Annotated in this window: 52 protein-coding genes and 1 other RNA gene (1 of these 53 only partly in view); 40 read left to right on the top strand and 13 right to left on the bottom strand. The window is 59.4% G+C overall.

Going from position 1 to position 57671, the window contains the following annotated elements; translation table 11 throughout:
• The 6 genes from BWR59_RS09330 to hisC form a co-directional block, all read left to right on the top strand.
• Positions 1-40 carry the final stretch of an STAS domain-containing protein gene (locus BWR59_RS09330; protein ID WP_081565358.1) on the top strand. 266 nt of this gene lie to the left of the window's left edge, so the window shows 40 of its 306 coding nt (coding positions 267-306); its start codon lies beyond the left edge, outside the window; the stop codon is at positions 38-40.
• A gap of 114 nt (positions 41-154) precedes the next feature.
• Positions 155-394: a BolA family protein gene (locus BWR59_RS09325; RefSeq protein ID WP_081565357.1), complete on the top strand. Its 240-nt coding sequence runs from the start codon at positions 155-157 to the stop codon at positions 392-394.
• 23 nt (positions 395-417) lie between these two features.
• Entirely contained in the window at positions 418-1683 is a 1266-nt protein-coding gene (gene murA, locus BWR59_RS09320) for a UDP-N-acetylglucosamine 1-carboxyvinyltransferase (protein WP_074753963.1), read from the top strand.
• Between the two features lie 171 nt (positions 1684-1854).
• Entirely contained in the window at positions 1855-2490 is a 636-nt protein-coding gene (hisG, locus tag BWR59_RS09315) for an ATP phosphoribosyltransferase (RefSeq protein ID WP_081565356.1), read from the top strand.
• A gap of 144 nt (positions 2491-2634) precedes the next feature.
• Positions 2635-3963: a histidinol dehydrogenase gene (gene hisD, locus BWR59_RS09310; RefSeq protein ID WP_081565355.1), complete on the top strand. Its 1329-nt coding sequence runs from the start codon at positions 2635-2637 to the stop codon at positions 3961-3963.
• Between the two features lie 2 nt (positions 3964-3965).
• Positions 3966-5018 (top strand): histidinol-phosphate transaminase, encoded by a 1053-nt coding sequence (gene hisC / locus BWR59_RS09305; protein ID WP_081565354.1) that lies wholly within the window; start codon positions 3966-3968, stop codon positions 5016-5018.
• A 157-nt stretch (positions 5019-5175) separates the two neighbouring features.
• Here the strand turns inward: hisC and algW are convergent, their stop codons facing one another.
• Positions 5176-6336 carry a Do family serine endopeptidase AlgW gene (algW, locus tag BWR59_RS09300; protein WP_081565353.1) on the bottom strand — a complete coding sequence of 387 codons (1161 nt, stop codon included), beginning with the start codon at positions 6334-6336 and terminating at the stop codon, positions 5176-5178.
• A 101-nt stretch (positions 6337-6437) separates the two neighbouring features.
• Between algW and BWR59_RS09295 the strand changes: the two genes are divergently transcribed.
• From BWR59_RS09295 to cysN, 3 genes are all read left to right on the top strand, one after another.
• A complete protein-coding gene (locus BWR59_RS09295; protein WP_081565352.1) occupies positions 6438-7196 on the top strand; it encodes a Nif3-like dinuclear metal center hexameric protein in 759 nt (252 codons plus the stop codon).
• Between the two features lie 137 nt (positions 7197-7333).
• On the top strand, positions 7334-8251 hold the full coding sequence (gene cysD, locus BWR59_RS09290; RefSeq protein WP_081565351.1) for a sulfate adenylyltransferase subunit CysD: 918 nt from the start codon (positions 7334-7336) through the stop codon (positions 8249-8251).
• A 15-nt stretch (positions 8252-8266) separates the two neighbouring features.
• Entirely contained in the window at positions 8267-10165 is a 1899-nt protein-coding gene (gene cysN / locus BWR59_RS09285; RefSeq protein WP_081565350.1) for a sulfate adenylyltransferase subunit CysN, read from the top strand.
• Positions 10166-10576: 411 nt separating this feature from the next.
• On the opposite strand, the gene BWR59_RS09275 is transcribed toward cysN, so the two are convergent.
• Positions 10577-11014 (bottom strand): DUF1043 family protein, encoded by a 438-nt coding sequence (locus BWR59_RS09275; RefSeq protein ID WP_081565348.1) that lies wholly within the window; start codon positions 11012-11014, stop codon positions 10577-10579.
• 145 nt (positions 11015-11159) lie between these two features.
• Between BWR59_RS09275 and BWR59_RS09270 the strand changes: the two genes are divergently transcribed.
• The 3 genes from BWR59_RS09270 to zapE all read left to right on the top strand — a co-directional run bounded on the left by BWR59_RS09270 (position 11160) and on the right by zapE (position 14325).
• Positions 11160-11789, top strand: a complete 630-nt coding sequence (locus tag BWR59_RS09270) for an alpha/beta fold hydrolase (RefSeq protein WP_081565347.1) — start codon at positions 11160-11162, stop codon at positions 11787-11789.
• 28 nt (positions 11790-11817) lie between these two features.
• Entirely contained in the window at positions 11818-13164 is a 1347-nt protein-coding gene (locus BWR59_RS09265; protein ID WP_081565346.1) for a tryptophan--tRNA ligase, read from the top strand.
• A gap of 66 nt (positions 13165-13230) precedes the next feature.
• Complete coding sequence (zapE, locus tag BWR59_RS09260; RefSeq protein ID WP_081565345.1) at positions 13231-14325, top strand: cell division protein ZapE; 1095 nt, start codon at positions 13231-13233, stop codon at positions 14323-14325.
• Between the two features lie 94 nt (positions 14326-14419).
• On the opposite strand, the gene BWR59_RS09255 is transcribed toward zapE, so the two are convergent.
• From BWR59_RS09255 to BWR59_RS09235, 5 genes are all read right to left on the bottom strand, one after another.
• Positions 14420-15403 (bottom strand): asparaginase, encoded by a 984-nt coding sequence (locus BWR59_RS09255; protein ID WP_081565344.1) that lies wholly within the window; start codon positions 15401-15403, stop codon positions 14420-14422.
• Positions 15404-15431: 28 nt separating this feature from the next.
• Complete coding sequence (locus BWR59_RS09250; RefSeq protein WP_230981983.1) at positions 15432-16649, bottom strand: hypothetical protein; 1218 nt, start codon at positions 16647-16649, stop codon at positions 15432-15434.
• Between the two features lie 10 nt (positions 16650-16659).
• Positions 16660-17553 (bottom strand): nitrilase family protein, encoded by an 894-nt coding sequence (locus BWR59_RS09245; protein WP_081565343.1) that lies wholly within the window; start codon positions 17551-17553, stop codon positions 16660-16662.
• Positions 17554-17748: 195 nt separating this feature from the next.
• Entirely contained in the window at positions 17749-19692 is a 1944-nt protein-coding gene (locus BWR59_RS09240) for an FAD-dependent oxidoreductase (protein ID WP_081565342.1), read from the bottom strand.
• Between the two features lie 111 nt (positions 19693-19803).
• Positions 19804-20700, bottom strand: coding sequence for a GlxA family transcriptional regulator (locus tag BWR59_RS09235; RefSeq protein WP_178111222.1), 897 nt, complete (start codon positions 20698-20700; stop codon positions 19804-19806).
• 246 nt (positions 20701-20946) lie between these two features.
• Here BWR59_RS09235 and BWR59_RS09230 point away from each other — a divergent pair, with 246 nt between their 5' ends.
• Positions 20947-22083, top strand: a complete 1137-nt coding sequence (locus BWR59_RS09230) for an acyl-CoA dehydrogenase family protein (protein ID WP_081565340.1) — start codon at positions 20947-20949, stop codon at positions 22081-22083.
• Between the two features lie 136 nt (positions 22084-22219).
• On the opposite strand, the gene BWR59_RS09225 is transcribed toward BWR59_RS09230, so the two are convergent.
• Positions 22220-23257: an NADP(H)-dependent aldo-keto reductase gene (locus tag BWR59_RS09225; RefSeq protein WP_081565339.1), complete on the bottom strand. Its 1038-nt coding sequence runs from the start codon at positions 23255-23257 to the stop codon at positions 22220-22222.
• A 240-nt stretch (positions 23258-23497) separates the two neighbouring features.
• Between BWR59_RS09225 and rplM the strand changes: the two genes are divergently transcribed.
• The 7 genes from rplM (at position 23498) to BWR59_RS09190 (ending at position 28462) form a co-directional block, all read left to right on the top strand.
• Positions 23498-23926, top strand: coding sequence for a 50S ribosomal protein L13 (gene rplM / locus BWR59_RS09220; protein WP_019693576.1), 429 nt, complete (start codon positions 23498-23500; stop codon positions 23924-23926).
• 14 nt (positions 23927-23940) lie between these two features.
• The gene (rpsI, locus tag BWR59_RS09215) at positions 23941-24333 is read left to right on the top strand and encodes a 30S ribosomal protein S9 (RefSeq protein ID WP_081565338.1); all 393 of its coding nucleotides are present in this window, start codon (positions 23941-23943) and stop codon (positions 24331-24333) included.
• Positions 24334-24595: 262 nt separating this feature from the next.
• Entirely contained in the window at positions 24596-25189 is a 594-nt protein-coding gene (gene petA / locus BWR59_RS09210; RefSeq protein WP_081565337.1) for a ubiquinol-cytochrome c reductase iron-sulfur subunit, read from the top strand.
• The gene (locus BWR59_RS09205) at positions 25189-26400 is read left to right on the top strand and encodes a cytochrome bc complex cytochrome b subunit (protein ID WP_081565336.1); all 1212 of its coding nucleotides are present in this window, start codon (positions 25189-25191) and stop codon (positions 26398-26400) included. The genes petA and BWR59_RS09205 overlap by 1 nt, the downstream gene beginning before the upstream one ends.
• Positions 26400-27182 (top strand): cytochrome c1, encoded by a 783-nt coding sequence (locus tag BWR59_RS09200; protein ID WP_081565335.1) that lies wholly within the window; start codon positions 26400-26402, stop codon positions 27180-27182. Before BWR59_RS09205 ends, BWR59_RS09200 begins: the two co-directional genes overlap by 1 nt.
• Positions 27183-27411: 229 nt before the next feature.
• On the top strand, positions 27412-28029 hold the full coding sequence (locus tag BWR59_RS09195) for a glutathione S-transferase N-terminal domain-containing protein (protein WP_081565334.1): 618 nt from the start codon (positions 27412-27414) through the stop codon (positions 28027-28029).
• 19 nt (positions 28030-28048) lie between these two features.
• Entirely contained in the window at positions 28049-28462 is a 414-nt protein-coding gene (locus tag BWR59_RS09190; protein WP_081565333.1) for a ClpXP protease specificity-enhancing factor, read from the top strand.
• 143 nt (positions 28463-28605) lie between these two features.
• Here the strand turns inward: BWR59_RS09190 and BWR59_RS09185 are convergent, their stop codons facing one another.
• From BWR59_RS09185 to BWR59_RS09170, 4 genes are all read right to left on the bottom strand, one after another.
• Positions 28606-29184, bottom strand: coding sequence for a BON domain-containing protein (locus BWR59_RS09185; RefSeq protein WP_081565332.1), 579 nt, complete (start codon positions 29182-29184; stop codon positions 28606-28608).
• Positions 29181-29774: a phosphoheptose isomerase gene (locus BWR59_RS09180; protein ID WP_081565331.1), complete on the bottom strand. Its 594-nt coding sequence runs from the start codon at positions 29772-29774 to the stop codon at positions 29181-29183. Before BWR59_RS09180 ends, BWR59_RS09185 begins: the two co-directional genes overlap by 4 nt.
• Before the next feature lie 156 nt (positions 29775-29930).
• On the bottom strand, positions 29931-30305 hold the full coding sequence (locus BWR59_RS09175) for a YraN family protein (protein WP_081565330.1): 375 nt from the start codon (positions 30303-30305) through the stop codon (positions 29931-29933).
• Entirely contained in the window at positions 30302-32116 is a 1815-nt protein-coding gene (locus BWR59_RS09170) for a penicillin-binding protein activator (protein ID WP_081565329.1), read from the bottom strand. The genes BWR59_RS09175 and BWR59_RS09170 overlap by 4 nt, the downstream gene beginning before the upstream one ends.
• A 222-nt stretch (positions 32117-32338) precedes the next feature.
• On the opposite strand from BWR59_RS09170, the gene rsmI reads away from it, so the two are divergent.
• The 18 genes from rsmI to lpxC all read left to right on the top strand — a co-directional run bounded on the left by rsmI (position 32339) and on the right by lpxC (position 51802).
• Positions 32339-33244: a 16S rRNA (cytidine(1402)-2'-O)-methyltransferase gene (gene rsmI, locus BWR59_RS09165; RefSeq protein WP_081565328.1), complete on the top strand. Its 906-nt coding sequence runs from the start codon at positions 32339-32341 to the stop codon at positions 33242-33244.
• 87 nt (positions 33245-33331) lie between these two features.
• Positions 33332-33689: RNase P RNA component class A (rnpB, locus tag BWR59_RS09160), an RNA gene on the top strand.
• Between the two features lie 307 nt (positions 33690-33996).
• A complete protein-coding gene (mraZ, locus tag BWR59_RS09155) occupies positions 33997-34452 on the top strand; it encodes a division/cell wall cluster transcriptional repressor MraZ (protein ID WP_037017349.1) in 456 nt (151 codons plus the stop codon).
• A gap of 2 nt (positions 34453-34454) precedes the next feature.
• Entirely contained in the window at positions 34455-35396 is a 942-nt protein-coding gene (rsmH, locus tag BWR59_RS09150; RefSeq protein WP_143490808.1) for a 16S rRNA (cytosine(1402)-N(4))-methyltransferase RsmH, read from the top strand.
• Positions 35393-35686, top strand: coding sequence for a cell division protein FtsL (ftsL, locus tag BWR59_RS09145; RefSeq protein WP_081565326.1), 294 nt, complete (start codon positions 35393-35395; stop codon positions 35684-35686). Before rsmH ends, ftsL begins: the two co-directional genes overlap by 4 nt.
• Complete coding sequence (locus BWR59_RS09140; RefSeq protein WP_081565325.1) at positions 35683-37431, top strand: penicillin-binding protein 2; 1749 nt, start codon at positions 35683-35685, stop codon at positions 37429-37431. The genes ftsL and BWR59_RS09140 overlap by 4 nt, the downstream gene beginning before the upstream one ends.
• The gene (locus BWR59_RS09135; protein ID WP_081565324.1) at positions 37431-38894 is read left to right on the top strand and encodes a UDP-N-acetylmuramoyl-L-alanyl-D-glutamate--2,6-diaminopimelate ligase; all 1464 of its coding nucleotides are present in this window, start codon (positions 37431-37433) and stop codon (positions 38892-38894) included. Before BWR59_RS09140 ends, BWR59_RS09135 begins: the two co-directional genes overlap by 1 nt.
• Positions 38887-40257, top strand: a complete 1371-nt coding sequence (gene murF / locus BWR59_RS09130; RefSeq protein WP_081565323.1) for a UDP-N-acetylmuramoyl-tripeptide--D-alanyl-D-alanine ligase — start codon at positions 38887-38889, stop codon at positions 40255-40257. Before BWR59_RS09135 ends, murF begins: the two co-directional genes overlap by 8 nt.
• A complete protein-coding gene (mraY, locus tag BWR59_RS09125) occupies positions 40257-41339 on the top strand; it encodes a phospho-N-acetylmuramoyl-pentapeptide-transferase (RefSeq protein ID WP_081565322.1) in 1083 nt (360 codons plus the stop codon). The genes murF and mraY overlap by 1 nt, the downstream gene beginning before the upstream one ends.
• Before the next feature lie 6 nt (positions 41340-41345).
• Positions 41346-42692, top strand: a complete 1347-nt coding sequence (gene murD / locus BWR59_RS09120; protein WP_081565321.1) for a UDP-N-acetylmuramoyl-L-alanine--D-glutamate ligase — start codon at positions 41346-41348, stop codon at positions 42690-42692.
• Positions 42692-43906: a putative lipid II flippase FtsW gene (gene ftsW, locus BWR59_RS09115; protein ID WP_168184473.1), complete on the top strand. Its 1215-nt coding sequence runs from the start codon at positions 42692-42694 to the stop codon at positions 43904-43906. Before murD ends, ftsW begins: the two co-directional genes overlap by 1 nt.
• Positions 43893-44966 (top strand): undecaprenyldiphospho-muramoylpentapeptide beta-N-acetylglucosaminyltransferase, encoded by a 1074-nt coding sequence (gene murG, locus BWR59_RS09110; protein ID WP_081565319.1) that lies wholly within the window; start codon positions 43893-43895, stop codon positions 44964-44966. The genes ftsW and murG overlap by 14 nt, the downstream gene beginning before the upstream one ends.
• A complete protein-coding gene (gene murC, locus BWR59_RS09105) occupies positions 44959-46419 on the top strand; it encodes a UDP-N-acetylmuramate--L-alanine ligase (RefSeq protein ID WP_081565318.1) in 1461 nt (486 codons plus the stop codon). The genes murG and murC overlap by 8 nt, the downstream gene beginning before the upstream one ends.
• On the top strand, positions 46416-47375 hold the full coding sequence (locus BWR59_RS09100) for a D-alanine--D-alanine ligase (protein WP_081565317.1): 960 nt from the start codon (positions 46416-46418) through the stop codon (positions 47373-47375). The genes murC and BWR59_RS09100 overlap by 4 nt, the downstream gene beginning before the upstream one ends.
• Positions 47376-47378: 3 nt before the next feature.
• Positions 47379-48248: a cell division protein FtsQ/DivIB gene (locus tag BWR59_RS09095; protein ID WP_081565316.1), complete on the top strand. Its 870-nt coding sequence runs from the start codon at positions 47379-47381 to the stop codon at positions 48246-48248.
• Positions 48249-48263: 15 nt separating this feature from the next.
• Positions 48264-49523 (top strand): cell division protein FtsA, encoded by a 1260-nt coding sequence (ftsA, locus tag BWR59_RS09090; RefSeq protein WP_081565315.1) that lies wholly within the window; start codon positions 48264-48266, stop codon positions 49521-49523.
• A gap of 61 nt (positions 49524-49584) precedes the next feature.
• Positions 49585-50778, top strand: coding sequence for a cell division protein FtsZ (gene ftsZ, locus BWR59_RS09085; protein WP_081565314.1), 1194 nt, complete (start codon positions 49585-49587; stop codon positions 50776-50778).
• 112 nt (positions 50779-50890) lie between these two features.
• A complete protein-coding gene (gene lpxC, locus BWR59_RS09080) occupies positions 50891-51802 on the top strand; it encodes a UDP-3-O-acyl-N-acetylglucosamine deacetylase (protein WP_081565313.1) in 912 nt (303 codons plus the stop codon).
• Positions 51803-52761: 959 nt separating this feature from the next.
• On the opposite strand, the gene BWR59_RS09070 is transcribed toward lpxC, so the two are convergent.
• Complete coding sequence (locus tag BWR59_RS09070; protein WP_081565311.1) at positions 52762-53226, bottom strand: DciA family protein; 465 nt, start codon at positions 53224-53226, stop codon at positions 52762-52764.
• A gap of 318 nt (positions 53227-53544) precedes the next feature.
• Between BWR59_RS09070 and secA the strand changes: the two genes are divergently transcribed.
• Both secA and argJ read left to right on the top strand, forming a co-directional pair.
• Positions 53545-56295, top strand: a complete 2751-nt coding sequence (secA, locus tag BWR59_RS09065) for a preprotein translocase subunit SecA (protein ID WP_081565310.1) — start codon at positions 53545-53547, stop codon at positions 56293-56295.
• A gap of 136 nt (positions 56296-56431) precedes the next feature.
• On the top strand, positions 56432-57649 hold the full coding sequence (gene argJ, locus BWR59_RS09060) for a bifunctional glutamate N-acetyltransferase/amino-acid acetyltransferase ArgJ (protein ID WP_081565309.1): 1218 nt from the start codon (positions 56432-56434) through the stop codon (positions 57647-57649).
• The last annotated feature ends 22 nt before the right edge of the window (positions 57650-57671 follow it).

Here is a 57671-nt window from a genome sequence, read left to right as displayed (position 1 = left end):
ACAGGTGTCCGGTCTGACCGAACTGTTCGAACAACATTGATTGCCGTTTTCGATCAAGCCCCTCGTCCGGCTCCTACAAAGTAGGGTTCGCAACGAGAGGGCTTTTTTGTATGATGGCCGACCCGCGCGCACAGGGCGCCGATTGAGGTTACGCATGCAGGCCGTAGAAGTTAAAAGCTTCCTTGAAGGTAAGCTGCCAGAAGTCCAGGTCGAAGTTGAAGGCGAAGGCTGCAATTTCCAGCTGAACGTGATCAGCGACGAGCTGGCTACACTAAGTCCGGTCAAGCGCCAGCAGCAGATCTATACGCATTTGAACCCATGGATCGCCGATGGCAGCATCCACGCGGTCACCATGAAATTTTTCAGCCGCGCTGCATGGGCCGAGCGCACCTGAGCCAAATTGGCGTCGAGATTCTAATGGACAAACTGATTATTACTGGCGGCATTCGTCTTGATGGCGAAATCCGCATTTCCGGGGCGAAGAACTCTGCCCTGCCGATTCTCGCAGCCACGTTGCTGGCTGACGGTCCTGTGACTGTCGCCAACCTGCCGCACCTGCACGACATCACCACCATGATCGAACTGTTCGGTCGCATGGGTATCGAGCCGATCATCGACGAGAAACTCAGCGTCGAAATCGATCCTCGCACCATCAAGACCCTGGTCGCGCCGTACGAACTGGTGAAAACCATGCGTGCGTCGATTCTGGTGCTCGGCCCGATGGTCGCTCGTTTCGGTGAGGCCGAAGTCGCACTGCCTGGCGGTTGCGCCATCGGTTCGCGTCCGGTCGACCTGCACATCCGCGGTCTTGAAGCCATGGGTGCGATCATCGACGTCGAAGGCGGCTACATCAAGGCCAAGGCGCCTGAAGGCGGCCTGCGCGGTGCGCACTTCTTCTTCGATACCGTCAGTGTGACCGGTACCGAAAACATCATGATGGCGGCTGCTCTGGCCAACGGTCGTAGCGTGCTGCAAAACGCCGCCCGTGAACCTGAAGTCGTCGATCTGGCGAACTTCCTCAACGCCATGGGCGCGAAGGTTTCCGGTGCTGGCACTGACACCATCACCATCGACGGCGTCAAGCGTCTGGGTTCGGCCACTTATCGTGTAATGCCTGACCGCATCGAGACCGGCACCTATCTGGTTGCCGCTGCTGCTACCGGTGGCCGCGTCAAGGTCAAGGATACCGATCCGACCATTCTGGAAGCTGTTCTCGAGAAACTGCGCGAAGCAGGTGCCGAGATCACCACCGGTGACGACTGGATCGAGCTGAACATGCACGGCAAGCGTCCGAAAGCAGTCAATGTGCGCACCGCGCCGTACCCGGCTTTTCCGACCGACATGCAAGCTCAGTTCATCTCGCTCAACGCCATTGCCGAAGGCACGGGCGCAGTGATCGAAACCATCTTCGAAAACCGCTTCATGCACGTGTATGAAATGCACCGCATGGGCGCGCAGATCCAGGTCGAAGGCAACACCGCCATCGTGACCGGCTGCGCGAAGCTCAAGGGCGCGCCGGTCATGGCGACTGACCTGCGTGCTTCGGCCAGTCTGGTGATCTCGGCACTGATCGCCGAAGGCGATACGCTGATTGACCGCATCTACCACATCGACCGTGGTTACGAGTGCATCGAAGAAAAGCTGCAGATGCTGGGCGCGAAGATCCGTCGCGTTCCGGGCTAGTCGTCTCTGGCGTCCCGCTGTCAGTGCCGGTCCGGCACCGGCCGCGGGATCGCTGGCTGCAGGTAAGACCTTTTGAATCGTTCCACTTTGAGTCCGGCAACATCGACTCAAAGGTTGTCGGGCGCCGATTGCGCCCCGACGCGCGCTTGCTGATAAGGACTGACGTTTCCCATGTTGACCATCGCACTGTCCAAGGGCCGAATCCTTGACGACACCCTGCCGCTTCTCGCAGCTGCGGGCATCGTGCCGACCGAGAATCCGGACAAAAGCCGCAAACTGATCATTCCTACGACCCAGGACGACGTTCGTCTGCTGATCGTACGAGCGACCGATGTGCCGACCTATGTCGAGCATGGCGCCGCGGATCTTGGCGTGGCCGGCAAGGATGTATTGATGGAATACGGCGGCCAGGGCCTTTACGAGCCTCTGGATCTGCAGATCGCCCAGTGCAAGCTGATGACGGCGGGCGCTGTCGGAGCAACTGAACCTAAAGGCCGTCTGCGTGTTGCGACCAAGTTCGTCAACGTTGCCAAACGCTACTACGCCGAACAGGGCCGTCAGGTCGACATCATCAAGCTGTACGGCTCCATGGAGCTCGCGCCGCTGGTGGGTCTGGCGGACAAGATCATCGACGTCGTCGACACCGGCAACACGCTGCGTGCCAACGGCCTCGAGCCTCAGGAACTGATCGCCCACATCAGTTCGCGTCTGGTCGTGAACAAGGCGTCGATGAAGATGCAGCACGCCCGTATCCAGTCGCTGATCGACACGCTTCGTACTGCTGTCGAGTCGCGACACCGCGGTTGACCGTTTCGCGCAACTTTGAACAAAGTCGCGCTCAGCTATCCGCGTCATAGCCAAATTTCTCAGGTGCCTGCGCGGATGGCTTGGTAGCTTAGGCTCCGTGCTTTCCAAGGCATCTGAGAAAACGCCAATCATTGAGGCCACGCTATGACCACGTCAAACTCCATTCGCCGACTCAACGCTGCTGACCCGGATTTCGCCCGACATCTGGCTCATCTGCTGAGCTGGGAAAGTGTGTCAGACGACTCGGTCAATCAGCGGGTGCTGGACATCATCAAGAACGTGCGCGAACGCGGCGATGCTGCGCTGGTGGAATACACCCAGCGTTTCGATGGCCTGGAAGTCGCGTCGATGGCAGAGCTGATCCTGCCCCGTGAACGCCTGGAGTTGGCGCTCACCCGCATCACTCCCGCTCAACGCCAGGCGCTGGAAAAAGCTGCCGACCGCGTCCGCAGCTACCACGAAAGGCAAAAGCAGGATTCCTGGAGCTACACCGAAGCCGACGGTACCGTGCTGGGGCAGAAGGTCACTCCGCTGGACCGCGCTGGTCTTTATGTACCGGGCGGTAAGGCCTCGTACCCATCGTCGGTTCTGATGAACGCGATCCCGGCCAAAGTTGCCGGTGTCGGCGAAGTGGTCATGGTCGTGCCGACACCGCGCGGGGAAATCAACGAACTGGTGCTGGCAGCGGCGTGCATCGCCGGTGTCGACCGAGTGTTCACCATCGGCGGCGCGCAGGCCGTGGCTGCTCTGGCTTATGGTACTGAAAGCGTTCCTCAGGTCGACAAGGTCGTAGGCCCGGGCAACATCTATGTCGCCACTGCCAAGCGTCATGTGTTTGGTCAGGTGGGTATCGACATGATCGCCGGCCCTTCGGAGATCCTCGTGGTTTGCGACGGCCAGACCGATCCGGACTGGATCGCCATGGATCTGTTTTCCCAGGCCGAGCACGACGAAGACGCACAGGCGATCCTGGTAAGCCCGGATGCCGAATTCCTGGACAAGGTTGCGGCGAGCATCGCCAGACTGATGCCGACCATGGAGCGCGCCGAGATCATCAATACCTCGATCAATGGTCGTGGTGCCCTGATCAAGGTCGCCGATATGAACCAAGCCATCGAAGTCGCCAACCGAATTGCTCCTGAGCATCTCGAGTTGTCTGTCGCCGATCCTGAAGCCTGGCTGCCAGAGATTCGCCACGCCGGTGCCATCTTCATGGGCCGTCATACCTCGGAGGCGCTGGGCGATTACTGCGCAGGCCCGAACCACGTGCTCCCGACCTCAGGCACCGCGCGTTTCTCCTCACCGCTGGGCGTCTACGACTTCCAGAAACGCTCTTCGATCATTTTCTGCTCGGAGCAGGGCGCATCTGAACTGGGCAAGACCGCCTCGGTGCTGGCTCGTGGCGAGTCGCTGACTGCCCATGCCCGTAGCGCTGAGTACCGGATCGTCGACAACCTGAAAGAAGGCAAATAAGCATGAGCAAGTTCTGGAGTCCTTTCGTCCGTGACCTCGTGCCTTACGTGCCGGGCGAACAACCGAAGCTGACCAAGCTGGTGAAGCTGAACACCAACGAAAACCCGTACGGCCCGTCGCCTAAAGCCATCGAAGCGATGCGTGCCGAGGTCAATGACAACCTGCGCCTGTATCCCGATCCGAATAGCGACCTGCTCAAGCAGGCGGTTGCGCGCTATTACGGTGTCGAATCGAACCGGGTATTCCTCGGTAACGGCTCCGACGAGGTGCTGGCCCACGCCTACAACGCATTTTTCAAGCACGACAAACCGCTGCTGTTCCCGGACATCAGCTACAGCTTCTATCCGGTCTACTGCGGCCTGTATGGCGTCGAATACGAAGCGGTGCCGCTGGACGCGCAGTTCCAGATTCGGGTCGAGGACTATAACCGTCCGAACGGCGGGATCATCTTCCCGAACCCCAACGCACCGACCGGCTGCCTGATGGCGCTGGACGCGGTGGAGCAGATTCTCAAGGCCAACCCTGATTCGGTGGTGATCGTTGACGAGGCGTATATCGACTTCGGCGGTGAGACGGCGATCGCTCTGGTGGATCGTTATCCGAATCTGCTGGTGACGCAAACCTTGTCCAAGTCACGCTCGCTGGCTGGATTGCGTGTCGGGCTGGCTGTCGGCCATCCGGATCTGATCGAAGCGCTGGAGCGGGTCAAGAACAGCTTCAACTCGTACCCGCTGGACCGCATGGCCATTGTCGGCGCCGCCGCTGCATTCGATGATCGCGAATACTTCGAGAACACCTGCAGTCTGGTCATTGCCAGCCGTGAGAAGCTGGTCGGGCAACTGGAAGGGAAGGGCTTCGACGTGCTGCCGTCAGCGGCGAACTTCATCTTTGCGCGTCATCCAAAACACGACGCTGCCGGTCTGGCTGCCAAAGTGCGCGAGCAAGGTGTGATCGTGCGTCACTTCAAGCAGGAGCGCATCGCGCAATTCTTGCGCATCACCATCGGCACACCTGAGCAGAATCAGGCGCTGGTGGATGCGCTGGGCGAACTATAAGCATCAGTTGCCTGCATAAAAAAACCGCCTGATCCAGGCGGTTTTTTTATGTCATCAAGTGGATGCGCTTCTGTTGCAGACCGGCTTACCGGCGCAGGCGGTGTCAAAAGTGTCACCGCCGGCAAGCCGTGCTGCTACGGGGGACTTACGCCAGATCCTAGTCCTCAGCTGCTGGTGCAGGAGTCTGGGGTGGACGCAGCCCTACTTCCGCCATCAGCTTCAATTCCTTGCCATTGCGCATGACCTGGATCGCGATCTTCTCTGAGGGCTTGGTACGCGCCACCTGATTCATCGATTTGCGTCCGTCACCGGCTGGCTCGCCGTTGATGCTCAGGATCACGTCGCCCAGTTGCAGGCCGGCCTTTTGCGCCGGGCCGTCACGGAAGATCCCCGCGACGACAATGCCAGGGCGATCTTTCAGGCCGAACGATTCTGCGAGTTCCTGAGTCAGCGGCTGAACTTCGATGCCCAACCAGCCACGAATCACCTGGCCGTGCTCGATGATCGACTTCATCACTTCCAGTGCCAGCTTGGTTGGAATCGCGAAGCCGATGCCTTGAGATCCCCCGGATTTGGAAAAGATCGCGGTATTGATCCCCGTCAGGTTGCCGTTGGCATCGACCAGCGCGCCACCGGAGTTGCCGGGGTTGATCGCGGCATCGGTCTGAATGAAATCTTCATAGGTGTTCAGCCCCAGCTGGTTGCGGCCGGTGGCGCTGATGATGCCCATCGTTACGGTCTGGCCCACGCCGAACGGGTTGCCGATGGCCAGAGCAACGTCGCCGATCCGGATGCTGTCGGAGCTGCCGAGGGTAATGGACGGCAGATTCTTGAGGTCGATTTTCAACACTGCGAGGTCGGTTTCCGGATCGCTGCCGATGACCCGAGCCACGGTTTCACGGCCGTCCTTCAGCGCCACGACGATCTGGTCTGCGCCGGAGGTCACGTGGTTGTTGGTCAGCAGATACCCTTCAGGGCTCATGATCACGGCCGAGCCGAGGCTCGACTCCATGCGACGCTGTTTAGGTAGGTTGTCGCCGAAGAAGCGGCGAAATTGTGGGTCTTCGAACAGCGGATGGTTGGGTTTGTTGTTGACCATCTTGGTGGTGTACAGATTGGCCACCGCAGGCGCGGCGCTGCTCACGGCATCCGCGTAGGAGACCGGGCCCTGTTGGATTAAAGCCGTCTGTGGCGCCTGCTGCAGATTGACGTCCTGACTTGGAAGCCCGACCCACTGAGGGTAGCGCTGGATAATCAGTAAAGCGATAAGCACACCAGCGAGCAATGGCCAGCCGAGAAAACGCAGCGCTTTGAACATTGAACAAGGTCCTGAAGGTAAATACGCAGCGTACCTGCGCCATAATGGCGGGCATTATACGAGCACCAACGCGGTCTGAACTGCATATTTAGGAGACTTTTATGGCTGTTTCGCTGAGTACCCTGGTCGAGGAAGCGGACCGCTATCTCGGCAGCGCCCGGGTTCAGGATTATTGCCCCAACGGTCTGCAGGTCGAAGGCCGTCCGCAGGTCACACGAATCGTGTCTGGTGTCACCGCAAGCCAGGCATTGCTGGACGCGGCGGTCGAGGCCAATGCCGACCTGATCCTGGTGCATCACGGTTATTTCTGGAAAGGTGAAAACCCCTGCATCACCGGCATGAAACAGCGTCGCATGAAGACATTGCTCAAGCATGACATCAGCCTGCTGGCCTACCACTTGCCGCTGGATCTGCACCCTGAAGTGGGCAACAACGTGCAACTGGCACGGCAATTGGACATCACCGTCGAAGGGCCACTGGACCCCGAAAACCCGCGCATTATCGGGCTGGTAGGGTCGCTGTCGGAGCCGGTCACGCCTCGTGATTTCGCCCACCGGGTACAGTCGGCGCTGGGCCGCGAGCCTTTGTTGATCGAAGGCGGCGGGATGATTCGTCGGGTGGGTTGGTGCACCGGCGGCGGGCAGGGCTACATCGATCAGGCGATTCTGGCGGGTGTCGATCTGTTCATCAGCGGCGAAGCGTCTGAGCAGACGTTCCACAGCGCCCGAGAAAACGACATCAGCTTCATCGCGGCGGGGCATCACGCGACCGAGCGCTACGGTGTGCAAGCGTTGGGCGACTATCTGGCGAGACGTTTCGCGCTGGAGCACCTGTTCATCGATTGCCCGAACCCGATCTGAGGTCCAAATTCTGAGCTATATCGTTATACCGTTTCGATCTATCTGGGCCACTGAATAGAATCAGGGCTCATGATAAAGTGCCTCGCTCGATAGAGCCCGAAGGCTCTCCATAAAAGTACGTTATCCCGTGAGTAACCATGGTCGACAAACTGACGCATCTGAAACAGCTGGAGGCGGAAAGCATCCACATCATCCGCGAGGTCGCCGCCGAGTTCGATAACCCGGTGATGCTGTACTCCGTCGGTAAAGACTCTGCCGTGATGCTGCATCTGGCACGCAAGGCGTTTTTTCCGGGCAAGCTTCCATTCCCGGTCATGCACGTCGACACCCGCTGGAAATTCCAGGAAATGTATCGTTTCCGCGATCAGATGGTCGAGGATATGGGCCTGGACCTGATCGTGCACGTAAACCCGGATGGCGTCGCGCAGGGCATCAACCCGCTGACCCACGGTAGTGCCAAGCACACCGACATCATGAAAACCGAGGGTTTGAAACAGGCCCTCGACAAACACGGTTTCGACGCCGCCTTCGGTGGCGCGCGCCGCGACGAGGAGAAGTCCCGCGCCAAAGAGCGCGTCTACTCCTTCCGCGACAACAAGCATCGTTGGGACCCGAAAAACCAGCGTCCAGAGCTGTGGAACGTGTACAACGGCAACGTCAACAAAGGCGAGTCGATCCGCGTATTCCCGCTCTCCAACTGGACCGAGCTGGACATCTGGCAGTACATCTACCTTGAAGGCATCCCGATCGTTCCGCTGTACTTCGCCGCCGAGCGCGAAGTCATCGAGATGAACGGCACCTGGATCATGATCGACGATGATCGTCTGCGTAATCATCTGTCTGATGAAGACAAGAAGCGCATCGTCAAGAAGAAGGTCCGTTTCCGCACACTTGGCGACTACCCGTTGACGGGCGCTGTCGAGTCCGAGGCCACCAGCCTCACCGACATCATTCAGGAAATGCTCCTGACGCGAACTTCCGAACGCCAAGGCCGAGTCATCGATCACGATGGCGCTGGCTCCATGGAAGAAAAGAAACGTCAGGGTTATTTCTAATTAGGGTGTCTGAACATGTCGCATCAATCTGAATTGATCAGCGAGGACATCCTCGCCTATCTGGGCCAGCACGAACGCAAAGAGATGCTGCGTTTCCTGACCTGTGGCAACGTCGACGACGGCAAGAGCACGTTGATCGGTCGCCTGCTGCACGACTCCAAAATGATCTACGAAGATCACCTGGAAGCCATTACCCGCGATTCCAAGAAGTCCGGTACCACGGGCGATGACGTCGATCTGGCGTTGCTGGTGGACGGTCTGCAGGCTGAGCGTGAGCAGGGCATCACCATCGATGTCGCCTACCGCTATTTCTCGACTGCCAAGCGCAAATTCATCATCGCCGACACCCCCGGCCATGAGCAGTACACCCGCAACATGGCCACCGGTGCATCCACCTGTGACCTGGCGATCATTCTGGTCGATGCGCGTTACGGCGTTCAGACCCAGACCCGCCGTCACAGCTACATCGCATCGCTGCTGGGTATCAAGCACATCGTGGTTGCCATCAACAAGATGGACCTCAATGGTTTTGACGAGACAATCTTCGAGCAGATCAAGGCCGATTACCTGAAGTTCGCCGACCGCATTTCCCTGAAGCCGACCACCATGGAATTCGTTCCGATGTCGGCGCTCAAGGGCGACAACGTGGTGAACAAGAGCGAACGCTCGCCTTGGTACAACGGCAAGTCGTTGATGGAAATTCTCGAGACCGTCGAGATCGCCAACGACCGTAACTTCGACGACCTCCGCTTCCCGGTGCAGTACGTCAACCGTCCGAACCTGAACTTCCGTGGCTTCGCCGGTACGCTGGCCAGCGGCATCGTGCGCAAGGGCGATGAGGTTGTCGTGCTGCCGTCGGGCAAAAGCAGCCGCGTGAAATCCATTGTTACCTTCGAAGGTGAGCTGGAGCACGCAGGCCCGGGTCAGGCCGTGACCCTGACCATGGAAGACGAAATCGACATTTCCCGTGGCGACTTGTTGGTGCATGCCGACAACGTCCCGCAGGTGGCAGACTCCTTCGACGCCATGCTGGTGTGGATGGCTGAAGAGCCGATGCTTCCTGGCAAGAAATACGACATCAAGCGCGCTACGTCTTACGTGCCAGGCTCGATTGCCAGCATCACTCACCGCGTTGACGTGAACACGCTCGAAGAGGGCGCCGCGAGCGCCTTGCAACTGAACGAAATTGGCCGCGTGAAAATCGCCCTCGATGCGCCGATCGCGCTGGATGGTTACGACAGCAACCGCACCACCGGTGCGTTTATCGTCATCGATCGCTTGACCAACGGCACCGTGGCGGCAGGCATGATCATTGCGAAACCGACGTCGGCTGGCGCTGGCAACCACCACGGCGCGCTGGCGCATGTGTCGGTTGAGGAGCGTGCTCAACGGTTCGGTCAGAAGCCAGCAACAGTGCTGTTCAGCGGGCTGTCGGGCGCGGGCAAGAGCACCCTCGCGTATGCCGTGGAGCGCAAGTTGTTCGACTTGGGCCGTGCGGTGTTCGTCCTCGATGGCCAGAACTTGCGCCACGACCTGAACAAAGGTCTGCCACAGGATCGGGCTGGTCGCACCGAGAACTGGCGTCGTGCCGCTCACGTAGCGCGTCAGTTCAACGAAGCAGGCCTGCTGACCTTGGCTGCTTTCGTTGCACCGGATGCGGCAGGTCGTCAGAACGCCAAGGCGCTGATTGGCGATGATCGCCTGATCACGGTCTACGTCCAGGCCTCGCCTCAGGTTTGCCGCGAACGCGATCCACAAGGCCTCTACGCTGCCGACAAGGACAACATTCCGGGCGAGTCCTTCCCGTATGACGTCCCGCTGGACGCCGACCTGGTGATCGATACCCAGGCGTTGAACGTCGAAGAAAGCGTCAAGCTAGTGCTGGATCTGCTGCGAGCTCGCGGCGCGATCTAAATCTCGACTGCTCCACGAGAAACCCGCCGATGGCGGGTTTTTTGTTTTTACTGGATTTGTCACGGTCCGCGAATACCGCACTGTTGATCGTTCCCACGCTCCGCGTGGTAACGCCGCCCGAGACGCTCAGCGTCTCACTGCGACGGACGCGGAGCGTCCTTGGCTGCATACCCACGCGGAGCGTGGGCACGATCAGGGAACCCGCCGGTGATGGCGGGTTTTTTGCGGGCTTGCTCTGGGGATGGCGGATATTTTCGGACCAGGCTCAGCTCCCACAGGGATAGCGTTGTTTTCCGTTGATCGTTCCCCTGCAGGATGTGATCGACAGGCGATCCTTAAGCCAGTCTCACAAGCACAAAAAAAGCCCGCCGCTGATCACCTCAGGGGCGGGCTTTTTCATTGTGTATCTGCTTACTTCTTCAAGCCGTAATGCTCATCCAGCATGCCAGGGGTATTCGGCATTTTCGGGGCGTAGTCCCGTGGTGGCTCGGCGGCGGTGCGCGGCGGCGTCAGGCGGTCGCGTGGGGCCTGATTCGCTTCCGGGTGCAGGGCGGCGAGCAGGCGTTGGCGGGTGAGGTCGTCCAGGGCCAGACGATTGGCGCCCTCGGCGAGATGTTCCTGTACGTCCTGATAGCTCTGAGACAGCTTCTGTACCAGATTAGCCGTGCTGTTGAAGTGAGTGACCACCTCGTTCTGATAGGTGTCGAAACGCTCCTGAACGTCATCCAGCTGGCGCTGAGTGCTGTTAGGCGCGGCATTGGGCAGCGCACGTGCCACGAAGAAACCGATGGCTACACCGGCGATCAGGGCAATAGTCGGCAGCAACCAAACTAAGAGCGAGTAATCCACGAGTCCTTCCTCTATAAACGGCTTTGCTTTACGTTAACGGCTCGAACCTGCGCTGTATAGCGGCGACGCGTCGCCGATATGCCAGCCACAGACAATCAGCTAGACGAGTCGACCCAATTGAAGGTCACGGAGTTCATTCTTGCTCATGCGTGAAACCCCTGTATTCATCGACGGCCCGGTGGGCCAACTCGAAGCCTTGTACCTTGACCTGGAAGGGGCCAAGGGCGTGGCGCTGATATGCCATCCTAACCCGGTTCAGGGCGGCACGATGCTCAATAAAGTGATCTCGACCTTGCAGCGCACAGCCCGCGACGCAGGATACATCACGCTGCGCTTCAACTACCGTGGTGTCGGCGCCAGTGCCGGCAGTTCCGATATGGGCCAGGGCGAGGTGGATGATGCAGAAGCCGCAGCATTGTGGCTGCGGGAAAAACACCCCGATCTGCCGATGACCCTGTTCGGTTTTTCCTTCGGCGGATTTGTCGCTGCCACCCTTGGCGGTCGTCTCGAAGCCAAGGGCGAAACCCTGAATCACCTGTTCATGGTCGCGCCGGCGGTGATGCGCATCGCCGACCCGAGCGCGCTGCCGCAAAAGGGGCCATTGACCCTGATTCAGCCGGAAACCGACGAAGTGGTGGACCCGCAGCTGGTATATGCCTGGTCTGACGCACTGCTGCGTCCCCATGAGCTGCTGAAAGTGGCAGAATGCGGACACTTTTTCCACGGCAAGCTGACTGACCTTAAGGATCTGGTCCTGCCGCGTCTTTCGAATTGATCGCAGCACCCAAAATAAGCGACTAGCCATGACCACTCGTATCCTGACCGGTATCACCACCACCGGCACGCCACACCTGGGCAACTACGCGGGCGCCATTCGCCCGGCCATCGTCGCCAGCCGCCAGAGCGATGCCGATTCGTTCTACTTCCTGGCCGACTATCACGCACTGATCAAGTGCGATGACCCGCTGCGCATCCAGCGCTCGCGTCTGGAAATCGCCGCGACCTGGCTGGCTGCCGGCCTGGACGTCGACCGCGTGACCTTTTATCGCCAGTCTGACATCCCGGAAATTCCTGAACTGACTTGGCTGCTGACCTGCGTGGCCGCCAAGGGCCTGCTCAACCGTGCGCACGCCTACAAGGCGTCGGTCGACAAGAACGTCGAAGCCGGCGAAGATCCGGATGCAGGCGTCAGCATGGGCCTGTTCAGCTACCCGGTGCTGATGGCCGCCGACATCCTGATGTTCAACGCGCATCAGGTGCCGGTGGGTCGTGATCAGATCCAGCACGTCGAAATGGCCCGCGACATCGGCCAGCGCTTCAATCACCTGTTCGGTAATGGCAAAGAGTTTTTCGTCATGCCCGAAGCGCTGATCGAAGAGAGCGTGGCGACCTTGCCGGGCCTGGACGGTCGCAAGATGTCCAAGAGCTACGACAACACCATCCCGTTGTTCAGCAGCGCCAAGGAGATGAAAGACGCGATCTCGCGCATCGTCACCGACTCGCGTCTGCCCGGTGAAGCGAAGGATCCGGACAACTCGCACCTGTTTACCCTGTATCAGGCTTTCGCCAGCCAAGAGCAGAGCAGCGAATTTCGCGCCGACCTGCTACAAGGTCTGGGCTGGGGAGACGCCAAACAGCGGCTCTTCCAGCTGCTGGACAGCGAGCTGGGTGAAGCTCGCGAGAACTACCATCGTCTGATTGAGCGTCCAGCCGATCTGGAAGATATTCTGCAAGCCGGTGCACAGAAGGCACGACGTACCGCTACGCCATTCCTGGGCGAACTGCGTGAGGCGGTAGGGCTGCGGTCTTTCCGCACCAACACGCAAACGGTCGCGGCCAGCAAGAAGAAAGTAAGCAAAGGCGCGCGTTTTGTCAGCTTCCGTGAGGACGACAGCTTCCGTTTCCGCCTGCTGGCCGCCGATGGCGAGCAACTGCTGCTGTCGCGCAATTTCGCCGACGGCAAGGCTGCCGGTGCGGTGACCAAGCAGCTGCAACAGGGTGGTGAGCTGGACATTCGGACGGAAGGCGAAAGCTTCGGCGTCTGGCTGCAAGGCGCATGCGTTGCGGACAGTCCGGTCTTTGCCGACGCCGCAGCCCGCGATGCCGCTATCGAAAGCCTGAAACTGGCCTTGGCGCCACAACAGGATTAATTGCCATTGCAACGGGCCATCGCTACAGTGGCGGCCCGTTTTTGCTACCTAGCTAACGTAACGAATATGACCCCCCTAGAAAGCTACCAGAACGACCTCAAGAAACCCGACTTCTTCCACGATGCCGCTCAGGAAAACGCTGTGCGTCACCTGCAGCGTCTTTACGACGATCTGGTTGCTGCTCATGAGACCAAGCCAGGTCTTTTCGGCAAGCTTTTCGGCAAGAAAGAGCCGACGGTGGTCAAGGGCCTGTATTTCTGGGGTGGCGTCGGTCGCGGCAAGACCTATCTGGTCGACACGTTCTTCGAAGCGCTGCCGTTTCAGGACAAGATGCGCACGCACTTCCACCGCTTCATGAAGCGTGTGCACGAGGAAATGAAGAACCTCAAGGGCGAGAAGAACCCTCTGACCCTGATCGCCAAACAGTTTGCCGGTGAGGCACGGGTGATCTGCTTCGACGAATTCTTCGTTTCCGACATCACCGACGCCATGATTCTCGGCACCCTGATGGAAGAGCTGTTCAAGAACGGCGTGACCCTGGTCGCCACCTCGAACATCGTGCCGGACGGCCTGTACAAGGACGGTCTGCAACGTGCGCGTTTCCTGCCGGCCATTGCCCTGATCAAACAGAACACCGAGATCGTCAACGTCGACAGCGGCGTGGATTATCGTCTGCGCCATCTGGAGCAAGCCGAGCTGTTCCACTTCCCACTGAACGAAGCCGCTCAGGACAGCATGCGCAAAAGCTTCCGCGCGCTGACGCCGGAATGCACCAAGGCCATCGAAAACGATGTGTTGATCATCGAGAACCGCCAGATCAAGGCGATTCGTACCTGTGACGATGTGGCCTGGTTCGATTTCCGCGAACTGTGTGACGGCCCGCGTAGCCAGAACGACTACATCGAACTCGGCAAAATCTTCCACGCCGTGTTGCTCAGTGGCGTCGAACAAATGAGCGTCACCACCGACGACATCGCCCGCCGCTTCATCAACATGGTCGATGAATTCTACGACCGCAACGTCAAGTTGATCATCTCGGCGGAAGTCGAGCTGAAGGACCTGTACACCGGCGGTCGTCTGAATTTCGAGTTCCAGCGCACCCTGAGCCGCCTGCTGGAAATGCAGTCCCATGAGTTCCTGTCGCGGGCGCACAAGCCGTAACCGACCAAGCGATTCTTATGTAGAAGCCGGCTTGCCGGCGGTAGCCATCTCCAATACGCCACCGCCGGCAAGCCGCACTGTTAGGTATCTGCTCTCAATAAGTCGGTGCCAGCCAGTCCTCCAGTTCACCCTCTCGCTTACAGCCAACCAGCAGCCATAGCAGAATTCTCGCTTTTCTCGCGCTGAGCAGTCCCGACATCCGGGCGCCCTTCGAGATCAAATCCAGTTCTCCGCCTTCGAACCCATAGGTTTCGCGTGCCGTCGAACCCGATCCGGTTCGCGTGCTGACGATCACTGGAATCGTGGCGGCGAGATTCCCGATAACCTGAGCCCACTCTCGGGAAACGTGTCCAGCACCGAAGCCCGCGATCACAACGCCGCTGTACCCCAGATCGACAACCCGCTCCAGAATCAGCGGAGCGTCCCCTAAGGTGGCTTCGAGCAGGGCGATGTGATGATGGCGACGTTCCGGAGCGGGAAGGGTGGAGCGCGTATGCGCAGGTTTCAGATAGACCGCGCGACCCTCGATGATCAGCCCCTGAGGGCCGAACAGCGGTGACGCAAAGGCATGGACGGCCAGCGAGTCGCATTTGCTGACGTATCTGGCGCTGTGGATCTGGTCGTTCATGACGACCTGCACACCACGCCTACAGCTGCCTTCATCCAGCGCAACCTGGGCTGCAGCCAGCAGGTTAGCCGGTCCATCGGCGCCTGGCTGGGTGGCGGCCCGCATGGCCCCGGTGATGATCAACGGTGCATCCTTTTCCCACAGCAGATCCAGAAAGAACGCTGTTTCGTCCATCGTGTCGGTGCCTTGAGTCACGATAACGCCCTGTGCCCCTGAATCGACCTGGCGGTTGGCCCAGTCGAGCAGACGCAGCAAGTCTTCGAAATCCAGTGACGCACTGGGGCGCAGGCAAAGGGTTTCGGCATGCACGTCTGCTAGCGCCGAGAGCCCTGGAACCGCCGCCAGCATGGCTTCTCCGGTCAGGCTCGGCATCACGCCTCTGTGGCCGGCCTGTGCCTGCATGCTGACCGTGCCACCCAAAGCGGCAATGGCGAGTACGGGTTTGGTCATGGTGATTTCTCTTGAACGAATGGAAGGCTTAGACCCACTGTTGCAATGCGCCTGCCAAGGGCACGATCAACAGTGTACTGAAGGCCATCGACAAAACGTTGGCGATGTAAGCATGCATGTATGTTGGCAAACGGGCGGCAATTGCCGTGGCCAGGGGCGGCGCGATCAGCGCCCCGAGCAAGGCACTCGACAGGATTACCGATAAACCCGCGCCATGGATCAAGACAGCGGCGGGTACTACCGAAACCAGCGGAATGTAGGTCGGGTACCAGCCGAGACGAATCCACTGCGTGCGCCATATCAGCACGCCTATGGCCGCGCTCAGGAACTGCCCTGCGATAATTGCCGGTAGCAGACCGGAGCCATACGCGGGGCTGTCCGGGTTGATCACAAAGGCCAGTAGCACCCCCAGCAGCAATCCCAGGCTTGCCAGCTCGTTGCCGAAGAACGGCGCCTCGGAAAAGTCAGCCAGGATGCGGCGCACTGTCCACCAGGCTCCGTAGGTCGGCGCAGGCGATGAAATAGTCGAAACGCTGGCTTGGTCGCTCGTGGATTCCCGGCCGCGTACTAACTGAGGAAACCAGCGGCACAGCAGAAACGCGATGACGCTGGCCAGGGCCATGCCCAGCACATTGCCGACAACCGCAGGCAACTCCATGGGCTTGCAGACATGGTTGACGATCAGCAATGCCGTCGGTGTGACCAGAATCGCACCCAGCAGCGCGCCGGTGACCGCCACCCGCCAGCCTCGACCGAACAGCAGCACCATCGCTGCTGGCAGGGAAACGAAGGCGACGAAGGTGGGCTGCCAGCTTTGCTCCGACAGCGTCCAGCCCCAGAGCAGGTTACTCAGCAACAGCCCCAGCAATGAACTGATGGCAAGCCATGGCCACAACCCCGTGCCGTAGCAGATGGGGAAGCCTGCCCAGGCCTTGCTGTTGCGACTGCCGAAATACGCCAGTGCCGCACCGGCCAGCAAGCCGATGGAGGCGAACTCGTGTTTGTAAAAGGCGAACTCGCTGATATCCCCGACCAGCCAGCGCCACCAGGACGCTGGCAGATGCAGGTTCTGAGCAAGGTCGTTGTAGCTCGGCCACGCAGTTTGTAGTTCAAGCTCTCGCACCAGCCACAGACCACTGATGACAGAAAGGGTGATGGCTGTGAGCAGGCCGGAAACGGCGAGCAACGAGCCGAAGATCTGTCGACGCACGTGCCGGTCATATTCCCGGCGAAAGGCATTGTTCATGACCGGCTCCTCAGCGTGGCAGTTGTGGATGGCCGGTGTAGCCGAGCATGGCGTCGTACAGGTCCGCGCGGCGATCCCGGTGCAGGTCGTTGAGGTCGTTCCAGATAGGCGCGCTGCGAGTGCTGCTCAGGTCAATGTCGGCGAAAAGGATGGTTTCCTGCTCGGCATCGGCCACAGGCCCGAGCGGCCAGCCGTTGGTGCCGGCGATCAGCGAACAGCCGAGGAAGCGTTCTCCACGATCAGTCCCGACCCGGTTGGCTGCGGCGATGAATACGTTGTTGACGTGTGCCGCGGTCATGGTCAGATAGCTCGCCATGCACCGGCCGGCCTCATCGAACAGCGGAGGCGGCGTCCAGACCCAGTTGTTCAGGCTGCAGATGATGTCCGCACCTTGCTGGCTCAGCAGCCGCGGCACCTCTGGAAACCAGATGTCCCAGCAGATCAAGAGGCCGATGCGGCCGATGGGCGTTTCGAAGACCGGGAACCCCAGATCCCCTGGCGAAAACCAGAGCTTCTCCTGATTCCACAGATGCGCCTTGCGATACACCCCGATGAAACCCTCAGGCCCCACCAGTACGGCCGAGTCGAATAGCTTCATGCCGGCCTGCTCGACCAGGCCGGCAGCGAGATAGACATTGTTGGCACGGGCGAAGCTGATCCACTTTTGAACGCTCGCGCCCTCGGGGACCGCTTCTGCGTGGAGGAACGCCTGTTCGCGGGTCTGGAAGGTGTAACCGGTGCTCGATAGCTCGGGGAGCACGATCAGATTGGCGCCGCCTTCCACTGCTTGCTGTGCGAGGCTCAGGCTGAGCGCCATGTTGCGCTCGCGGTTTTCCGCTCCGGATTGTGGATCGCACTGGATAACGGCAACGCGGACGGGACTGACGGATTTTGCTGCATGCATGAGTTTGGCCTGTTTATTATTCGTTTGAATGGCGTTTTCATTAGGCCGATATTCATTCGAATTGCTCAAGCAGGCCGTTTCTGAGATTCCTATAGGAAAATTCTTGTTGGCTGTGTAGTTGGTTTGTTAGTTGGTTTAGTAGTGGGCTGTCTGGATCGGCTTTTGATTAAAAGCCGATCGCGGTTAGTTGGCGGACTAAGAAGCGTTAGTTGGCAGCTGATAGTGCGGATAGTCATTCATCGAAAAACCGCCATTGAACTGCGCGCCGGTCTTGTCACAAATATGAATGACCGCGTCCACAGCGCCACGCAGGCACGGCTCCGTCCAGCCGGCATCGACCGAAAAGGACTCGCCCGACAGATACAGTCCCGATTGCGCGCCGTATTCGCGGTTATAGCTCATCAGGCTCACCGCGTCGTGGTAGGTGCCCGCCCGGTAGAGCTTGGCGCAACCGAGCGCATTGCGGTCCGTGACCCAGCGCTGCACAACGGCTTGCTCAGCGTCGATGAAAGGTGAAAGGCGTTCCTGGATGTTGCCGCAACTCATCAGAATACGATCAAGTTCATCCATGCATTTCTGCACAAGTTCCTTGTCCGCGAATGATGCGAGTTTGGTCGCGTCATCCTCCCAGGTGTAACTCAATAAAATGCAGTCGTCCGGGTAACGGTCGTTGTAGCGGTACATGTAAACGTCATGCACGAAACTGTCTGTGACCAATATCTGAGGGATCTTTGAGTTATTTGAGAGAAAGGTCTTCTTGAGAGGCGCATAGACCTTGCAACTGGTTTCCCAGTGCGCCGTTTTGTAGGCATTGACAATGGAGTAGGGCAGTTCCGATTTCGAATACCCCTCGAGCTGAAGCTGAGTTTCGATGAGCCAGGAGGGCAGCGTCAGAATGACCGAGTCGAAGTCGTCAAACCTCGAGCAATTGCTGTCACCGGTTTGCGACTCAACATGCACCCGCGTCCTTCCGTCTGCCTGTTTGCTGAGTTTCGTCACGCAGGAATTCATCAGCAGCCCCGCTTCACGCTCCAGACTGTGTTGATAAAACGAAGACCGAGTCTCGTCTATCGGCATATACAGCAAGCATTCATCCAATGCTGCGAGACCGATATACCGAGGGGCTTCGAACGCCAGCCCCTGGCTGTCGCGCACCGTGCCCGCGTCCAAAAGGGGAGATGCCAGCGGCAGGCCGTTATTATCCACTCGGCCATGAACCAGTTGTAGATGGCTGCTGAAGCCGAAGATCGCGGTGCGGATCGGATAAAGGCTACAGACGTCGTAGAACGCCCCCCAACTGCCGTCGCCGATGCCAATGGAGTAGAAGATTCTCGACTCTTCGGGCGTCATCCCCAAGCCGCCGAAATTTCCGGGGTCTTTCTTGCTCCATTGCGTCAGAGGCGCGAGCTTGACCAGGTCGCGAAAAGAGAGGGCCTGGTAATGCTCGACGATGGCTGCCCACATGGCCTCCCATTGACTGCTGCCATAGACCGCAGCCACTTGACGCGTCATTCGGTGGGCGAAGGCTTGCCACTTGTTGAATACGGTCTGCAGCTGTTCAGTAGGCGGCGGAGTGTGACCTTCGGGGTTATTCCAGATCAGCAGCTCGGGCGTTTGCGCGTCTGCCAGTAAACCCTCCTGGAGATAGATGCCGGTTGCGTTGACGGCAGGAGTGCCGGGGTTGGGGAAGTCGGAGATTTTCAGATCGAACAACTGTGAGTAGTACGCCATCAATGAGCGTCCCTCTTTGGGTGCCTCATCGTGGGTATTGAAAAATGGCATGCGCATGGCGCCCATTTCGAAGGGCGTCGTGGGGGCATCGCCCTCGGCAGTTGGGCGTGTGATCGTCAGATGACGCCCACCGATACGACGGGACTGCTCGATCAGCGTGACATCGGTGAACCCGCAGCGCAGAAGTTCGCGAGCGGCCACCAGCCCGGTGACCCCGGCACCGACGATGCAAATTCTGTGAGGTGTAGGGCGGGCGCTGGCGATACCGCCGGGCTGTTCAAGCAACTTGCGGTAGTCGAAGCACAGGTCGGGTGGGTTGGGGAAACGTGCGGCCCAGCCCGAATGGGGTTGGGCGGCAAAGTGTCTGGCTATCTTGGCGGGGTAATCGTAGCTTGATCCGATGGTCATCCTGACCGGTCCTCTTCAGCGTGGCGTGATGAGAATCAGGCTACTGAAGAGGGCTGGCAGGAAGGTCATAGCTATGTAGCGCACACGTTGTCTGAGAATCGCCTAGACCGCTCAGGCCGCCTGCTGAAACTGCTGGCGGTACTGGTTTGGCGACAGGTCGGTGTGTTGCCGGAACAGCCGTGCGAAAAAGCTGGCGTCGTCGTAGCCGACTTCGTAGCTGATGGTCTTGATGCTTTTGCGTGAACCGGAGAGCAGGCCCTTGGCGGTTTCGATACGCAGGCGTTGCAGGTAATGCAGCGGTTTGTCTCCGGTGGCGGTCTGGAAGCGGCGCATGAAATTGCGAATGCTCATGCCGTGTTCGCGGGCGACATCTTCGAAGCGGAATTTGTCAGCGAAGTGTTCCTCCAGCCAATGCTGGATCTGCAGGATGATCACGTCCTGATGCAGCTTCTGGCCGCCAAACCCCATGCGACCTGGCGCATAGCTGCGCTGCACTTCATACAGAATGTCTCGGGCCACGGTCTGCGCGACGTTGGCCCCGCAGAAACGCTCGATCAGGTAGATGTAAAGGTCGCACGCCGAAATCGTGCCGCCAGCGCAGTACAGGTTGTCGGCATCGGTCAGGTGTTTTTCCTGATTGAGCAGTACTTTCGGGAAGCGCTCGGCGAACTCATTGAAGAAGCGCCAGTAGGTGGTGGCTTCCTTGCCGTCCAGCAGGCCTGCCTCGGCCAGCCAGAAGACGCCGCTGGCTTCTCCACAGAGTACAGCGCCTCGAGCGTGCTGTTCGCGCAGCCAGGGCAGGATCTGTGGATAGCGTTCGCGCAGGGTGTCGAAATTGTCGACGAAGGCCGGAAGGATGATGATGTCGGCGTTTTCCAGCGCGCCGTCGACTGGCAACACCACTTCACTGAAGCTGCGCACCTGTTGTCCGTCGGGGCTGACCAATCGCGTCTCGAAAGCGGGTTTGAGGCCCTGGCCCAACTGTTTGCCATAGCGCAGGCTGGCCAGATGGAAGAAGTCTTTGGCCTGGGTGAGGGTGGAAGCGAAGATTCCGTCAATCGCGAGGATGCTGACGCGCCGCAACGGCACGTTTTGTTGAGTAGACATAATCTGTTGTTCTTATATGGGAAAGTGGTCAAGCAACGGCGTGATCGTCTTATTTTTTGTCTGATGTGTCCAGTGTCGTCGTCAACTGGCTCGGCATACGCTCAGCGGACCATTGTGTCCGACAATCCCTCCACGCCAAGGTGTCCCATGCTTCCAAGAACACTCTTCAGCTCCGAGCACGAGCTTTTCCGTGACAGCGTCCGCAAGTTTCTCGAGCAGCAAGCGGCGCCGTTTCATGCGCAGTGGGAGAAGCAGGGGCATGTCGACCGTGCACTGTGGAACAAGGCAGGGGAGCAGGGCATGCTGTGTTCGCACCTGCCGGAAGAGTACGGCGGCATGGCGGCGGACTTCCTCTATACCACTGTGGTGATCGAAGAAATCTACCGGTTGGGTCTGACCGGCATCGGATTTTCCCTGCACTCGGACATCGTCGCGCCCTACATCCTTCATTACGGCAGCGAAGCGCTGAAGCTCAAATACCTGCCGAAAATGGTCTCCGGAGAGTTGGTCACGGCCATCGCCATGACCGAGCCTGGCGCGGGCTCCGATCTGCAAGGTGTAAAAACCACCGCCGTGCTTGATGGCGACGAGTACGTCATAAACGGCTCGAAGACTTTCATCACCAACGGGTTTCTGGCGGATCTGGTGATCGTGGTCGCCAAGACCGATCCCAAGGCGGGCGCCAAGGGCACTAGCCTGTTTCTGGTGGAGGCGGGGACGCCGGGCTTCGAGAAGGGCAAGCGCCTGGAGAAGGTCGGCATGAAAGCGCAGGACACGTCGGAATTGTTCTTTCAGGACGTCCGCGTGCCCAAGGAGAATCTATTGGGCCAGGCCGGTATGGGGTTTGCGTACCTCATGCAGGAATTGCCTCAGGAGCGACTCACCGTCGCCATCGGCGCGATTGCCTCGGCGGAGGCTGCGCTGCAATGGACCCTGGACTACACCCGCGAGCGCAAGGCATTCGGTCAGGCCATCGTCGATTTTCAGAACACGCGCTTCAAACTGGCGGAAATCGCGACCGAAGTGCAGATTGGCCGCACCTTCATCGATCGCTGTCTGGAGTTGCATCTGGAGGGCAAGCTCGACGTGCCGACCGCCGCGATGGCCAAGTACTGGTCTACCGATCTGCAATGCAAGGTGCTCGATGAGTGCGTGCAGTTGCATGGTGGTTACGGTTTCATGTGGGAATACCCGATTGCCCGGGCTTGGGCGGATGCGCGGGTGCAGCGGATTTATGCGGGGACCAACGAGATCATGAAGGAGATCATTGCGCGGGCTCTGTGAGGGCAAGGCTTGGATCTGTTGGATCGATACAAATCCCTGTGGCAGTCCGGCTTGCCGGCGGCGGCTTGTTTGAAATCGCTACCGCCGGCAACCCGGGCCGCTACAGAGGGTTCAGTCAGCGTTCGTTAGAGACTCTTCACGGCGCAGGATTGGGCTGATCCTTGTGGATCGCCTCGATACCCGCCAGCACTTCCGCGGACAGCACCAGTTCGGCGCTCGCCAGGTTGCTGTCCAGCTGCTCCAGCGTCGTCGCACCAATAATGTTGCTGGTCACGAACGAACGGCTGGTCACGAACGCCAGCGCCATCTGTGCCGGATCCAGACCGTGTTCACGGGCCAGCGCGACATAGCGGGCGCAAGCCGCTTCCGATTGCGGGTTGAAGTAGCGGGTGAAGCGGCTGTACAGACTCAGACGACCTTTTGCCGGGCGAGCGCCATTCTCGTATTTGCCGGACAGCATGCCGAACGCCATGGGCGAGTAGGCCAGCAGACCGCATTGTTCACGAATGGCCACTTCTGCCAGACCCACCTCAAAGCTGCGGTTGAGCAGGTTGTACGGGTTCTGGATAGACACCGGGCGGGTCAGCCCGTGGCTATCGGACTCAGCCAGAAACTTCATGGCGCCCCACGCGCTTTCGTTGGACAGGCCCACGTGACGGATCTTGCCGGCCTTGACCTGTTCGTCCAGCGCCTGGAGTACTTCCAGCAATGGCGTGAACTGCTCATCGCTGTGGGTATAGCCCAGCTTGCCGAAGAAATTGGTGCTGCGCTCTGGCCAGTGCAGTTGATAAAGATCGAGGTAGTCGGTCTGCAGGCGCTTGAGGCTGGCATCCACGGCGGCAACGATATGATCGCGGTTGAATTTCAGCTGGCCGTCACGAATGTAATCGATGCCGTTGCCGGGGCCGGCGATCTTGCTGGCGAGGATCCAGTCGGCGCGATCACCGCTTTTCTTGAACCAGTTGCCGATAATGGTTTCGGTGCTGGCGTAGGTTTCTTTCTTGGGCGGGACCGGGTACATCTCGGCGGTGTCCATGAAATTGATACCCGCCGCCTTGGCGCGTTCGATCTGGGCGAAGGCCTCGGACTCGCTGTTTTGCTCGCCCCAGGTCATCGTGCCGAGGCAGATTGCGCTGACCTTGAGGTCGGTTCTGCCCAGTTTGCGATAGTCCATCTGGCTCTCCTGTTTAAAAGAGCCATAAAAGCAGGTTGAAATTTTTTTCGCAATCTGCATAATTCCGCGTCTCTTTGTCGTGGGAGTGATGCCCCGCGCCAGAAGATACCGCTGCGATCGAACGCGCTGACCCGAGCCCCCTATAGCGTTCGTGCCCGGCGGCCTTTGACTTGTCAAAGACCGTACTAATGAGTATGCTCCGCCGTCTATTTTTCAGGGCGGCCTTTGAGGCTATAAAGAATGAAAACTTTTACCGCTAAACCGGAAACAGTAAAGCGCGACTGGTTCGTCGTCGACGCTGCTGGCCAGACCCTGGGTCGTCTGGCCACGGAAATCGCGAGCCGTCTGCGTGGCAAGCACAAGCCGGAATACACTCCGCACGTCGACACTGGCGACTACATCGTCGTGATCAACGCTGAGCAAATCCGTGTTACTGGTGCCAAAACCACCGACAAGATCTACTACTCTCACTCCGGTTTCCCGGGCGGGATCAAGTCGATCAACTTTGAAAAGCTGATCGCCAAAGCTCCTGAGCGCGTGATCGAGACCGCGGTCAAAGGCATGCTGCCTAAGAACCCGCTGGGTCGCGACATGTATCGTAAGCTGAAAGTCTATGCGGGCGCTGCACACCCACATACTGCTCAGCAGCCCCAAGAACTGAAGTTTTAACGGAATAGTTCATTATGTCGGCGACTCAAAATTACGGCACTGGCCGTCGCAAGACCGCAACCGCTCGCGTTTTCCTGCGTCCGGGCACCGGTAACATCTCCATCAACAACCGCTCCCTGGACACGTTCTTCGGTCGCGAAACTGCCCGCATGGTAGTTCGCCAGCCGCTGGAACTGACCGAGACTGTCGAAAAATTCGACATCTACGTCACTGTCATCGGCGGTGGTGTGAGTGGTCAAGCTGGCGCAATCCGCCACGGTATCACCCGCGCTCTGATGCAGTACGACGAAACTCTGCGTAGCGCTCTGCGCAAAGCAGGCTTCGTTACTCGCGATGCTCGCGAAGTTGAACGTAAGAAAGTCGGTCTGCGTAAAGCGCGTAAGCGTCCGCAGTACTCGAAGCGTTAATTCGCTTTTCGTTCAAAAAGAACGCTCAGTTTCCAATTGGAACTGGGCGTTTTTTTATGGGCGTCTATTATTGGGTGTGACGACACGACTCATCCGTGGATGCCCCGTTCTATAAGGCCTCCCCGTTTTCGCCAAAAGGTAATGCCCTTGCGACCATAAGGGGCTTTGATTACCATTCGGCAGGATTTTTTGACAGCTAGAAAAATAATTCAAAGAGAAGCCTGACCAAGCGGGCCTCTAAAAGCTGATGGGAGAGGACGGAATGAGCAATGACGGCGTGAATGCAGGCCGGCGTCGCTTCCTCGTCGCGGCCACTTCGGTGGTTGGCGCAGCAGGAGCGGTGGGGGCTGCGGTCCCGTTCGTGGGGTCATGGTTTCCCAGTGCCAAAGCCAAAGCGGCTGGCGCCCCCGTAAAAGTCAATATCAGCAAGATCGAGCCCGGTCAGCAGATGATTGCTGAATGGCGAGGTCAGCCAGTCTTCATCGTTCACCGCACGCCGGAAATTCTCACCAATCTGGGCAAGATCACCGCCCAGCTCTCCGATCCCGAATCCAAGAACTCCACTCAACCTGCCTACGTTGACCCTGTGGTTCGTTCGATCAAGCCAGAGCTGCTTTTGCTGATCGGCATCTGCACCCACCTGGGCTGTTCGCCCACGTTCCGCCCCGAAGTGGCTCCCGCAGACCTGGGTAAAGACTGGGTAGGCGGTTACTTCTGTCCTTGTCACGGCTCCCATTACGACCTGGCTGGGCGCGTCTACAAAGCGCAACCTGCACCCCTGAATCTGCCAGTGCCGCCGCATTCCTACGAGTCGGACTCAATCATCGTCATTGGTGTCGATCAGGAGAAAGCGTAATGAGCAAATTCATGGACTGGATCGATGCGCGCTTCCCTGCGACCTCCATGTGGGAAGACCATCTCAGCAAGTATTACGCCCCCAAGAACTTCAACTTCTTCTACTTCTTCGGCTCGCTGGCGCTGCTGGTGCTGGTCAACCAGATCGTCACCGGCGTCTGGCTGACGATGAGTTACACGCCCTCGGCGGAGGAGGCGTTCGCGTCCGTCGAATACATCATGCGCGATGTCGAGTACGGCTCGATCCTGCGCCTGCTTCACTCCACCGGCGCCTCGGCCTTCTTCATCGTCGTGTATCTGCACATGTTCCGCGGTCTGCTCTACGGCTCGTATCAGAAGCCGCGTGAGTTGGTGTGGATTTTTGGCATGCTCATCTACCTGGCGCTGATGGCAGAAGCCTTCATGGGCTACCTGCTGCCATGGGGGCAGATGTCGTACTGGGGCGCTCAGGTGATTATCTCGCTGTTCGGTGCGATTCCGGTCATCGGCAACGACCTGACTCAGTGGATTCGTGGCGACTACCTGATCTCGGGCATTACCCTGAACCGCTTCTTCGCCCTGCATGTGGTGGCGCTGCCTATCGTGATTCTCGGGCTTGTGGTCCTGCACGTACTCGCGCTGCATGAAGTGGGCTCCAACAACCCAGACGGCGTGGACATCAAGAAGCACAAGGATGAAAACGGCAAGCCGCTGGACGGAATTGCCTTCCACCCTTACTACACCGTCAAGGATATCGTCGGAGTGGTGGTGTTCCTGTTTATCTTCTGTTCGATCGTGTTCTTCTTTCCGGAAATGGGCGGGTATTTCCTCGAGAAGCCCAACTTTGAGCAGGCCAACGCCTTCAAGACGCCGGAACATATCGCGCCGGTCTGGTACTTCACGCCGTTCTACGCGATCTTGCGCGCCATCCCGGACAAGCTCATGGGGGTGATGGCCATGGGGGCCGCGATTGCGGTGCTGTTCGTCCTGCCGTGGCTTGACCGAAGTCCGGTCAAATCCATGCGTTACAAAGGCTGGCTCAGCCGAATCTGGTTGCTGGTGTTTTGTGTGGCCTTCGTGATTCTTGGGATTCTGGGGGTTCTGCCACCCAGCCCCGGACGCGCGTTGCTGTCGCAGGTGTGTACGTTCCTGTACTTCGCCTACTTCATTCTGATGCCGTTCTACACACGGTTCGAGAAGACGAAACCGGTTCCGGAAAGGGTGACTGGCTGATGAAAAAGCTATTGGCTGTTTTTATTCTCGCTGCCTTGCCCATCCTGTCTTTCGCCGCCGAGCATGGTGGCCCGGAACTGGAAAGTGTCGACATCGATGTTGCCGACAAGGTTGCCATGCAGGATGGTGCGCGAACCTTCGTCAACTATTGCATGGGTTGCCACAGCGCCAAGTTCCAGCGTTATGAGCGGGTCGCGGACGATCTCGGCATTCCTCATGAGCTGATGCTGGACAAGTTGGTGTTCACCGGCGCCAAGATCGGCGATCACATGGTCGCCGGCATGCAGCCAGCCGATGCCAAGGCCTGGTTCGGGGCGGCACCGCCGGACCTGACTCTCGTGGCGCGCGTGCGCGGCACCGACTGGCTCTACGGTTATCTGCGTTCGTTCTACGAGGACCCTGCGCGGCCCTGGGGCGTAAACAACAAGGTTTTCCCCAACGTGGGTATGCCTAACGTGCTGGTAGGGCTGCAGGGGCGTCAGGTAATCGGTTGCAAGCAAGTGCAGGTGGAGGAAGATGGGAAGAAGCAATATGACCCGCTGACCGGCTCGCCGTTGACTCACGAGGCGTGCGATCAACTGACCATCGTGCCCAAGACCGGCACGCTCACCGAAGAGCAGTTCGACGAGAAGATCAAGAATCTGGTGACCTTCCTCGCCTACTCGGCGAATCCGGTCAAGCTGCAACACCAGCGCATCGGCACCTATGTGCTGCTTTATCTGGCCGTGCTGTTCATCTTCGCGTACCTGCTCAAGCGCGAATACTGGAAGGATGTGCACTGACAGATCATCTGTCCTGCTGTAGACGGAACGCGCTCTGGAGAGCCTCGTTCGGGTAATGGACGCAGAGCGGGTATAGTGGCGGGCGAAAGATTGCAGAATTTACTTCGAGTAAATGAGCTATCTTGTCGCCCGCGACGAACACCCGCTCATTGTGGATGTTGCCGGAGGCGCCTTCAGGGCGCGTTCGTTTTTTCTGCTTTCGAAATTTTAACAAGCGAGGAGGACCGCCATGGGCGTGACCAATCGGTTGGCCTGTTACTCCGACCCCGCCGACCACTATTCCCATCGCGTGCGCATTGTGCTCGCCGAGAAAGGTGTCAGCGCCGAGATCATCGATGTTGTTGAGGGCCGTCATCCGGCCAGACTGATCGAGGTGAATCCGTACGGCAGCGTGCCTACCCTGGTCGATCGTGACCTGGCGTTGTACGAGTCGACGGTTGTCATGGAATACCTGGATGAGCGTTACCCGCATCCGCCTTTACTGCCGGTTTACCCTGTGGCTCGGGCCAACAGTCGTCTGCTGATCCATCGGATCCAGCGCGACTGGTGCGGGCTGGTGGATCTCATTCTGGACCCGCGCAGCAAAGAAGCTGCTCGCGTCCAGGCGCGCAAGGAGCTGCGCGAAAGTCTGACCGGCGTGTCGCCACTGTTCGCGGAAAAAGCTTTTTTCCTCAGTGACGAGCAAAGTCTGGTCGATTGCTGTCTATTGCCCATACTCTGGCGCCTGCCGATTCTGGGTATCGAGTTGCCGCGGCCTGCCAAGCCGCTGCTTGATTATATGGAGCGCCAATTTGCGCGCGAGGCATTTCAGGCAAGTCTGTCTGGTGCCGAACGCGACATGCGCTAAAGGCCTAAGGAACCGTTCGATGAACTCCAGTCGCCCCTATCTGATCCGCGCTCTGTATGAGTGGATCGTGGATAACGATTGCACGCCGCACATTCTGGTCAATGCCGAATACCCGGCGGTACAAGTCCCGCAAGGTTTTGCCAATGATGGGCAGATCGTCCTCAACATCTCGCCAAGCGCCGTGCGCCACCTGCACATGGATAACGACGCGGTGAGCTTCGAAGGCCGCTTCGGTGGCGTTCCGCACAGCCTGTACGTGCCTGTCGCTGCGGTCATGGGTATTTATGCCCGTGAGAACGGCCAGGGCATGGTCTTCGATCTGGAGCCCGCTGTGGATGACGATGAAGACCTGGATGTGGACGACGACATGCCGCCACCGGATGACGAGCCACCGCGCCCAAGCGGCCGGCCAAGTCTGAAAGTGGTCAAGTAGTCGACTGCGCAGCAACGAAAAAGGCGATCCCGAGGGATCGCCTTTTTTGTGTCCGAAACACCTTGCTCCTGTAGCAGTCCGGCGTGCCGGCGGTGGCGATTTCGAGAGAGCCACCGCCGGCAAACCGGATTGCTAAGGATCAATCAATCAATGTACTCGAACAGCTTCACGATCTTCTGCACGCCAGAAACGCCCTGTACCAGGTTGGTCGCGCGGGTGGCTTCCGCCTGGGTCAACAAGCCGAGCAGATAGACGATACCGTTTTCGGTCACGACCTTGATCCGCGAGCCCGGGATGGCGCTGTCGGTAAGCATTTCGGTCTTGATCTTGCTGGTCAGCCAGGCATCGTTGCTGCGGGCGAGCATCGAAGACGGCGCGATCACTTGCAGTTCGTTATTGACCTTCTTGACCTTCTGCACCTGGCTTGCGGTCTGCTCTGCCAGTTGCTTGAGGTCGGCGCGTGGCGTCTGGCCAGCCAGCAGCACAATGCCGTTGAAGCTGGTCACGACGATGTGCGAGTTGTTGTCCAGGTCAGGGCTGGCTTTGGCGATGTTCACCGCGACCTTGGTTTCGATCAGCGAGTCGTCGATCTTGCTGCCGAAGGTGCGCGTGCCGCGATCATCGTCGATCGGTGCTTCGCGGCTGGCATTGATCACCGAGCTGCATCCACTGATGCCCAGGCAGAGCGTCAGGGCCAGCAGGCTGAGACGTTTGGATATCATTCTTCACTCCCGAACAATTGGCTGTCGATCAAATCGCAAAGGCAATGGATCGCCAGCAGGTGGACTTCCTGGATACGTGCGGTGATTTTGGCCGGGACGCGGATTTCCACGTCTTCAGGCAGCAGCAGCGAGGCAACGTCGCCACCGTCGCGACCGGTCAGGGCAACGACAATCATTTCCCGGTCATGCGCGGCCTGGATGGCCTGGATGATGTTGGCGGAGTTGCCGCTGGTGGAAATCGCCAGCAGCACATCGCCCGGCTGGCCAAGGGCGCGGATCTGTTTGGAGAAAATTTCGTTGTAGCTGTAGTCGTTGGCAATCGAGGTAATGGTCGATGTGTCAGTGGTCAGCGCAATGGCTGGCAGGCTCGGTCGCTCGCGCTCGAAGCGGTTGAGCAACTCGGACGAGAAGTGTTGTGCGTCGCCGGCTGAACCCCCGTTGCCGCACGCAAGCATTTTGCCTTCGTTGAGCAGGGCGTTGACCATCACCTGGCTGGCTTGCTCGATGTGCGGTGCAAGAACGTCCATCGCCTGTTGCTTGGTATCGATGCTGGCCTGAAAAAGCTGGCGAATTCGGGATTGCATGTCCATCAATGAAAACCTTAATAGGGGCGGCTGGTCGGGCGACGTGTGAAACAAGTCATCGGCTTCCCGGCACAAAACTGTGCAGCCCGCAAAGCAAAGAGCAAAAAAAACGCTGTGGGTGGTGTGTGCATCGGCGCGGTAGCTCTCGCGAGTGAAGCGGCTTCAGCTGTCGAACGCATTCTGTAACCAGCTCAGCGCAGGCTCGGTGCCTGGGTCGCCATTGATTGCGACGACGTCGAACCGGCACGGAGAATCCGCCCATTTCGACTCGGTCTGCAGAAACCATTGTGCGGCCAGAGTAAGCTTTTGCTGCTTGCGAAAATCGACGCTTTCCAGCGCGCCACCCCATCCAGCGTGGCGCCGATAGCGAACTTCGACGAATACTACTGTATCGCCGTCGAGCATGACCAGATCAAGCTCGCCGCGTTTGCATGACCAGTTCTGCGTGATCAGCTGTAAACCCTGTTGTTGCAAGTGCCGCAGGGCGCAGGCTTCAGCCTCGCGCCCGGCGATTTGTCGCGTGTTGTCTGAGATCAAGGGGCGGTGTCCGGCAGGCGCTGGACCTTGCCGTCGACAAACTGTGCCCAAGGCAGTTGACGCTCGATGCGCTGACCCTGACCGATGGCCAGGCTTCCGGACAAGCCGTCGATGCGGCTGTCAGGCAGGGTTTTGAGTTGCGTCAGGCGCGGTGCCAGACGATAGGCGTCGATGCCCATCGCATACAGACGGCCCAGGCTGCCGCCCGCTTGTGGCCATTGCGCGGTCACCTGCTGGCGCAACGGGTCGTTCGCATTGAGCAGCCAAGGGGTTTCGCAGAAGCGTACGCCGGCCAGGTCGTTGTACATCGCCTGATCGCCGCTGTTGGTGAACAGGTGGGAGGTGGCGTATACCGGAACGTCGCCCGCGTACTGGAAGACCATGGTCGGTTTGATCTGCTGAGCTTGTTGAGGAGTCGCTGCCAGGAACATGAAGTCGACGTCCTGACGACGAGTCGGCTGTGCAGCCGCTTGCGCACCAGTGGTGCTCTGCAGGCGTTGCGCGCGGCCTTCGCTGTTGCGCAGCTGGAACAGGTCGGCGACTTGCTGAGCCAGTGCGACCGGCTGATCGATGCGTTCTACGCCGAGGAGCGTGCCGCCCTTGGCTTGCCAGCTCTGACGGAAGGCGTCGAGTACGCGATCACCCCATTCGCCTTTCGGCACCATCGCCACGGCGCTGCGCTTGCCATCGGCCCAGGCGCGACGAGCGACTTCGCGGGCTTCGTCTTCGGCGGCGAGGCCGAACTGGAACAACTCGGCAGGACCCTGCGCGGTGGCGTCGCTGTAGTTGAGCGCCAGTGTGGTGATCGGCAGTTGCTGATGCGTGCTCAGCTGTTTGACCAGTGGTTTTTCCAGCGGCCCGACGACCATCTGTACGCCAGCGGCTTTGGCTTGAGCGTAGAACGCGTCCATCGAAGTCACGCGGGAGCTGTCGAACACCTCGATTGCAGGTGGCTTCTGACCGGCTTGCTGCGCCTGATAGTGTGCGGCCATGAAGCCATCACGCAGGGCGCGGGCTACCGAGGCAAGTGGGCCATCCTGTGGCAGCAGCAGGGCGATCTTGGTCAGCGGTTCGCTTTTCAGTTCGCGCAGTTGGGCGAGGGGGGTAGGCAGCTGACGTGCGGCAGGGTGTTGCGGATTCTGCGCTTTCCAGTTGTCGATGGCAGCCTGCTGCTGTTCCAGCGTGCCGGCACCTTTGACCGCACGAGCCAGGCTGAGCCAGCCGCCCATGTCGTCGTTGGCTGTGCTTTGCAGTTGTTCAGGTGGTAATGCCGCGACCAACGTCCAGATCGCATCGTTGTTCGCGGTCAGAGCATCGCCCTGCAGCAGCGGCCCCATGAACACGCGTTCGCTCGCAGCGGCGAGGGTCTGGCCATCGGCTTCCAGTGCGCGAGCACGGACGGTGTGGGTGCGGGTCTGCAGATCGACCGGCATTTCACCCAGATGCTGCATGCTTGGATGGTTGAGGGCGGTCAACGCGGCTTTCGGCTGACTGCGACCCAGTGCCAGCTCAGCGGAGAGGGTGTTGGCGTAAATCTGCTTGTCGGTCTTGAGTTGATCCATCTGGACCTGCTCGAGAATGCTCGCCGCGCGGCTTGGGTTGTTTTGGCGTGCGGCCAGATCGGCAGCCGTCAGTCGCAGCAAGGCGGCCTGGTCGGGCGATTTGGCAGCAGCGGCTTGTTCGAGCAACTGCTCGATGCTGGCGTCAGGGGTGCGTGGCAGTTCGCCAAGACTGGAAGAGGGCGAACCGGCACAAGCGGCCAACAGGGCAGCCAGGCAGAGGGCAGAGAACAGCCGCAGGCAAGCGATCATGTGTATGTTCCTGATTCTCGAGCAAATTAGCGTGGAATTGTACCCAAGCACTGGCCGGGGCGCGATGTTGTAGGCGTTAAAGCAGCGATATTGGTCGGCTTGAGGCGCAAATGTGCGCCTTAGTCAGTGATTTTCCCTGTCGGCGGGCGGTCGTATCGGTATGTGAGCGGATGTGTTCGTCCATTTCTCAATCTCCCTGTGTGCTTTGCCTGAATCTGTACAATGCAGGCTTTTACCGAACATGAGGTGTGCGCTTTGACTGCTCCAGGTGCTTTGAATTCCACTACAGGCTCGCTTTATGTGGTGGCCACGCCGATTGGCAACCTGGATGACATGAGCGTGCGTGCCTTGAAGGTGCTTCGTGAGGTTGCATTGATTGCTGCCGAAGATACCCGCCATTCATTACGGCTGATGCAACATTTCGGCATAGCGACGCCGCTCGCCGCCTGTCACGAGCATAACGAGCGTGAAGAAGGCAGTCGGTTTATTCAGCGTTTGCTGGCGGGCGACGATGTGGCGCTGATCTCCGATGCGGGGACTCCGTTGATTTCAGATCCCGGCTATCACTTGGTGCGCCAGGCGCGAGCTGCCGGTATCCAGGTTGTTCCGGTCCCCGGCGCCTGTGCTCTGATCGCGGCGCTCTCGGCAGCCGGGCTGCCATCCGATCGCTTCATCTTCGAGGGTTTTCTGCCAGCCAAGGCGGTGGGGCGCAAGGCTCGCCTCGAGTTGTTGAAGGAAGAGCCGCGCACGCTGATCTTCTATGAGGCACCGCATCGTATTCTCGAATGTCTTCAGGATATGGAGGGCGTCTTCGGTGCTGATCGTCCCGCTGTTTTGGGGCGTGAACTGACCAAGACCTTCGAAACGCTCAAAGGCTTGCCGCTGGGCCAATTGCGTGCGTTCGTGGAAGGCGACAGCAATCAGCAGCGCGGAGAGTGTGTGGTGTTGGTGGCTGGGTGGAGCGAGCCTGAAGGCGAGGATGCAATCGGCGCCGAAGCCCGTCGCGTGCTGGACCTGCTGCTGGAGGAAATGCCGCTCAAGCGTGCGGCAGCACTGGCGGCGGAAATCACCGGAGTGCGCAAGAATCTGCTTTATCAAGTAGCGCTGGAGAAACAGAAGGGCGAGTGAGTCGGGCCCGTCAGCCCTGCATCTAAATGCGCGAACGGCTTATTAATGCTTGTTCTCGGGCCGCCCTGCCATTAACCTTGGCGGCGGAGAGTCGATTGGACAGTCGCTGCCTTTCATTGTTCCGCAATGAAGGGGGGAGGAAAGTCCGGGCTCCATAGGGCGGAGTGCCAGGTAACGCCTGGGGGGCGCGAGCCTACGGAAAGTGCCACAGAAAATAACCGCCTAAGCACTTCGGTGCCGGTAAGGGTGAAAAGGTGCGGTAAGAGCGCACCGCACGTCTGGCAACAGTTCGTGGCTAGGTAAACCCCACTCGGAGCAAGACCAAATAGGGTTCCAAGGCGTGGCCCGCGCTGGAACCGGGTAGGTTGCTAAAGATGTCCAGTGATGGCCATCGTAGAGGAATGACTGTCCTCGACAGAACCCGGCTTACAGATCGACTCTCCACCTTTTCCCACCTCTGCTTTTTCTCTCGCAGAAACCCTTTCGTAATACCGAAAAAATCTTAAACCTCACAAAACACTTTAACTTCGAACGTTATCTTTCTGACCTTCCTCGGATTTATCTGTAGGAACGATCCGAATTTTTCCAAAACTCCTGCATTACCCCTCCTAAATCTCCGTCCTGTAAGGGTTTTCCTTAAGAAGTCGCCTTGACGGTGTGGTGGGCGCATTCCTATAGTGTGCGCAAGTGGCGGAAAGTGGCGTGAAGTGGGTTTTTTGAGCGCAAAAAGATAATATTCGGAGAGCGCGCCTGTGTTTCGTGGTGCAAACGCAATCAATCTCGATGCAAAGGGCCGTCTCGCTATGCCGAGCCGGTACCGTGACGAGCTGGATTCGCGTAGCGCCGGCCAACTTATCGTGACCATTGATACCGTCGATCCATGCTTGTGCATCTATCCGCTCCCGGAATGGGAATTGATCGAAGCCAAATTGCGTGAACTCGCCACATTTCGCGAAGAAAACCGTCGTCTGCAGCGACTGTTGATCGGTAATGCGGTTGATCTGGAGCTCGATGGCAGTGGGCGTTTTCTGGTGCCGCCACGTTTGCGTGAATACGCCAAGCTCGATAAGCGAGTGATGCTGGTAGGCCAGCTGAACAAGTTTCAACTGTGGGATGAGGACGCCTGGAACGCACTTGCTGATGCGGACCTTGCGGCCATTCAAAAACCGGGCGCGATGCCTGATGAACTGCGTGATTTGATCCTGTGACTATGAATAGCGGCTTTACCCACATCACCGTACTGCTCGAAGAAGCCGTCGAGGCTCTCGCGGTGCGCGCCGATGGCTGCTATCTGGATGGCACGTTCGGGCGGGGCGGGCACAGCCGGCTTATCTTGCAGACTCTCGGGCCTGATGGAAGGCTCATCGGGTTCGACAAGGATCCTCAAGCGATTGCCACAGGGCAAGCGCTGGCGGCCGAAGACGGCCGCTTTGTCATTGTGCAGCGCAGCTTTGCCGAGTTGGGCTCTGAGGCTCTGGAGCGCGGCATTGCTGGAAAGGTCAGCGGGATTCTGCTGGATCTCGGTGTTTCCTCGCCGCAGCTCGACGACCCTGAGCGTGGCTTCAGTTTCATGAACGACGGTCCGCTGGACATGCGGATGGACCCTTCTCGCGGCGTCAGCGCCGCGGAGTTCGTCAACAGCGCACCGGCCGAAGAAATCGCCCGCGTATTCAAGGAATATGGCGAAGAACGTTTCGCCAGGCGCATGGCCGGTGCCGTAGTTTCCCGTCGCGAAACCCAGCCGTTCGAGCGTACCGCCGATCTGGCTGAAGTCCTGAAAGTCGCCAACCCTGCGTGGGAAAAGGGCAAGAACCCGGCTACCCGTGCTTTCCAGGGTCTGCGCATTCACGTCAACAACGAGCTGGGCGATCTGGAAGCCGGTCTTGAGGCTGCGCTTGAAACGCTGGAAGTGGGCGGTCGTCTGGCGGTCATCAGCTTTCATTCGCTGGAAGATCGCATCGTCAAACTGTTCATGCGCAAATTGGTCAAGGGTGAGGCAGACAACATGCCGCGCAACCTGCCGATTCGCCATCAGGCTTTCGAGCCGCGCATCAAGCTGATCGGCAAGGCACAGTTCGCTTGCGACGAAGAAACCCGTGCCAACCCTCGTTCGCGCAGTGCGGTGATGCGTGTTGCGGAGAAACTCCGGTGAGCCGCGGTTTCTTCAAACCCCTGCCAGGCGGCAGCTTCTTCATGATGCTGCTGTTCATTGCCGTCCTCGTGTCGGCAATCGCCGTTTCCTACAGCGCGCACTGGAACCGTCAGCTGCTCAACTCGCTTTATGCCGAGCTCAGCGTTCGTGACAAGGCGCAGGCCGAGTGGGGGCGCCTTATTCTTGAGCAAAGCACCTGGACCGCGCACAGCCGTATCGAGGCCCTGGCCACCGATCAGTTGAAAATGCGCATCCCGAACGCCGCCGATATCCGGATGGTGTCGCCATGATGAAACTCGAAGGGGCACTTTACCCTTGGCGGTTCCGCGTGGTGGTCGGCCTGTTGTCGGTGATGGTACTGGCGATCTCCTATCGCATCGTCGACCTGCAGGTCATCGATCATCGTTTTCTCATCGAGCAGGGCGACGCGCGTAGCCTTCGTACCGTCTCCATTCCCGCACACCGTGGTCTGATCACCGACCGTAACGGCGAGCCGCTGGCTGTCAGTACGCCGGTCACCACTATCTGGGCGAACCCGTCCGAGATGCAGGCCGACAAAAGCAAGTGGGGTCTGTTGGCGCAAGTGTTGGGGCAAGACCCGAAAGCCCTGGCTGATCGCCTGAACGAACAGGCCAGCAAAGAGTTCATCTATCTGGTTCGAGGTCTGACCCCGGAGCAGGGCCAGTCAGTGCTTGATCTCAAAGTGCCTGGCGTGTACGGCAAGGAAGAATTCCGCCGCTTCTATCCAGCGGGCGACGTCACGGCTCACATGGTCGGCTTTACCGATCTCGACGATCACGGTCGCGAAGGTGTCGAACTGGCATACGACGACTGGCTTGCCGGGGTGCCCGGAAAACGGCAAGTGATCAAGGATCGGCGCGGCAGGTTGATCAAAGACCTGCAAGTGAAGAAAAACGCCAAGGCCGGGAAGACCTTGGCTTTGTCTATTGATCTGCGCCTGCAATATCTGGCCACTCGTGAGCTGCGCAACGCGATTCAGGAAAACGACGCCAAGGCCGGCAGCCTGGTGATCATGGACGTGAAGACCGGCGAAGTGCTGGCGATGGTCAATCAGCCGACCTACAACCCCAACAACCGCCGCACCATGGTCCCGGCCGCGATGCGTAACCGCGCGATCATCGACGTGTTCGAGCCGGGTTCGACCATGAAGCCTATCTCCATGACCGCCGCGCTGGACAGCGGGCGCTGGAAGCCGAGCGACAAGGTCGAGGTGTATCCGGGCACGCTGCAGATCGGCAAATACACCATTCGCGACGTGACCAAGACCGAAGGCCCGATCCTCGACCTGACCGGCATTCTGATCAACTCCAGTAACGTCGGCATGAGCAAGGTGGCGTTCGACGTCGGCGGTGAGGCGATCTTCCGCGCCATGCAGCGCGTCGGGCTGGGTCAATACACCGGTCTGGGCTTCCCGGGTGAGCGCGTGGGGAATTTGCCGAACTACCGCGAGTGGCGCAAGGCGGAAACTGCGACCTTATCTTACGGCTACGGCCTGTCGGTGACGGCGCTGCAACTGGTTCACGCCTATTCCGCGCTGGCCAACAACGGCAAGATCGTTCCGTTGACCATCCTGAAGACGGACAAGCCGTCCGAGTCGACACAGGCGATTCCTGAAGCCACCGCCAAAACGCTGCAAGGCATGCTGCAACAGGTGATCGAAGACCCGCGCGGCGTTTATCGCGCCCGCGTTCCGTCGTATCACGTGGCCGGCAAGTCAGGTACTGCACGTAAGACGTCGGTGGGCACCAAGGGCTACGCCGAAAACTCCTATCGTTCGCTGTTCGCCGGTTTCGGTCCGATGAGCAACCCGCGTTACGCGATCGTGGTCGTTATCGACGAACCGAGCAAAGGCGGTTACTTCGGTGGTCTGGTTTCTGCGCCGGTGTTCAGCAAGGTGATGTCGGGCACGCTGCGTCTGATGAACGTTCGCCCGGACAACCTCGCCCCTGTTCCACCTGAACAGCAGGCCAATGCTGCGCCGGCCGCCGTTCCAGTCAAGGGAGGACGTGGCTGATGTCCTTTAACTTGAGCAAGATTTTCGCCCAGAGCGATCGTGACCTGTTGATCCGTGAATTGACTCTGGACAGCCGCAAGGTGCGTCCGGGCGATCTGTTCCTGGCAATTGCGGGACTGAAAGTCGACGGGCGTGACCACATTAGCGATGCCATCGCTCACGGCGCTGCTGCCGTGGCCTATGAAGTCGAAGGCGCCAAGGTGCTGCCGATCACCGATATTCCGATGATCCCGGTCAAGGGCCTGGCCGCGCAGCTGTCGGACATTGCAGGGCGTTTCTACGGTGATCCGAGCCGCAGCATGAACCTGGTTGGCGTGACCGGCACCAACGGCAAGACCAGCGTCACCCAACTGATCGCCCAAGCGCTGGATAAACTGGGCCAGCATTGCGGCTTGATCGGTACCTTGGGCACTGGTTTTTACAGTGACTTGAAAAGCGGCATCCACACCACGCCCGATCCTATTTCTGTGCAGTCGACGATCTACGACCTGAAAAAGGCCGGCGCCAAGGCCATCGCCATAGAAGTGTCGTCCCATGGTTTGGATCAGGGCCGTGTCACTGCGCTGGCGTTTGACGTCGCTGTGATGACCAACCTGTCCCGTGATCATCTGGATTATCACGGCACCATGGAGGCCTATGCCGCCGCGAAGGCCAAGTTGTTCGCCTGGAATGATCTGCGTTGCCGGGTGATCAATCTGGACGACGATTTCGGCCGCCAACTGGCTGCCCAGTCGCATGACTCGCGCCTGATCACCTACAGCCAGGACGACAGCAACGCTTATCTGTTCTGCCGCGATGCACATTTCGATGACGATGGCGTGCGTGCCACCCTGGTTACCCCTCAGGGCGATCACGTCTTGCGCAGCAGCCTGTTGGGTCGTTTCAACCTGAGCAACGTGCTGGCGGCTGTCGGCGCATTGATCGGTCTCGATTATCCGCTGGACGACATTCTCAAAGTCCTGCCAAGCCTTGAGGGCCCGGTCGGCCGCATGCAGCGTCTGGGGGGCGGTTCCCGTCCGCTGGTGGTGGTCGATTACGCCCACACCCCGGATGCACTGGAAAAAGTACTCGCCGCGCTGCGCCCCCATGCCAAAGGTCAACTGACCTGCCTGTTCGGTTGCGGCGGCGATCGTGATCGCGGCAAACGGCCGTTGATGGCCGAAGTGGTGGAGCGCCTGGCGGACAAGGTGCTGGTCACCGACGACAACCCGAGAACCGAAGACCCCGCGCGCATTTTCGACGACATCCGCGCCGGTTTCAGCGCTGTGGATATGGTCGAGTTCGTCGCCGGTCGCGGCCAGGCCATTGCGCAGATTATCGCCCAGGCCCAGGCGGCGGACGTGATCGTGCTGGCGGGAAAAGGGCACGAGGATTACCAGGAAATCGATGGCCAGCGTCATCCGTTTTCCGATCTTGAAGAAGCTGCCAAGGCACTGGACGCATGGGAGGCTGCACATGCTTAAGCCACTTTCGTTCAGCGAACTGTTGCTGCCGCTCGATGGGCGTCGTGTCGGCGAAGACGCACGCTTTAACGGTGTCAGTATCGACAGCCGGGCAATCAATCCGGGTCAGTTGTTCGTGGCGCTCACCGGCCCACGTTTCGACGGCCACGATTATCTCGATCAGGTCGCTGCCAAAGGTGCGGTCGGCGCATTGGTCGAGCGCGAAATTCCTGGCAGCGCATTGCCGCAGTTGATCGTCGGCGACACCCGCAAGGCGCTGGCGCAGCTGGGCGCGATGAACCGCAATGCCTTTATAGACAAGCCTGTGGCCGCGATTACCGGTTCCAGCGGCAAGACCACGGTCAAGGAAATGCTTGCGAGCATCCTGCGCACCCGTGGTTCGGTGCTCGCGACTCGCGGCAACCTGAATAACGAGCTGGGCGTTCCACTGACATTGTTGGAGCTGGCCCCTGAATTCGACGCCGCGGTGATCGAGCTGGGCGCTTCTCGGGTGGGCGAGATCGCCTTCACCGTCAGCCTGACCAAGCCGCATGTCGTGGTGCTGACCAACGCCGGCACGGCACACGTGGGCGAGTTCGGTGGCCCCGAGAAAATCGTCGAAGCCAAGGGCGAAATCATCGAAGGTCTCGATGCCCGCGGCGTCGCGGTTCTGAATCGCGACGACAAGGCGTTCGACATCTGGGTTGCCCGCACAGCCGGTCGCAAGGTTCTGAGTTTTTCCCGGAACAGTGATCAGGCCGATTTCTACGCGACCGATCTGGGCATCGACGCCCGCGGCTGCCCGACCTTCACTTTGAACGGTCCGAGCGGTTCGGCGCAGGTGCAATTGAACCTGCTGGGTGCGCACAACGTGGCTAATGCGTTGGCTGCCGCTGCCGCAGGTCACGCGTTGGGCGTCTCGCTGCCGGGTCTGGTTGCCGGGCTCGACAGCGTGCAGCCGGTTAAGGGCCGTACCGTTGCGCAACTGGCGACCAACGGCATGCGCGTCATCGACGACACCTATAACGCCAACCCGACGTCTGTGGCTGCAGCCACCGATATTCTCGCCGGATTCGCTGGCCGCACCGTACTGGTACTGGGCGATATCGGCGAGTTGGGCGACTGGGCCGAGCAGGGCCATCGCGACGTCGGCGCCTATGCCGCCGGCAAGGTCGACGCGCTGTATGCCGTTGGTCCACTGATGGCCCATGCGGTCAAAGCTTTCGGGCAGGATGCGCGCCATTTTGCCAATCAGGCTGACCTGATCGAGGCGCTCGGCGCCGAGCAAGATAAAAACACCACCATTTTGATCAAAGGATCTCGCAGTGCCGCGATGGAAAACGTCGTGGCGGCTCTCTGCGGTTCCAGCCTGGAGAAACATTAATGCTGCTGCTGCTGGCCGAGTATCTGCAACAGTTCTACAAAGGCTTCGCGGTCTTCCAGTACCTGACCCTGCGCGGGATCCTTGGCGTGCTCACCGCACTGTCGCTCTCGCTGTGCCTCGGTCCATGGATGATCCGTGCCCTGCAGAACAAGCAGATCGGTCAATCCGTCCGTAACGACGGTCCTCAATCCCATTTGTCCAAGTCCGGCACCCCGACCATGGGTGGCGCACTGATTCTGTCGGCCATCGGCGTCAGCACATTGTTGTGGGCTGATCTGAGCAATCGCTATGTGTGGGTCGTGCTGATCGTCACGCTGCTGTTCGGTGGTATCGGCTGGGTCGACGACTACCGCAAGGTCATCGAGAAGAACTCGAAAGGTCTGCCAAGCCGCTGGAAATACTTCTGGCAGTCTGTGTTCGGGCTGGGCGCTGCGATCTTCCTTTATATGACTGCGCAATCTCCGGTGGAAACCACGCTGCTGATCCCGATGCTCAAGGATTTCAGCATTCCGCTGGGCGTCGGTTTCGTGATCCTGACCTACTTCGTCATCGTCGGCTCCAGCAACGCGGTCAACCTGACTGACGGCCTGGACGGCCTGGCCATCCTGCCAACCGTCATGGTTGGCGGAGCGCTGGGCATCTTCTGCTACCTGTCCGGTAACGTGAAGTTCGCCGAATACCTGTTGATCCCTTATGTCCCGGGTGCGGGCGAGTTGATCGTATTCTGCGGCGCGCTGATCGGTGCCGGTCTTGGCTTCCTCTGGTTCAACACTTACCCGGCTCAGGTCTTCATGGGTGACGTCGGCGCACTGGCGCTGGGCGCGGCGCTCGGCACCATCGCGGTGATCGTTCGTCAGGAAATCGTTCTGTTCATCATGGGCGGCGTGTTCGTGATGGAAACCCTGTCAGTCGTCATTCAGGTCGCATCCTTTAAATTGACCGGCCGCCGTGTTTTCCGCATGGCGCCGATTCACCACCATTTCGAACTCAAGGGCTGGCCCGAGCCGCGTGTGATCGTCCGTTTCTGGATCATCACCGTGATTCTCGTGTTGATCGGCCTTGCCACGTTGAAACTGAGGTAGAACAGAGTGTCACTGATCGCTTCCTCTCATTTCCGCATCGTTGTCGGTCTCGGCAAAAGCGGCATGTCCCTGGTTCGCTTCCTGGCGAACCGGGGCGTGGCCTTTGCTGTGGCCGATACGCGGGAGACTCCGCCGGAGCTTGAGACCTTGCGTCGTGACTATCCGCAGGTGGAAGTACGGTGTGGTGAGTTGGACGTCGAGTTCCTCTGCCGCGCCGACGAACTGTACGTCAGCCCCGGTCTTGCGTTGGCCACGCCTGCCTTGCAGCAGGCGGCGGCCCGCGGCGTGAAATTGTCCGGCGACATCGAACTGTTCGCGCGCAACGCGAAGGCGCCGATCGTTGCCATCAGCGGTTCGAACGCGAAAAGCACTGTGACCACACTGGTCGGCGAAATGGCTGCAGCGGCCGGCAAGCGTGTTGCAGTTGGCGGCAACCTGGGCACGCCCGCGCTGGACCTGCTCAGTGACGACGTCGAGCTTTACGTGATGGAACTCTCGAGCTTCCAGCTGGAAACAACCGATCAGCTGGGTGCTGAAGTGGCCACCGTGCTCAACGTCAGCGAAGACCACATGGACCGCTACAGCGGGTTGCCGGCTTATCACCTTGCCAAGCACCGGATCTTCCGTGGTGCCCGTCAAGTGGTGGTGAACCGTCAGGATGCGCTGTCGCGACCATTGATCGGCGAAGGGGTGCCTTGCTGGACCTTTGGTCTGAACAGACCTGACATCAATGGCTTCGGTCTGCGAGAAGAGAACGGCGAAAAGTACCTCGCGTTCCAGTTCGAAAATCTGCTGCCGGTGCGTGAGCTGAAAATCCGTGGCGCGCACAACCAGGCAAACGCCCTGGCGGCCCTGGCTCTGGGCCATGCCGTCGGCCTGCCATTCGACGCAATGCTGTCCAGCCTGCGCACTTTCGCCGGGCTCGTGCATCGCTGCCAGTGGGTTCGCGAGCGCGCCGCAGTCAGCTACTACGACGACTCCAAGGCCACCAACGTCGGTGCAGCGCTGGCTGCCATCGAAGGGCTGGGGGCTGATATCGCTGGCAAGCTGGTGCTGATCGCCGGTGGCGATGGCAAGGGTGCGGACTTCTCCGCACTCAAAGCCCCTGTCGCTGAACATTGCCGCGCAGTCGTCCTGCTGGGCCGCGATGCTGAACTGCTCGCTCAGACCTTCGGCGGTTCGGTGCCTCTGATACGCGTCAAAACATTGGAAGAAGCTGTGCAACGTGCTGCCGAATTGGCTCAGGAAGGGGATGCCGTGTTGCTGTCCCCAGCCTGTGCAAGCCTGGATATGTTCAAGAATTTCGAAGAGCGCGGACGTCTGTTCGCCCAGGCCGTGGGGGACTTGTCATGATCTTTGGCGTGATCAAGCCTTATCCATCGCCGATCATCAGCGGTCGTGGCGTGGACGTCGATTTCCCGATGCTCGCCGGTTGCCTGGCACTGCTGGGGCTGGGGCTGGTGATGATCACTTCCGCATCATCGGAAGTGGCCGCTGTGCAGTCGGGCAATGCGCTGTACATGATGACCCGTCACCTGATCTATCTGGTGCTGGGTCTTGGCGCCTGCATCGCCACCATGATGGTGCCGGTAGCGACCTGGCAACGTCTGGGCTGGCTGATGCTGCTCGGCGCGTTCGGCTTGCTGATTCTGGTGATCGTGCCCGGGATCGGGCGCGAGGTGAACGGTTCGATGCGCTGGATCGGCTTCGGCATGTTCAACGTACAGCCCTCGGAAATCGCCAAGGTGTTCGTGGTGATCTTTCTGGCCGGTTACCTGATCCGTCGTCAACAGGAAGTCCGCGAAAGCTGGATGGGCTTCTTCAAGCCGTTCATCGTGTTGCTGCCGATGGCGGGTCTGCTGCTCATGGAGCCGGACTTCGGTGCCACCGTCGTGATGATGGGTGCCGCTGCCGCGATGCTGTTCCTGGGGGGCGTCGGCCTGTTCCGTTTCGCCCTGATGGTCGCGCTGGCGGTGGCTGCGGTTTTCGTCCTGGTTCAGGCACAGCCTTACCGGATGGCGCGTCTGATCACCTTTACCGACCCATGGTCCGATCAGTTCGGCTCGGGCTACCAGTTGACGCAGGCCCTGATCGCCTTCGGTCGCGGCGAGTGGTTCGGCGTCGGCCTGGGCAATAGCGTGCAGAAGCAGTTCTACCTGCCGGAAGCGCACACCGACTTCGTGTTCTCGGTATTGGCCGAGGAGCTGGGCGTCGTGGGTTCGCTGGCCACCGTCGCGTTGTTCGTCTTCGTCAGTATTCGTGCGATGTACATCGGCATGTGGGCCGAGCGCGCCAAGCAGTTTTTTGCGGCTTACACCGCGTACGGTCTGGCATTCCTGTGGATTGGCCAATTCCTGATCAATATCGGCGTGAACGTCGGTCTGCTGCCGACCAAAGGTCTGACCCTGCCATTCCTCAGCTATGGCGGCAGCTCGCTGATCATCTGCTGCGCGAGTCTGGGCCTGTTGCTGCGCATCGAGTGGGAATCGCGCAACAACATGGGCAGTGAAGAGGCCGAGTTCAGCGAAAGCGATTTTGCCGAGGAGCCCAACCATGGCCGTCGGTAACGTATTGATCATGGCTGGCGGCACCGGCGGACACGTGTTCCCGGCGCTCGCCTGTGCTCGTGAGTTCCAGGCACGCGGCTACACCGTGCACTGGCTGGGTACACCGCGCGGCATCGAAAACGAACTGGTGCCGGCGGCGGGTCTGCAGTTGCATTTGATCAACGTCACCGGTCTGCGTGGCAAGGGGCGTCTGTCGCTGCTCAAGGCGCCGTTCATGTTGTTCAAGGCATTGCTTCAGGCACGCAAAGTGGTGCGTGAGCTCAAGCCGGTTTGCGTGGTGGGATTTGGCGGTTACGTGACTGGGCCTGGTGGTCTGGCCGCGAAGCTTGCGGGCGTGCCGTTGATCATTCACGAACAGAACGCCGTGGCTGGCACGGCCAACCGCAGTCTGGCGTCGTTCGCGGCTCGCGTTTGCGAAGCCTTTCCGCAGACCTTCGCCGCGTCGGCCAAGCGTCGTACCACCGGTAACCCGGTGCGCGCCGAGCTGTTCTTCGAAACGCCGCGTCAGGCACTGGCCGGACGCAAGCCACGGTTGCTGGTGCTGGGTGGAAGCCTGGGCGCCGAGCCGCTGAACAAGTTGTTGCCGGAGGCGCTTGCGCAAGTGCCGGCCGAGCTGCGGCCTGAGGTGTTCCATCAGGCTGGCAAGAATCACGATGAAGTCACCACCGAGCGTTACCGCGCTGCGGGTGTCGAGGCGCAGGTCGCCCCCTTTATCAAAGACATGGCCCAAGCCTACGGCTGGGCGGATCTGGTGGTCTGTCGCGCAGGCGCGCTGACCATCAGTGAGCTGGCGGCCGCTGGTCTGCCGTCGTTGCTGGTGCCGCTGCCCCATGCGATCGACGACCACCAGTCGCGCAACGCCGAATATCTGGCACGTGAAGGCGCCGCCTTCGTGATGCCGCAAGCGACAACTGGCGCCGCCGAGATGGCTGCGCGCCTGAAAGAGGTTTTGATGCAACCCGAACAATTGAAACGCATGGCCACCACGGCTCGCCAACTGGCCAAGCCGGACGCCACCAACACCGTCGTCGATGTCTGCCTGGAGGTGGTCCATGGTTGAGAATCAACGCGCGATGCCACAGCCGGAAATGCGCCGTATCCGTCGCATTCACTTCGTCGGGATCGGCGGTGTGGGCATGTGCGGCATCGCTGAAGTGTTGCTGAACCTGGGCTATGAAGTATCCGGTTCCGACCTCAAGGCTTCGCCGGTGACCGAGCGTCTCGAATCGTTCGGCGCTCACATTTTCATCGGCCACCGCGCGGAAAACGCATCGGCGGCTGACGTGCTGGTCGTGTCCAGCGCCGTCAACACCTCCAACCCGGAAGTGGCGACCGCGCTTGAACGCCGCATCCCTGTGGTGCCTCGCGCTGAAATGCTGGCTGAACTGATGCGCTATCGCCACGGTATCGCAGTCGCCGGTACCCATGGCAAAACCACCACCACCAGCCTCATCGCTTCGGTGTTCGCAGCCGGTGGCCTTGATCCGACTTTCGTCATCGGTGGCCGTTTGAACGCTGCCGGTACCAACGCGCAGCTCGGCACCAGCCGTTACCTGATCGCCGAAGCTGACGAGAGTGACGCCAGCTTCCTGCATCTGCAGCCGCTGGTTGCGGTCGTCACTAACATCGACGCCGATCATATGGCGACCTACGAAGGCGACTTCAACAAGCTGAAGAAGACCTTCGTTGAGTTCCTGCACAACCTGCCGTTCTACGGTCTGGCCGTGGTGTGCACCGACGATCCGGTGGTGCGCGACATTCTGCCGTCGGTCAAGCGTCCGGTCATGACCTATGGCTTCAACGAAAACGCCGACGTGCGCGCCATCAATGTGCGCCAGGAAGGCATGCTCACGCATTTCACCGTGCTACGTCGCGACCGCGAGCCGCTGGACGTGTCGGTGAACATGCCGGGCAATCACAACGTGCTCAACTCGCTGGCGACCATCGCCATCGCGACTGACGAGGGCATCACTGACGACGCCATCGTGCAGGGGCTTTCTGGTTTCCAGGGCGTCGGTCGTCGCTTCCAGGTTTACGGCGAGCTGCCGGTCGAAGGCGGCAGCGTCATGCTGGTCGACGACTACGGCCACCATCCACGCGAAGTCGCTGCGGTGATCAACGCCGTGCGCGGCGGCTGGCCGGATCGTCGTCTGGTCATGGTTTACCAGCCGCACCGTTACAGCCGTACCCGCGATCTGTACGACGACTTCGTGCAGGTGCTCAACGACGCCAATGTCCTGCTGCTGATGGAAGTCTATCCGGCAGGCGAGGAGCCGATTCCGGGCGCCGACAGCCGTCAGTTGGCGCACAGCATTCGTCAGCGCGGACAGCTGGACCCGATTTACATCGAGCGCGGCGTCGAGCTCGCCCCGCTGGTCAAGCCGCTGCTGCGCGCGGGCGACATCCTGCTGTGTCAGGGCGCTGGCGACATCGGCGGTCTTGCGCCGCAACTGCTCAAGAGCCCGTTGTTCACGGGCGCAATCGTGGCCTCAACCGAAGGTAAGCTGAAATGACAGCCGCCGCGCCAGTCTCCCTGCTCTCGACCCTGAAGCCTGAAAGCTTCGGTCGCGTGGCCGTGCTCTTCGGTGGCAAGAGCGCGGAGCGGGAGGTTTCCCTGAAATCCGGCAGCGCAGTGCTTGAAGCACTGCAGAGCGCGGGCGTCAATGCGTTCGGTATCGACGTGGGTGACGATTTCCTGCAACGACTGGTCAGTGAAAAGATCGACCGTGCGTTCATCGTGTTGCACGGTCGTGGTGGCGAAGACGGCACCATGCAGGGCCTGCTGGAGTGCCTGGAAATCCCGTACACCGGCAGCGGCGTACTGGCTTCGGCGCTGGCGATGGACAAGCTGAGGACCAAACAGGTCTGGCAGAGTCTGGGCCTGCCAACGCCTCGTCACGCGGTACTGGCGAGCGCGGCGGATTGTATTTCGGCGGCGACGGAACTGGGCTTTCCTTTGATCGTCAAACCCGCACATGAAGGTTCCAGTATCGGTATGGCCAAGGTGACCGGCGTCGACGAATTGATCGCCGCATGGAGTGCCGCCAGTACCTACGATTCGCAAGTGTTGGTCGAACAATGGATTCAAGGTCCGGAGTTCACCGTCGCCTCTCTGCGCGGGCAGGTTTTGCCGCCCATCGGCCTGGGTACCCCCCACAGCTTTTACGACTACGACGCCAAGTACCTGGCTTCCGATACCCAGTACCGGATTCCTTGCGGCCTCGATGCAGACAAAGAACAGGAATTGAAGGCGCTCACCGCGCGGGCTTGCGACGCCGTCGGCATTGCCGGCTGGGCACGCACCGACGTGATGCAGGACGCCGATGGCAAGTTCTGGCTGCTGGAAGTCAACACCGTGCCCGGTATGACCGATCACAGTCTGGTACCCATGGCCGCGAAAGCGGCGGGGCTCGATTTCAAACAGTTGGTGTTGGCGATTCTGGCCGACAGTGTCCAGGTGCGAGGGTAAATCATGCACGGCGCGACGCTACGTCATCAGCAATCCTCTCCCAGCCGCAAGCCGGTGCCGCGTGGCGCCAGTCGGATGGTCGCCAGAGAACCCCTGTCTTCGCGCATTCCGAAGCCGAACTTCGGTTTCCTGCGCAGCCTGATGTGGCCGGTGTTGCTTGTGGTCCTGGGTTTTGGCACCTACGAGGCTGCCCAGCGCCTGTTGCCGTACGCCGACCGGCCGATCTCGCGGATCAACGTGCAGGGTGATCTGAGCTACATCAGCCAACAGGCGGTTCAGCAGCGCATCGCGCCGTATGTGGCGACCAGCTTCTTCAACGTCGACCTGGCCAGCATGCGCACCGAGCTCGAAACGATGCCGTGGATCGCCCACGCCGAGGTCCGCCGGGTATGGCCGGATCAGGTGGTGATTCGCCTTGAAGAACAATTACCGGTTGCGCGCTGGGGCGATGAAGCCCTGCTGAACAACCAGGGTCAGGCTTTCACCCCGCGTGAACTGGCCAACTACGAACACCTTCCGCAGTTGTTCGGGCCTCAACGGGCTCAACAGCAGGTGATGCAGCAGTACCAGGTCTTGAGTCAGATGTTGCGCCCGCTGGGTTTCTCCATCGCTCGGCTGGAGTTGCGTGAGCGAGGCAGCTGGTTCCTCACCACCGGCGCAAACAACGCAGGCCCAGGCCTGGAGTTGCTGCTGGGACGAGACCATCTGGTAGAGAAGATGCGCCGCTTTATCGCCATCTACGAAAAAACGCTGAAAGAACAGATCACGAACATTGCGCGAGTCGACCTGCGTTACAACAACGGCCTTGCCGTCGGTTGGCGTGAACAGGCGTCAGCGCCAACGACGGACAAACCCGCCGTCGCGAAGAATTGATAAGAGGCAGGACCCATGGCAAACGTGCAAAGCGGCAAAATGATCGTCGGATTGGATATCGGCACCTCCAAGGTGGTGGCGCTGGTAGGCGAAGTCGCGGCTGATGGCACGCTGGAAATCGTCGGTATCGGCACCCACCCTTCACGCGGCCTGAAGAAGGGCGTGGTGGTGAATATCGAGTCGACCGTGCAGTCGATTCAGCGCGCGGTGGAGGAGGCGCAGCTGATGGCTGGTTGCCGCATCCACTCGGCGTTCGTCGGTGTCGCCGGCAATCACATTCGCAGCCTGAACTCCCACGGTATCGTGGCGATTCGTGACCGCGAAGTGAGCTCCGCGGACCTTGAGCGCGTACTCGACGCCGCCCAGGCCGTGGCGATTCCGGCTGACCAGCGCGTGCTGCATACCCTGCCGCAGGATTACGTGATCGATAACCAGGAAGGCGTTCGTGAGCCGCTGGGTATGTCGGGCGTGCGTCTGGAAGCCAAGGTTCACGTCGTGACCTGCGCGGTCAACGCAGCGCAGAACATCGAGAAGTGCGTGCGTCGCTGCGGTCTGGAAGTCGACGACATCATTCTCGAGCAACTGGCCTCGGCGTACTCGGTCCTGACCGACGACGAAAAAGAGCTGGGCGTGTGCCTGGTGGACATCGGCGGCGGTACCACCGATATCGCGATCTTCACCGAAGGCGCGATTCGCCACACGGCGGTGATCCCGATTGCCGGCGACCAAGTCACCAACGACATCGCCATGGCTCTGCGTACTCCGACCCAGTACGCCGAAGAAATCAAGATCCGTTACGCCTGCGCCCTGGCCAAACTGGCCGGTGCCGGTGAAACCATCAAGGTGCCGAGCGTGGGCGACCGTCCACCGCGTGAACTGTCCCGTCAGGCACTTGCCGAAGTAGTCGAGCCACGCTATGACGAACTGTTCACCCTGATTCAGGCCGAACTGCGTCGCAGCGGCTACGAAGACCTGATCCCGGCCGGCATCGTGCTGACCGGTGGTACCTCGAAAATGGAAGGCGCGGTTGAACTGGCGGAAGAAATCTTCCACATGCCGGTTCGCCTGGGCGTTCCGCACAGTGTCAAGGGTCTGTCGGATGTCGTCCGCAACCCGATCTACTCCACCGGTGTGGGCTTGCTGCTGTACGGACTGCAAAAGCAGTCCGACGGCATCTCGCTGTCGGGCTTGTCCGGCCCCGGTAGCAGTTATAGCGATGAACCTAAGGCCCCCGTGTTTGAGCGCCTCAAACGCTGGGTCCAGGGGAATTTCTAAGATTCAAAAGTGGTAGGCGGCAGTAGGCGATAAAAAACTAGAGAAGTGAAGGAGAGGGAACATGTTCGAGCTCGTAGACAACATCCCACAAAGCCCGGTAATCAAAGTTATCGGTGTCGGTGGCGGCGGCGGCAATGCTGTCAATCACATGGTCAAGAGCAACATCGAAGGCGTTGAGTTCATCTGCGCCAACACCGATGCTCAAGCACTGAAAAACATTGGTGCGCGTACCATTCTGCAACTGGGTACCGGTGTCACCAAGGGCCTGGGTGCAGGTGCGAACCCTGAAGTAGGTCGTCAGGCCGCACTGGAAGATCGTGAGCGCATTGCGGAAGTTCTGCAGGGCACCAACATGGTCTTCATCACCACCGGCATGGGTGGCGGTACCGGTACCGGTGCTGCGCCGATCATCGCCGAAGTGGCGAAGGAAATGGGCATTCTGACCGTTGCGGTGGTCACCCGTCCGTTCCCGTTCGAAGGTCGCAAGCGCATGCAGATCGCCGATGAAGGCATCCGCGCGCTGTCCGAAAGCGTCGACTCGTTGATCACCATTCCCAACGAGAAGCTGCTGACCATCCTGGGCAAGGACGCCAGCCTGCTGTCGGCTTTCGCCAAGGCTGACGATGTACTGGCCGGTGCCGTTCGCGGTATCTCCGACATCATCAAGCGTCCAGGCATGATCAACGTCGACTTCGCTGACGTTCGCACCGTGATGTCCGAAATGGGCATGGCGATGATGGGTACTGGCGCTGCAAGCGGTCCTAACCGTGCGCGTGAAGCGACCGAGGCTGCGATTCGCAACCCACTGCTCGAAGACGTCAACCTGCAGGGTGCCCGCGGCATTCTGGTCAACATCACTGCCGGTCCTGACCTGTCTTTGGGTGAGTACTCGGACGTGGGTAGCATCATCGAAGCGTTCGCCTCCGAGCACGCAATGGTCAAGGTCGGTACCGTTATCGATCCGGACATGCGCGACGAGCTGCACGTAACCGTGGTTGCCACCGGCCTTGGCGCCAAAATCGAGAAGCCTGTGAAGGTCATCGACAACACCATGCAGACCGCTCAAGCCGCACCTGTGCAGCAGCAGCAGGCAGTCCGTCAGGAACAGCCTTCGGTGAACTACCGCGATCTGGACCGTCCTACCGTGATGCGCAATCAGGCACACGCAGGCGCGACAGCAGCGGCCAAGATGAATCCGCATGACGATCTGGATTACCTGGATATTCCAGCTTTCCTGCGTCGTCAGGCTGATTGATGAGTTCTATCAGGGGTATAAGGGTGATTGGTGTTCAGCAAAGGCGAGGTCTGCTATCATCGCCAGCCTTTGTTGATACTAATTCGCGATATGCGCTGAAGCGGCCAATGCCATGATTAAACAACGCACCCTGAAGAATATTATCCGTGCCACAGGTATCGGCCTGCACTCGGGGGAAAAGGTTTACCTGACCCTCAAACCTGCACCTGTGAACGCTGGCATTGTGTTTTTCCGTACCGACCTTGAGCCGGTAGTCCAGATCAACGCTCACGCGCTGAATGTTGGCGACACCACGCTCTCCACAACGCTGTTCAATGGCGACGTGAAGGTCGATACGGTTGAACACTTGCTGTCGGCCATGGCCGGCCTTGGCATCGATAACGCCTACGTTGAACTCTCTGCCTCCGAAGTTCCGATCATGGACGGCAGCGCAGGTCCCTTCGTATTCCTGATTCAATCGGCTGGCCTGGAAGAACAGGACGCTCCGAAGAAATTCATCCGCATTCTGAAAGAAGTCTGCGTTGAAGAAGATGGCAAGTTCGCCAAGTTCGTGCCGTTTGAAGGTTTCAAGGTGGGCTTCGAAATAGATTTCGACCACCCGTACCTGAAAAACCGTACGCAAACCGCGTGCGTCGACTTTTCCAGTACTTCGTTCGTGAAAGAAGTCAGCCGTGCCCGTACTTTCGGTTTCATGAAAGACATCGAGTACCTGCGCAAGCACAACCTTGCACTGGGCGGCAGCGTTGAAAACGCTATCGTCGTGGACAAGGACGGCGTGTTGAACGAAGACGGCCTGCGTTATGAGGACGAATTCGTCAAACACAAGATTCTGGATGCCATCGGTGACCTGTATCTGTTGGGCAATAGCCTGATTGGCGAGTACCAGGGCTTCAAGTCGGGCCATGGTCTGAACAATCGTCTTCTGCGTGCCTTGATTGCACAGGAAGATGCTTGGGAAGTCGTGACCTTCGAAGATGCCAGTACCGCACCGATCTCCTACATGCGCCCTGTAGCGGCGGTGTAAAAGTCTCTTCTTCCTAGTTTGATATTTAAGGCCACCTTCGGGTGGCCTTTTTTATTGGAGCGCTGTTGGTTGATCGCTACCGCCGGCAAGCCGGACTGCTACAGGTTCGGTGTCCGCCGTTGCCGTTGCCGTTGCCGTTGCCGTTGATCTTGATCTTGATCTTGATCTTGATCTTCGTACGCAATAGTCCAGACGCCACAAATCGCGACTTGGGTGCAGGCTGAACGCAGGCGTCGCGCAGTGGGACGAGCGGCATGGATGCCGCGAGAGCCGCCCCCCGCCATGGATGGCGGATGGCGGCGGGCCCACGGAGCGTCGCCGAAGTGAGGGTACGGCGACGAAGGAGTCGCCAAACCAGGAGCAAGGACACTTGGTTACTTGGTGTCTTTTCAAGTAACTCGCCGAAGGCGAAACAGGTCTGGCGTTAGCCAGAGCCGTATCTGCCGCGCCGCTATTACGTGGAGTATCCAGATTTCCAGCTGTACACGAATCCCTGGGGAAGTTGTGCAACAGCCCGGGCCGCGGTCGGACGATAGGGGTGGATCAGGCGGCTCATCTGCAACTGATAACCCGCTATCGCTGCCGTCGTGACCTCCGGCGTCTCCGACAGGGTTCGCGTAACGCCCCAACACCGAGTGGCTTTTGATCTTGCTTCTAAGCGCGCGTCAGTTCAGACGACACCAATTGCGACTTGGGTGCAGGCTGAACGCAGGCGGCGTGGAGTGGGCCGAGCGGCATGGATGGCGGCGGGCCCACGGAGCGTCGCCGAAGTGAGGGTATTCCGACGAAGGAGGAACCCAACCAGGAGCAAGGACACTTGGTTACTTGGTGGTGGTGCGGCATTCCGATTTTCAAGTAACTCGCCGAAGGCGAAACAAGTCTGGCGTTAGCCAGAGTCAATATCAGAGTCACCAAAAATCACGGATAAACACACATGACGATCCGCCAGACCGCCCTGATCACCCACCTGAATCCTTAGACTTCCCATGCGCCGCCAACCGCTCCAGCGCAGCCTTCAGCTTGGGATCACTGATCCCCTCGGCCGTAGAACTGATCGATTCCGCCGCCGCGCTCGAAAGATCCCTCGAATGAACAACATCAGCCCGATGGTTCGTTGCAGGCTGTACCTTCAGTTGCAAACGCGTCAGGTTGGCGAACTCCTTGAAAGCCACCAATTGCCGTTGCAAACGTTTCTGCTGATAGCGCAAACGTGTCGCCCAATGCCCATCAGTCACGATCAGCAACAATGTGCCCTCACGCCACGAAGCCACATGACAATGCGCACGCGCAGCCGGTTGCAACTGACTTTCCAGCAAACGCTGCAAATGTGCCAAACGTTGTGCATGATTGAAAATGGCTCTGAGCGGCCTGGCTTCGCGCAGAAGAACAGCCGGTGCGCGAGCCGGTAAAGGACGGAATGCCATGACAGGTGCCTTGTGTTACAAGTGCATGATGTTAACAGAAAGCCCGATTTAGCCGCCTGAACATCGGACGCAGGCGAAATTGCCGGCGCTGATCATGAAAAAACATTAATCAAACTTCTCCCCCCAACGGGTTGAAGTCCGAAGAAATGCCCCTATTGTACTTCTGCCCCGTAACATTGCTGTGCCAGCATCGTGGAATAACGCCACTTTCCTCACCACCATTTCCGGGTAGAATGCTCGTTCGCATGCGGCCATGAGGGCTGCACGGGCGACTCACGGGGCCGCCCTCCATCCCTATGTGTGGAAGATCCTGTCGATATGTTTGCACCTTTGTTAAAAAAACTTTTCGGAAGCAAGAACGAGCGCGAAGTGAAGCGCATGCTCAAGACGGTTCAAGTCGTCAACAGCTTCGAAGAGCAAATGGTGGCCCTTTCGGACGAGCAGCTGCGTGCCAAAACCGAAGAGTTCAAGGCCCGCATAGCCAAAGGTGAGACCCTCGATCAGCTCCTGCCTGAAGCGTTCGCGGTCTGCCGTGAAGCGGGCAAACGCATCATGGGGATGCGTCACTTCGACGTTCAGCTGATCGGCGGTATGACACTGCACGAAGGCATGATCGCCGAGATGCGTACCGGTGAAGGTAAAACCCTGGTGGCAACACTGGCGGTGTACCTCAACGCGCTGTCCGGCAAGGGCGTGCACGTTGTGACCGTGAACGATTACCTGGCCCGTCGTGACGCCAACTGGATGCGTCCGTTGTACGAATTCCTCGGTCTGACCGTGGGCGTCGTCACGCCATTCCAGCCGCCTGAAGAGAAACGCGCCGCTTACGGCTCGGACATCACCTACGGCACCAACAACGAATTCGGTTTCGATTACCTGCGCGACAACATGGCGTTCAGCCTGGAAGACAAATTCCAGCGCGAACTGAATTTCTCGGTGATCGACGAAGTGGACTCGATCCTCATCGACGAAGCCCGTACGCCACTGATCATCTCCGGCCAGGCCGAAGACAGCTCCAAGCTTTATACCGAAATCAACAAGCTGATCCCTAAACTCGAGCAGCACATCGAGGAAGTGGAAGGTCAGGTCACCAAACAAGGTCACTTCAGCATTGACGAGAAATCCCGTCAGGTTGAGCTGAACGAGTCCGGTCACCAGTTCATTGAAGAAATGCTCACCGAAGTCGGCCTGCTGGCCGAAGGCGAGAGCCTGTACTCGGCGCACAACCTGGGTCTGCTGACTCACGTGTATGCCGGTCTGCGTGCGCACAAACTGTTCCATCGCAACGTGGAATATATCGTCCAGGACGGCCAGATCCTGCTGGTCGACGAACACACCGGTCGTACCATGCCGGGCCGTCGTCTGTCCGAAGGCCTGCACCAGGCGATCGAAGCCAAAGAGCACCTGAACATTCAGGCCGAGAGCCAGACGCTGGCGTCGACCACGTTCCAGAACTACTTCCGTCTGTACAACAAGCTGTCCGGCATGACCGGTACCGCGGACACCGAAGCGTTCGAATTCCACCAGATCTACGCGCTGGCCGTGATGGTCATTCCGCCAAACAAGCCGTTGGCCCGTAAGGACTTCAACGACCTGGTGTACCTGACTGCCGAAGAGAAATACCTGGCGATCATCACCGACATCAAGGCCTGCCTGGCCGAACAACGTCCGGTGCTGGTCGGTACGGCGACCATCGAAACTTCAGAGCACATGTCCAATCTGCTCAAGAAGGAAGGCATCGACCACAAGGTCCTGAACGCCAAGTTCCACGAAAAAGAAGCCGAAATCATCGCACAAGCCGGTCGTCCGGGCGCACTGACCATCGCCACCAACATGGCCGGTCGTGGTACCGACATCCTGCTCGGCGGTAACTGGGAAGTGGAAGTCGCCAGCCTGGAAGACCCGACGCCTGAGCAGATCGCGCAGATCAAGGCCGACTGGCAGAAGCGTCATCAGCAAGTGATCGAGGCGGGCGGCTTGCACGTCATCGCCTCCGAGCGTCACGAATCCCGCCGTATCGACAACCAGTTGCGTGGTCGTGCGGGTCGTCAGGGTGACACCGGTTCCAGCCGTTTCTACCTGTCGCTGGAAGACAGCCTGATGCGCATCTTCGCCTCTGACCGGGTGAAGAACTTCATGAAGGCGCTGGGTATGCAGTCCGGTGAGGCGATCGAGCACCGCATGGTGACCAACGCCATCGAGAAGGCTCAACGCAAGGTCGAAGGCCGTAACTTCGACATTCGTAAGCAACTGCTCGAGTTCGACGACGTTTCCAACGAACAGCGTAAAGTGATCTACCACATGCGTAACAGCCTGCTGGCTGCGACCAACATTGGTGACACCATCGCCGAGTTCCGCGAAGAAGTACTCGACGCCACCATCAGTAGTCACATTCCTCCACAATCGCTGCCTGAGCAGTGGGATGTGGCCGGTCTGGAAGCAGCGCTGAACAGTGATTTCGGTGTGAAGCTGCCGATTCAGCAGTGGCTCGACGAAGACGATCACCTGCACGAAGAAAACCTGCGCCCCAAACTCCTCGAAGCCATCATGTCGGCTTACAACGAGAAAGAAGACCAGGCCAGCGCCGAAGCCCTGCGTACCTTCGAGAAGCAGATTCTGCTGCGCGTTCTGGACGATCTGTGGAAAGACCACCTGTCGACCATGGACCACTTGCGTCACGGCATTCACCTGCGTGGCTACGCTCAGAAGAACCCGAAGCAGGAATACAAGCGCGAGTCGTTTACCCTGTTCCAGGAACTGCTGGACTCGATCAAGCGCGACACCATTCGTGTGTTGTCACACGTACAGGTTCGTCGCGAAGATCCAGCCGAAGAAGAAGCCCGTCTGCGTCGCGAAGCCGAAGAACTGGCTCAGCGCATGCAGTTCCAGCATGCCGAAGCGCCTGGTCTGGATCATCCCGATGTGCTGGCCGAGGAGGGCGAGGACGTCGCCGTCGCGGCAGCAACTGCCATGTCGCCGGTTCGCAATGACCAGAAGCTGGGTCGCAACGAGCTGTGCTGGTGTGGTTCGGGCAAGAAATTCAAACACTGTCACGGTCAGATAAACTGAGTCGACACCGTCGACCGGCTGCATCTGAACCGTAACACCGCGCCGCGACCGGCCTAGCCGTCGCGGCGTTTTTCAATTTGATCGAGCCGTACCGGTTCAGCCGGACGGCGTGGCTATCTCTCAAGGAGCGCATTTCATGGCTGTTGGTCTTGGTCCTCTGCCGACGCTGCACCCGGTCCCCGGTTTTGAACTTGGCATCGCCTCTGCCGGCATCAAGCGTCCCGGTCGCAAAGACGTAGTGGTCATGCGCTGCGCCGAAGGCTCCAGCGTTGCAGGCGTATTCACCCTGAACGCGTTTTGCGCGGCGCCGGTGATCCTGTCCAAACAGCGCGTGCAAGGCACCGTGCGTTACCTGCTGACCAATACCGGCAATGCCAACGCCGGTACCGGTGAGCCAGGTCTGGTCGCGGCTGAGCGCACCACCGCCAAGCTGGCCGAAATCACGGGCGTCGATGCCAGCGCGGTGCTGCCGTTTTCGACCGGTGTGATCGGCGAGCCGTTGCCTGTGGAAAAGATCGAAGGCGCGCTGCAAGCTGCGCTGGATGATTTGTCTGTGGATAACTGGTCGGCTGCGGCCACCGGCATCATGACCACCGACACTTTGCCAAAAGGGGCTAGCCGTCAGTTTCAGATCGACGGCGTGACGGTCACTGTGACCGGCATCAGCAAGGGCGCGGGCATGATCCGCCCGAACATGGCGACCATGCTGGGCTACATCGCCACCGACGCCAATGTTTCCCAGAACGTGCTCCAGGACCTGATTCGCGATGGCGCGAACAAGTCGTTCAACCGCATCACCATCGACGGCGACACCTCGACCAACGACTGCTGCATGCTGATCGCCACCGGTCAGGCGAACCTGCCGCCAGTCACCGAGGCCAAAGGCCCGGTGTTCGAGGCACTGAAAAAAGCGGTGTTCGAAGTGTGCATGGACGTGGCTCAAGCCATCGTGCGTGATGGCGAGGGTGCGACCAAGTTCGTGACCGTTGAGGTCAACGGTGGTCGCAACCATCAGGAATGCCTGGACGTCGGTTACACCGTCGCTCACTCGCCCCTGATCAAGACTGCGCTGTTCGCTTCCGACCCGAACTGGGGCCGCATTCTGGCTGCGGTCGGTCGTGCCGGTGTGCCGGATCTGGACGTCAGCAAAATCGACGTGTTCCTTAGCGGCGTCTGCATCGCCAGCAAAGGCGCCCGCGCTTCTACCTACACCGAAGCGCAGGGTTCGGCGGTGATGGCTGAGGAAGAAATCACCATCCGCATCGAATTGGGCCGCGGTGATTGCAGCGAAACCATCTGGACCACCGATCTGTCCCACGAGTACGTGAAGATCAACGCGGAATACCGCACCTGATCGCAGGTCTACCAAGCGCTGC

Origin of the sequence: Pseudomonas sp. Bc-h (assembly GCF_002080045.1) — a bacterium.
In the GTDB taxonomy this organism is placed as follows: Bacteria; Pseudomonadota; Gammaproteobacteria; order Pseudomonadales; family Pseudomonadaceae; genus Aquipseudomonas.
Note: the sequence above shows the minus strand (reverse complement) of the source record. Positions and strands in the feature narration are given on the sequence as shown.

Bases quoted from the DNA above. Each gene is read 5' to 3' on its own strand.
- BWR59_RS09325 (WP_081565357.1), top strand. From the start codon at position 155: ATGCAGGCCGTAGAAGTTAAAAGCTTCCTTGAAGGTAAGCTGCCAGAA.
- murA (WP_074753963.1), top strand. From the start codon at position 418: ATGGACAAACTGATTATTACTGGCGGCATTCGTCTTGATGGCGAAATC.
- hisG (WP_081565356.1), top strand. From the start codon at position 1,855: ATGTTGACCATCGCACTGTCCAAGGGCCGAATCCTTGACGACACCCTG.
- hisD (WP_081565355.1), top strand. From the start codon at position 2,635: ATGACCACGTCAAACTCCATTCGCCGACTCAACGCTGCTGACCCGGAT.
- hisC (WP_081565354.1), top strand. From the start codon at position 3,966: ATGAGCAAGTTCTGGAGTCCTTTCGTCCGTGACCTCGTGCCTTACGTG.
- algW (WP_081565353.1), bottom strand. From the start codon at position 6,336: ATGTTCAAAGCGCTGCGTTTTCTCGGCTGGCCATTGCTCGCTGGTGTG.
- BWR59_RS09295 (WP_081565352.1), top strand. From the start codon at position 6,438: ATGGCTGTTTCGCTGAGTACCCTGGTCGAGGAAGCGGACCGCTATCTC.
- cysD (WP_081565351.1), top strand. From the start codon at position 7,334: ATGGTCGACAAACTGACGCATCTGAAACAGCTGGAGGCGGAAAGCATC.
- cysN (WP_081565350.1), top strand. From the start codon at position 8,267: ATGTCGCATCAATCTGAATTGATCAGCGAGGACATCCTCGCCTATCTG.
- BWR59_RS09270 (WP_081565347.1), top strand. From the start codon at position 11,160: ATGCGTGAAACCCCTGTATTCATCGACGGCCCGGTGGGCCAACTCGAA.
- BWR59_RS09265 (WP_081565346.1), top strand. From the start codon at position 11,818: ATGACCACTCGTATCCTGACCGGTATCACCACCACCGGCACGCCACAC.
- zapE (WP_081565345.1), top strand. From the start codon at position 13,231: ATGACCCCCCTAGAAAGCTACCAGAACGACCTCAAGAAACCCGACTTC.
- BWR59_RS09255 (WP_081565344.1), bottom strand. From the start codon at position 15,403: ATGACCAAACCCGTACTCGCCATTGCCGCTTTGGGTGGCACGGTCAGC.
- BWR59_RS09250 (WP_230981983.1), bottom strand. From the start codon at position 16,649: ATGAACAATGCCTTTCGCCGGGAATATGACCGGCACGTGCGTCGACAG.
- BWR59_RS09245 (WP_081565343.1), bottom strand. From the start codon at position 17,553: ATGCATGCAGCAAAATCCGTCAGTCCCGTCCGCGTTGCCGTTATCCAG.
- BWR59_RS09240 (WP_081565342.1), bottom strand. From the start codon at position 19,692: ATGACCATCGGATCAAGCTACGATTACCCCGCCAAGATAGCCAGACAC.
- BWR59_RS09230 (WP_081565340.1), top strand. From the start codon at position 20,947: ATGCTTCCAAGAACACTCTTCAGCTCCGAGCACGAGCTTTTCCGTGAC.
- BWR59_RS09225 (WP_081565339.1), bottom strand. From the start codon at position 23,257: ATGGACTATCGCAAACTGGGCAGAACCGACCTCAAGGTCAGCGCAATC.
- rplM (WP_019693576.1), top strand. From the start codon at position 23,498: ATGAAAACTTTTACCGCTAAACCGGAAACAGTAAAGCGCGACTGGTTC.
- rpsI (WP_081565338.1), top strand. From the start codon at position 23,941: ATGTCGGCGACTCAAAATTACGGCACTGGCCGTCGCAAGACCGCAACC.
- petA (WP_081565337.1), top strand. From the start codon at position 24,596: ATGAGCAATGACGGCGTGAATGCAGGCCGGCGTCGCTTCCTCGTCGCG.
- BWR59_RS09205 (WP_081565336.1), top strand. From the start codon at position 25,189: ATGAGCAAATTCATGGACTGGATCGATGCGCGCTTCCCTGCGACCTCC.
- BWR59_RS09200 (WP_081565335.1), top strand. From the start codon at position 26,400: ATGAAAAAGCTATTGGCTGTTTTTATTCTCGCTGCCTTGCCCATCCTG.
- BWR59_RS09195 (WP_081565334.1), top strand. From the start codon at position 27,412: ATGGGCGTGACCAATCGGTTGGCCTGTTACTCCGACCCCGCCGACCAC.
- BWR59_RS09190 (WP_081565333.1), top strand. From the start codon at position 28,049: ATGAACTCCAGTCGCCCCTATCTGATCCGCGCTCTGTATGAGTGGATC.
- BWR59_RS09185 (WP_081565332.1), bottom strand. From the start codon at position 29,184: ATGATATCCAAACGTCTCAGCCTGCTGGCCCTGACGCTCTGCCTGGGC.
- BWR59_RS09180 (WP_081565331.1), bottom strand. From the start codon at position 29,774: ATGGACATGCAATCCCGAATTCGCCAGCTTTTTCAGGCCAGCATCGAT.
- BWR59_RS09170 (WP_081565329.1), bottom strand. From the start codon at position 32,116: ATGATCGCTTGCCTGCGGCTGTTCTCTGCCCTCTGCCTGGCTGCCCTG.
- rsmI (WP_081565328.1), top strand. From the start codon at position 32,339: ATGCAGGCTTTTACCGAACATGAGGTGTGCGCTTTGACTGCTCCAGGT.
- rsmH (WP_143490808.1), top strand. From the start codon at position 34,455: ATGAATAGCGGCTTTACCCACATCACCGTACTGCTCGAAGAAGCCGTC.
- BWR59_RS09140 (WP_081565325.1), top strand. From the start codon at position 35,683: ATGATGAAACTCGAAGGGGCACTTTACCCTTGGCGGTTCCGCGTGGTG.
- BWR59_RS09135 (WP_081565324.1), top strand. From the start codon at position 37,431: ATGTCCTTTAACTTGAGCAAGATTTTCGCCCAGAGCGATCGTGACCTG.
- murF (WP_081565323.1), top strand. From the start codon at position 38,887: ATGCTTAAGCCACTTTCGTTCAGCGAACTGTTGCTGCCGCTCGATGGG.
- mraY (WP_081565322.1), top strand. From the start codon at position 40,257: ATGCTGCTGCTGCTGGCCGAGTATCTGCAACAGTTCTACAAAGGCTTC.
- murG (WP_081565319.1), top strand. From the start codon at position 43,893: ATGGCCGTCGGTAACGTATTGATCATGGCTGGCGGCACCGGCGGACAC.
- murC (WP_081565318.1), top strand. From the start codon at position 44,959: ATGGTTGAGAATCAACGCGCGATGCCACAGCCGGAAATGCGCCGTATC.
- BWR59_RS09100 (WP_081565317.1), top strand. From the start codon at position 46,416: ATGACAGCCGCCGCGCCAGTCTCCCTGCTCTCGACCCTGAAGCCTGAA.
- BWR59_RS09095 (WP_081565316.1), top strand. From the start codon at position 47,379: ATGCACGGCGCGACGCTACGTCATCAGCAATCCTCTCCCAGCCGCAAG.
- ftsA (WP_081565315.1), top strand. From the start codon at position 48,264: ATGGCAAACGTGCAAAGCGGCAAAATGATCGTCGGATTGGATATCGGC.
- ftsZ (WP_081565314.1), top strand. From the start codon at position 49,585: ATGTTCGAGCTCGTAGACAACATCCCACAAAGCCCGGTAATCAAAGTT.
- lpxC (WP_081565313.1), top strand. From the start codon at position 50,891: ATGATTAAACAACGCACCCTGAAGAATATTATCCGTGCCACAGGTATC.
- BWR59_RS09070 (WP_081565311.1), bottom strand. From the start codon at position 53,226: ATGGCATTCCGTCCTTTACCGGCTCGCGCACCGGCTGTTCTTCTGCGC.
- secA (WP_081565310.1), top strand. From the start codon at position 53,545: ATGTTTGCACCTTTGTTAAAAAAACTTTTCGGAAGCAAGAACGAGCGC.
- argJ (WP_081565309.1), top strand. From the start codon at position 56,432: ATGGCTGTTGGTCTTGGTCCTCTGCCGACGCTGCACCCGGTCCCCGGT.